The 57671-nt window shown below is 66.3% G+C and carries 42 protein-coding genes (2 of these 42 cut by a window edge); 16 read left to right on the top strand and 26 right to left on the bottom strand.

All coding sequences use genetic code 11. The features are described from left to right. From dpdD to queC, 15 genes are all read right to left on the bottom strand, one after another. Nucleotides 1-1703, bottom strand: partial view of a protein DpdD gene (gene dpdD / locus BDK89_RS00745; protein ID WP_133867132.1) — the 5' portion only. 463 nt of this gene lie to the left of the window's left edge; the window shows 1703 of its 2166 coding nt (coding positions 1-1703); it begins with the start codon at nt 1701-1703; the stop codon falls past the left edge of the window. Next, nucleotides 1700-2227, bottom strand: a complete 528-nt coding sequence (gene dpdK / locus BDK89_RS00740; RefSeq protein ID WP_133867131.1) for a phospholipase D-like domain-containing protein DpdK — start codon at nt 2225-2227, stop codon at nt 1700-1702. Before dpdK ends, dpdD begins: the two co-directional genes overlap by 4 nt. Beyond that, a complete protein-coding gene (gene dpdJ / locus BDK89_RS00735) occupies nt 2224-6585 on the bottom strand; it encodes a protein DpdJ (RefSeq protein ID WP_133867130.1) in 4362 nt (1453 codons plus the stop codon). Before dpdJ ends, dpdK begins: the two co-directional genes overlap by 4 nt. Then, complete coding sequence (locus BDK89_RS00730; protein ID WP_133867129.1) at nt 6582-7319, bottom strand: hypothetical protein; 738 nt, start codon at nt 7317-7319, stop codon at nt 6582-6584. The genes dpdJ and BDK89_RS00730 overlap by 4 nt, the downstream gene beginning before the upstream one ends. After that, nucleotides 7316-10306, bottom strand: coding sequence for a protein DpdH (dpdH, locus tag BDK89_RS00725; RefSeq protein WP_133867128.1), 2991 nt, complete (start codon nt 10304-10306; stop codon nt 7316-7318). The genes BDK89_RS00730 and dpdH overlap by 4 nt, the downstream gene beginning before the upstream one ends. Before the next feature lie 5 nt (nt 10307-10311). Beyond that, nucleotides 10312-11217, bottom strand: a complete 906-nt coding sequence (gene dpdG / locus BDK89_RS22625) for a protein DpdG (RefSeq protein WP_424955271.1) — start codon at nt 11215-11217, stop codon at nt 10312-10314. A gap of 12 nt (nt 11218-11229) precedes the next feature. Next, on the bottom strand, nt 11230-13749 hold the full coding sequence (dpdF, locus tag BDK89_RS00720; RefSeq protein WP_279586807.1) for a protein DpdF: 2520 nt from the start codon (nt 13747-13749) through the stop codon (nt 11230-11232). 35 nt (nt 13750-13784) lie between these two features. After that, nucleotides 13785-16907: a protein DpdE gene (dpdE, locus tag BDK89_RS00715; protein WP_133867126.1), complete on the bottom strand. Its 3123-nt coding sequence runs from the start codon at nt 16905-16907 to the stop codon at nt 13785-13787. A 79-nt stretch (nt 16908-16986) separates the two neighbouring features. Beyond that, on the bottom strand, nt 16987-18111 hold the full coding sequence (dbpB, locus tag BDK89_RS00710; protein WP_133867125.1) for a DGQHR domain-containing protein DpdB: 1125 nt from the start codon (nt 18109-18111) through the stop codon (nt 16987-16989). Next, nucleotides 18108-19367, bottom strand: a complete 1260-nt coding sequence (gene dpdA, locus BDK89_RS00705; RefSeq protein WP_133867124.1) for a tRNA-guanine transglycosylase DpdA — start codon at nt 19365-19367, stop codon at nt 18108-18110. The genes dbpB (BDK89_RS00710) and dpdA overlap by 4 nt, the downstream gene beginning before the upstream one ends. Beyond that, the gene (gene dbpB, locus BDK89_RS00700; RefSeq protein ID WP_133867123.1) at nt 19364-20512 is read right to left on the bottom strand and encodes a DGQHR domain-containing protein DpdB; all 1149 of its coding nucleotides are present in this window, start codon (nt 20510-20512) and stop codon (nt 19364-19366) included. The genes dpdA and dbpB (BDK89_RS00700) overlap by 4 nt, the downstream gene beginning before the upstream one ends. A 920-nt stretch (nt 20513-21432) precedes the next feature. After that, on the bottom strand, nt 21433-22254 hold the full coding sequence (folE2, locus tag BDK89_RS00695; RefSeq protein WP_166657279.1) for a GTP cyclohydrolase FolE2: 822 nt from the start codon (nt 22252-22254) through the stop codon (nt 21433-21435). After that, entirely contained in the window at nt 22251-22610 is a 360-nt protein-coding gene (gene queD / locus BDK89_RS00690; protein ID WP_133867121.1) for a 6-carboxytetrahydropterin synthase QueD, read from the bottom strand. The genes folE2 and queD overlap by 4 nt, the downstream gene beginning before the upstream one ends. Then, complete coding sequence (gene queE / locus BDK89_RS00685) at nt 22610-23245, bottom strand: 7-carboxy-7-deazaguanine synthase (RefSeq protein ID WP_133867120.1); 636 nt, start codon at nt 23243-23245, stop codon at nt 22610-22612. The genes queD and queE overlap by 1 nt, the downstream gene beginning before the upstream one ends. Next, nucleotides 23242-23937 (bottom strand): 7-cyano-7-deazaguanine synthase QueC, encoded by a 696-nt coding sequence (gene queC / locus BDK89_RS00680; RefSeq protein ID WP_133867119.1) that lies wholly within the window; start codon nt 23935-23937, stop codon nt 23242-23244. Before queC ends, queE begins: the two co-directional genes overlap by 4 nt. 548 nt (nt 23938-24485) lie before the next feature. Here queC and BDK89_RS00675 point away from each other — a divergent pair. The 3 genes from BDK89_RS00675 (at nt 24486) to BDK89_RS00665 (ending at nt 26168) form a co-directional block, all read left to right on the top strand. Next, on the top strand, nt 24486-24866 hold the full coding sequence (locus BDK89_RS00675) for a hypothetical protein (protein WP_133867118.1): 381 nt from the start codon (nt 24486-24488) through the stop codon (nt 24864-24866). A gap of 158 nt (nt 24867-25024) precedes the next feature. Then, complete coding sequence (locus BDK89_RS00670) at nt 25025-25669, top strand: hypothetical protein (protein WP_133867117.1); 645 nt, start codon at nt 25025-25027, stop codon at nt 25667-25669. A gap of 22 nt (nt 25670-25691) precedes the next feature. After that, nucleotides 25692-26168, top strand: a complete 477-nt coding sequence (locus BDK89_RS00665) for a hypothetical protein (protein WP_133867116.1) — start codon at nt 25692-25694, stop codon at nt 26166-26168. A 674-nt stretch (nt 26169-26842) separates the two neighbouring features. Here BDK89_RS00665 and BDK89_RS22505 read toward each other — a convergent pair. Further along, the gene (locus BDK89_RS22505) at nt 26843-31924 is read right to left on the bottom strand and encodes an AAA domain-containing protein (protein WP_133867115.1); all 5082 of its coding nucleotides are present in this window, start codon (nt 31922-31924) and stop codon (nt 26843-26845) included. A gap of 85 nt (nt 31925-32009) precedes the next feature. Then, nucleotides 32010-33125 carry a M48 family metalloprotease gene (locus BDK89_RS00655; protein WP_133867114.1) on the bottom strand — a complete coding sequence of 372 codons (1116 nt, stop codon included), beginning with the start codon at nt 33123-33125 and terminating at the stop codon, nt 32010-32012. A gap of 176 nt (nt 33126-33301) precedes the next feature. Here BDK89_RS00655 and BDK89_RS00650 point away from each other — a divergent pair, with 176 nt between their 5' ends. The 5 genes from BDK89_RS00650 to BDK89_RS00630 all read left to right on the top strand — a co-directional run bounded on the left by BDK89_RS00650 (nt 33302) and on the right by BDK89_RS00630 (nt 38890). Then, nucleotides 33302-34084, top strand: a complete 783-nt coding sequence (locus BDK89_RS00650; protein ID WP_133867113.1) for a maleylpyruvate isomerase family mycothiol-dependent enzyme — start codon at nt 33302-33304, stop codon at nt 34082-34084. 147 nt (nt 34085-34231) lie between these two features. Then, entirely contained in the window at nt 34232-35503 is a 1272-nt protein-coding gene (locus tag BDK89_RS00645; protein ID WP_208293911.1) for a peptidoglycan-binding protein, read from the top strand. Between the two features lie 106 nt (nt 35504-35609). Beyond that, complete coding sequence (locus tag BDK89_RS00640) at nt 35610-36827, top strand: S8 family serine peptidase (protein WP_133867112.1); 1218 nt, start codon at nt 35610-35612, stop codon at nt 36825-36827. A 14-nt stretch (nt 36828-36841) separates the two neighbouring features. Further along, a complete protein-coding gene (locus BDK89_RS00635) occupies nt 36842-38317 on the top strand; it encodes a hypothetical protein (RefSeq protein ID WP_133867111.1) in 1476 nt (491 codons plus the stop codon). A 93-nt stretch (nt 38318-38410) separates the two neighbouring features. Next, on the top strand, nt 38411-38890 hold the full coding sequence (locus BDK89_RS00630) for a CCDC90 family protein (protein WP_133867110.1): 480 nt from the start codon (nt 38411-38413) through the stop codon (nt 38888-38890). Nucleotides 38891-39064: 174 nt separating this feature from the next. Here BDK89_RS00630 and BDK89_RS00625 read toward each other — a convergent pair whose 3' ends face one another. The 4 genes from BDK89_RS00625 to BDK89_RS00610 all read right to left on the bottom strand — a co-directional run bounded on the left by BDK89_RS00625 (nt 39065) and on the right by BDK89_RS00610 (nt 44580). Continuing rightward, a complete protein-coding gene (locus BDK89_RS00625) occupies nt 39065-41551 on the bottom strand; it encodes an ABC transporter permease (RefSeq protein ID WP_133867109.1) in 2487 nt (828 codons plus the stop codon). A gap of 28 nt (nt 41552-41579) precedes the next feature. After that, on the bottom strand, nt 41580-42374 hold the full coding sequence (locus tag BDK89_RS00620) for an ABC transporter ATP-binding protein (RefSeq protein WP_133867108.1): 795 nt from the start codon (nt 42372-42374) through the stop codon (nt 41580-41582). Between the two features lie 60 nt (nt 42375-42434). Beyond that, nucleotides 42435-43130, bottom strand: coding sequence for a DUF4386 family protein (locus tag BDK89_RS00615; RefSeq protein WP_133867107.1), 696 nt, complete (start codon nt 43128-43130; stop codon nt 42435-42437). Nucleotides 43131-43194: 64 nt separating this feature from the next. Next, entirely contained in the window at nt 43195-44580 is a 1386-nt protein-coding gene (locus tag BDK89_RS00610; RefSeq protein ID WP_133867106.1) for a S41 family peptidase, read from the bottom strand. A gap of 180 nt (nt 44581-44760) precedes the next feature. On the opposite strand from BDK89_RS00610, the gene BDK89_RS00605 reads away from it, so the two are divergent. The 5 genes from BDK89_RS00605 (at nt 44761) to BDK89_RS00585 (ending at nt 49626) form a co-directional block, all read left to right on the top strand. After that, nucleotides 44761-45951, top strand: a complete 1191-nt coding sequence (locus BDK89_RS00605) for a sensor histidine kinase (RefSeq protein ID WP_133867105.1) — start codon at nt 44761-44763, stop codon at nt 45949-45951. Continuing rightward, nucleotides 45948-46667 (top strand): response regulator, encoded by a 720-nt coding sequence (locus tag BDK89_RS00600; RefSeq protein WP_133867104.1) that lies wholly within the window; start codon nt 45948-45950, stop codon nt 46665-46667. Before BDK89_RS00605 ends, BDK89_RS00600 begins: the two co-directional genes overlap by 4 nt. A gap of 358 nt (nt 46668-47025) precedes the next feature. After that, entirely contained in the window at nt 47026-47367 is a 342-nt protein-coding gene (locus BDK89_RS00595; RefSeq protein WP_133867103.1) for an ArsR/SmtB family transcription factor, read from the top strand. A 62-nt stretch (nt 47368-47429) separates the two neighbouring features. Then, entirely contained in the window at nt 47430-48410 is a 981-nt protein-coding gene (locus BDK89_RS00590; protein ID WP_133867102.1) for an SRPBCC family protein, read from the top strand. Nucleotides 48411-48732: 322 nt separating this feature from the next. Further along, complete coding sequence (locus tag BDK89_RS00585; RefSeq protein WP_133867101.1) at nt 48733-49626, top strand: SdiA-regulated/phytase-like domain-containing protein; 894 nt, start codon at nt 48733-48735, stop codon at nt 49624-49626. A gap of 109 nt (nt 49627-49735) precedes the next feature. On the opposite strand, the gene BDK89_RS00580 is transcribed toward BDK89_RS00585, so the two are convergent. Both BDK89_RS00580 and BDK89_RS00575 read right to left on the bottom strand, forming a co-directional pair. Beyond that, nucleotides 49736-50962, bottom strand: coding sequence for a CapA family protein (locus BDK89_RS00580; protein WP_133867100.1), 1227 nt, complete (start codon nt 50960-50962; stop codon nt 49736-49738). 134 nt (nt 50963-51096) lie between these two features. Then, entirely contained in the window at nt 51097-51549 is a 453-nt protein-coding gene (locus tag BDK89_RS00575) for a flavodoxin family protein (RefSeq protein WP_133867099.1), read from the bottom strand. An 83-nt stretch (nt 51550-51632) separates the two neighbouring features. On the opposite strand from BDK89_RS00575, the gene BDK89_RS00570 reads away from it, so the two are divergent. From BDK89_RS00570 to BDK89_RS00560, 3 genes are all read left to right on the top strand, one after another. Then, the gene (locus BDK89_RS00570; RefSeq protein WP_208293910.1) at nt 51633-53480 is read left to right on the top strand and encodes a BCCT family transporter; all 1848 of its coding nucleotides are present in this window, start codon (nt 51633-51635) and stop codon (nt 53478-53480) included. Beyond that, nucleotides 53480-54430 (top strand): ABC transporter substrate-binding protein, encoded by a 951-nt coding sequence (locus BDK89_RS00565; protein ID WP_133867097.1) that lies wholly within the window; start codon nt 53480-53482, stop codon nt 54428-54430. The genes BDK89_RS00570 and BDK89_RS00565 overlap by 1 nt, the downstream gene beginning before the upstream one ends. Before the next feature lie 63 nt (nt 54431-54493). After that, the gene (locus BDK89_RS00560; RefSeq protein ID WP_133867096.1) at nt 54494-54709 is read left to right on the top strand and encodes a hypothetical protein; all 216 of its coding nucleotides are present in this window, start codon (nt 54494-54496) and stop codon (nt 54707-54709) included. A gap of 45 nt (nt 54710-54754) precedes the next feature. Here BDK89_RS00560 and BDK89_RS00555 read toward each other — a convergent pair whose 3' ends face one another. The 3 genes from BDK89_RS00555 to BDK89_RS00545 all read right to left on the bottom strand — a co-directional run. After that, complete coding sequence (locus tag BDK89_RS00555; protein WP_133867095.1) at nt 54755-56122, bottom strand: sensor histidine kinase; 1368 nt, start codon at nt 56120-56122, stop codon at nt 54755-54757. Then, nucleotides 56119-56811: a response regulator transcription factor gene (locus BDK89_RS00550; protein ID WP_133870919.1), complete on the bottom strand. Its 693-nt coding sequence runs from the start codon at nt 56809-56811 to the stop codon at nt 56119-56121. The genes BDK89_RS00555 and BDK89_RS00550 overlap by 4 nt, the downstream gene beginning before the upstream one ends. Nucleotides 56812-57164: 353 nt before the next feature. Then, a protein-coding gene (locus BDK89_RS00545) for a hypothetical protein (RefSeq protein WP_133867094.1) crosses the window boundary here: on the bottom strand, nt 57165-57671 show its 3' portion. The gene runs 96 nt beyond the window's last position; 507 of the gene's 603 nt are visible here — the last part of the coding sequence; the start codon falls outside the window, past its right edge — the gene reads right to left on this strand; the stop codon is at nt 57165-57167.

Below are 57671 nucleotides of genomic sequence, written 5' to 3'. Positions count from 1 at the left end.
ACTGATTCGTCCGGAGCCGAACTCACGAAGATGAGGTCAAGCATGCTGACGAGCCAGCCGACTTCGCGCGGACCGAGCACTTGATACTGCGCTCGGAGGCTCGCCATCAGTTCTCGGTACTGGTCGGCCGAGCAACCCGTTGCAAGGATCTCACCGACCAGATCGAGCGCAATACGTCGTTCCGCCCGCCCGGGATCACTTCCGAGCAACACCTCCACCGTGAGAACGGCGAGAGCGACACCCGACGGACTGAGGCCCTCATCGCCCACCATCCATTCCACAAACGTCGGCAGTCCGTTCCTAACTCGGCCCCGGCGATCGTCGTTGAGCGCACCGAGCAACTCCACTGCCAACTCGTCGGCTAGCCGCCAATCACTGATCTGTCCGGAATCCCAGGCGGAACACCACTCAGCGAGCAGATCGGGGCGGTCCGGCCACTCATCGACGAGCCACTCCATCCACCCATCAGGGATTCGCTCGCCCTGGTTCCGCTCAAGCAACTGGGTGTAGAACGTGCCTTCCACCGTTTGGGCGAGAAGGGCTCGCTTGTCGTCTGCGCAGAGTCGGTCGACGATCTCCAATGCCGTAGCCGCAGATCGAGCATCGCCCAGATTGAGGGCTGCGTGCATTGCAGCAACGGCGACACCGTTGTTCACTTCTTCCTCGGCAGCGGCTGCATCGAGCACCCGCTCGAAGTCGCCACACCGAAAGTGATCAAGAACCGCTTCAGGACCTTGTGATCTCGAGTCTTCCGTTCCGTCCGAGCCCAAGGTCTGATCGAAAGCCTCGACCACGCTGCGAACGAGAGGATCCTCCGACCAGTCGGACCGCAGCGCATCGATTGTGCTCTGGCGGGGGGCATCGGCAGCATGCTCCGCCAATGCGAGACACCTCGCGCCCGCCACTGAACGCACCTGGCTGGGATGCTGGATCAGCCCCGGCCACGTGGATTCAATAAGTGTTGCGAGATCGGCCCAGTCGTCAACACCCAACGCCTCCGCGCCTTCAGGGATGAACAGTCGATCGGCGGCACGGGCGAGGTGGTCGGTAACCGCAGGTGGCCGGCGCAACAGCGCGACCTCAGCCAGAAGCGGGTCATCCCGAAGTTCCTCGGGACTACCGAGGCGCCCGAGGAGTTCCACCCGAAGGAACCTGACGTTGGTGGGCGATAGCAGGCCTCCGGAACGGATCTCGTCCAGCAGGCTTGCAGCGGTCACCCGGTCACCGACCGCAAGGGACTCGTAGAACTCGCGCAGAACTCGCCCGACGTGCCGCAGAGATCCCGTCGGGCGAGTCGGCGTAAGGCTCCAGATATCGACGAGCGACCGCACGTTCTTCCGTGCCTCTCGTCGCCATTGCGAGTTGATGTCGACTCGAACTGCGGCCCGATTCGCCAGGAGTCGCAACGCGCGGCTGTCGATCTCGTCCTCTGGGTTGTGCAGGACTATCGGCCGATCGCACAGAGGCGGCCCCAGCCACCCCGACAGTTCTTCGAGGAGCCTACGGAGGTCACGATCACTCGCTGCGAAGCCATACCACCGCGTCTGGCTGTTGAACGAGGCTGGCAAGAGTGTTCTCTCACCGCGAGCCAAACGTGTGGTGAGCGCATCGAGAAGCGACCTCGAATCGCTACCGAGGTTCTCGATGTCGATCTCATTGGGCGCCGTGTAGAACTCTGCGACATTGGGTTCGAGGCTCGTCATGGCTCACCCCACCTATCCCGGTATGCAGATCGGGCGCGTGCCAACGCGTCGTCCTCGTCGGTCAGATGGACTGCCTCTTCGAGACGACGCAGACCGTTGTAGGTCAAGTTCATCGAACCGCTGAGGAGCACGCCCTGGGTGAGAATTCCCTTCTCATGAAGGTCTGCGGACATCACGACACGGAGACTCCGTTCCCGGCCGATCTCGCGAGTCCGTCGTTTGAGAAACTCCGTGAAGACCCGATTGTGATCGTCGGGCCTCGTGGCGAGCGTGAGTGAGCCACCGCGCCCGAGGTGCTGCTCGATCACTTCCCCGAGGCGAATCCATCTCTGAGGCATTGCGGTGAGGAGGCCCGAGAAGTTTCCTGTCCGATTGTCGATCACCTGTACGTCGGAGATCCAGGGGCTCACAATCCATAGGGGTTTGCTTGGAACGAGCAACTCTGACACGAAAATGCTCTGAAGCACGTCGGCGAGTTCCTCACGGGACGAGTACGCCGTCGTTCGCAGGCTTCGAGCACTCATTGCTGCGCCTCGCGGATGTCAACTCTCAAGCGGAGTCCGGTTCCGTTTCGACGAACTCCGATGACGCGAGGATAGAACTCAAGCACTCCCACGCTTGTCGGCTGCGTCATTAGCTGACGCAGTGCGACTGCTGCCGCTAACTCGTCGGCGCAATCGATCTCGGCGGAGGCGTGCATAGCAAGCGATCGATCGAGTTCCTCGCGCCAACGCTGCGAGTCAGACCGGAACACCACGGCGGGCACTGCCGCCTCTATCACGTCTTCGAACAGCAAACGTTCGGTCGCTGGGAGTTCGCAGTAGGGGTTGTACGACTGCAGGCTTGCCGCGCGAAGGTTGCCACCTCGGGCCCAGAGAAGGCCCGCCACCTGCCCAACGGACCACTCAGGAGACTGATCGACTGTGACCGCAAGATCGGACAGGGCCTGCCGTACCTCACCGCTTCCTGCAGCCAGATAGGCGAACACACGAAGATCGACCTCGAGCTCGAGCGACTCCTCAAGTGAGTCCCACTGCTGAAGCAGTTCGGTGCAAAGCGCCTCGATCCTGGCATCACTGCCCGGTCGCAGTAACCGAGTCGACAGCGCGCTCACCACCGTTGGATCGGCCGGGAGCCCTGCTTGGAACATCGCCTCTCGAAGGGTTGCCCACGCTGCGGTGGCTTCGCTCAAGGAGGTGGCCGACCGCACTCGGCTCGCCCGGGCCGACAACTGCTCACCTTGGTCACAGAGGCAAAGAAACTCGCGTATCGCCCGATCAACTCTCTCTCCGTCGCTCGGCCCAAGCGCGCTTCCCACAAGGTCCCAGAAGGCTCGGGCGTCCTCCATGATCCTGTCGGCTGCAGCCTCGATCACTCCGGTGCCTCCCGGTTGATCTTCGGAGATGATGATCCGCGCGATCGGCCCTGACTCCTCTTCGACCACAACGAAGTCCGGTCGGAGTTCTTCCACATCGCACTCGGGGCAAAGAGCCTGTATGGCATCCACGACACCAGCGGCCAAAGTTGCTGCGTAGCGCTCATGCAGCCAACCCAGTGCCACCGTGTTGAGGGGTCCGCTCAAGACCAGCACGCACCTCGCCAGAGACTCGACGACGTCCGTGTCGCTGAGCGCCGACTCGACGTCCTCAACGAGGGCTGGAGCGCGCCCCCCTTCGTCCGTATCGTCCAACTGTCCCTCAGACCCGAATACGACGCGGGCCGCCCGTACCATCTCAGACGCCATGCGCTGCTCGGGAAGTGTTGTGGCCTCGCCGCCTTCTTCCGAGGCAAGCGTCGTGAAAGCACTGAGGGCCAGTTCAGCTATCCACTTCCGGAGGAACGGGGACCCGACCCGCATAGCGATGAGTTCGTCGGTTTGCACCAGATGCTCGAAATAGGCCGTTCGTAGAGCACGGAGCAGTGCGGGCGAGCCGTCAGTTGGCAACTCGGTAGGTAGAACTAGATCGAACCCGAGTGCGTCGACGTCCATGTTGAAGCCGACGGCGGCGTTGCGTCCGCCGAACTGGACTTGGTGGACAGTGCGCTGGGGCTCATCCGCCATGTTTCGCTCGATCTCTACCGCTTGTGCAACTCGCCAAACAGTCAGAGGCGACAGTGCCCGGTGGGTCATCACCCGCAACGTGCTCACGCGAGTGGCCCACGGGCTTCGAGCAGGAACGTCCAGTTCGACTGGGGTCCCATTCAGCCGCCAGAAGAAGTCCCACTTCCACCGACCGTAGGAGGAGTCAGGAACACGACCGTTTGGGCGCGTTAGCGAAAGCGAACGTGGCTGCAACACCGCGCCTTCAACACCTTCGGGCGCTTCCAGCACAAGAAAGTCGGTGCAGAATGAGTCGAGGTCGAATTTTGCATCGCTCGACTCCGGGGGTTCCACCCACATTCGCTCCCGCTTCCCCCGAAGTGCAAACCGGTAGCTCACGCGGCCGGGCGCGAACTCTCGCATGGTCTGCGAGATCGGCCCTACCTCTGGGTCGGGCTGAAACTGCCCAACCGACGGAAGGTCAATGCGAACCTCCGGTGTCTGAAGCGGGGCGAACAGCGAACTCGGCACGAAGTCGGTCAGGGGGTCGTTCCAGACGAACTCACGCCCCAGTCGGTCGCGCCCGAGTACCGCCTCGAGGCGGCGGATGATCGTCGGCAGGACGGATGTAACAACTGCGCGTGGGGGGTCAAAGAGGACTGCTTTGGCGTCCAGGTCGCTCAGGGCTAGCGACCGCTTCAAGCCCGACTCAAGGCGGCCTAGCCCTTCGTCGGTCAAGAAGTCCGTCGCCGCGGCAAGCGCTGCCGTCGCTGCGGCCACTTGCCGCTCCGGGTAGCGGCCCCAACTCGATTCCAGGACCGATCGAAGCGGGGTGCCTCCTGAGGCATACGTCAACTGATCAACCAGCCACCAAGTGGCCTGCATCTTCAGAATGACGCGATTCTTCACCGGAAGATGAGATGCCGGGATCTGAGGATCGAAGAGAGTCTCATACGACTGGAACGACAGGCGGTCACGTCCGTAGTCCGAAAGGACGACAGTCGTCCATGGCCGCATCCTTGGGTCACGACCAGCGCGCCCTCGCCGCTGCAGGAACTGTGCTGCATCTCGCGGGGCCTTGTGCTGAATCACTGCGCCCACATTCGGGTCGTCAAAGCCAACCTCCAACGACGCTGTGGCCACCACGACATCGCTACTCGGGTTCACCCCCGTGTCTTGCGACGTTGTCCGGTCGACGACGACTTTGCGACTCAGAGTTCCAATGTCCTCGGACGCGTCCCACAACTGGCCAACGTCGTCGCGAAGGCGGTTCTCGTCCCCGGATGCACGCAGCAACGCAAGGCTTCCTTCTGGCTTGCGATCTACGCCGCCCTGCTTCCAACCCTCGGCGTCCTGCAACTGCGAGTGGAGACGATTCGCAACGTCCAACTTGTCGGTGAATGCAAAAACTCTGGTCCCAAATGCACCGCGACTTGGAACGCCCGGTTCTCGGTCAAGCATGCGACGCATCAGCATCGCCGTCTGGATCGTGGTCGACAACAACGACGTTTGTGAGGCCGGGTCGCCTCGAAGCGCCATGAAATACTCGCGACCCGTCTGACGCATCTCTGCGGCCGCAGGTGCGACAACTGAGACGTTGCCGGCGTCAGCGCCGATCAGCTCAGAGAAGAAGCCGACCGGGTCGGCCAACGTTGCCGACAGCCCGACGACGTGGCTTGGCGCCGACATCTCGGCTCTCCACCTTCGAAGAAGATTTGCGACCTGCGCTCCATGAGTACCCGAGTAGGTGTGGATCTCATCAAGCAGAATGAAGTCTGGAGCCGCCGAGGGTGTACCCACGAGAACCCGACGCATGCGGGGCGCACCGAGGCTGCGGTTGATCATTTCCGTCGTCGTGAAGACGATCTCGGGTGGCGCCGACAGCAGGGACTTGCGATCGAAGACCAAGGAGGTCACGTCAGAACCACACGACTCGCAGCGCAGCAGTCGTCCAGCAGGTTCCCCGTCCGGCCAAACGAGGGAGCCACCGCAGTCCTCGTTCAGACACGAGACAATTGGACTGACCAATCCGTTTGGCGAGCGGCGCCAACCCCGGCGGCGGTTCCTTTCGGCATCCTCACGGTCTCGCGGGCTGGCTCCGTACAGCACCCCAACGGATGGCGAGGCGACCCCACGGCTCGCCAAGTCTTGGAGCGTCGTCAACAGGGACGCAAGTTGATCGCGAAGCAGTTCGACCCGCGGGTAGATCGCCACGATCCTCGGCACTCCAGGACTACCCGGGACGCTCAGAGTATGCACCAAAGCCGGCAGATAGAAGGCCAACGTCTTGCCCGCCCCGGTACCGGCCGTCACGCATGTGCCGCCCCCGGCACCCACCGATCCCAGAAGCTGTTCTGACGCCCTGGCCTGGAACTGCGACACGGATCGTCCACGTAGGACCGCTTCGATCGAGCTTTGATGAGCCGACGTCCAATCGTCACCGAGCAACGCACCGAGCCGCTCGCTCAAGTCGCCCGACGTAACATTGCGCTCAGGCACGCTGCGATGCCGCGCCAAGAAGCGCATATCAGACACGAGCGTCTTGGCTGTACGCCAGTCGCTCCGGGGCCCGTGGAACCATTGGCGCAGATGACGAGCGAGACGTACCGTTTCGGCCATGCGAGTCCGGAACTCGCTGCCGCGCAGACCCCGTTCGTGCACCAGCCCTGCAGCGACCAGTTCGTCGAGCAGCATCTCTGGGTCATCGCCAGGCTGAAGCGACTCCAGCACTTCGATGATCTCATCCTCGCCGAAAGAGCCGTTTGTCACGCCCCAGCTGAGAAGCGGCAGCTCACGTGCCTCGAGTTGACCAAGCAGGCTAAAGAGATCGTCGTCCCTCACGATCGGCGCACCACAAGGTCATCGATGACACCTGCGGCCCGAAGGGCGGCCAAATCATCTGCCGTGATTTCGGCGAGCGGGAGCCCCGCTGCTGAAGATGAGCGGTTCAACACTTGCCGAACCTCCGGGGTCATAGCTGCCTGCTCATCGTCGATTGCCTTAATCGCTTCGTTCAGTTCATGGATCAGTTGCTCGACACGCTCGAGACAAGCAGCTAAGCCCTTGCCGCCGAGACGGTTTTCGAGTTCGGCGCGCTCACGAATCGGATCGAGGCTGCGTAGGGTCGAGATCCGCGCGGCGCACATCCTCGCTCTGGTGCGAAGATCGATGGATCCATTCAACTGACCTTCCTTCACGCGCTCTAGGGAAGCCTTGGCTTGATCAAACTGCGCGTTCCAGCTTGAGGCAACAAACCGGTCGAGTCGTTTCGTCTCCGCCCCGATGACCTCAAGCAAGGTCGTAGCTGATTGCTGTTGAAACGCGCGGGGGCCGCTCTTCGCGAGCGCCCCGCGAAATCCGCCGATCGACTGTCGCAGACGCTTCGGATCAATCTTCGGAGCACCCGCTTGGCCGACGGTCTCACGGTATGCCTTCACTTCAGCAAGGTACTCAGATGCGGCAGAAAGCTGGTCCCGGATGCTCTTCCCTCGGGTGAGCAACTCGTCGCCGACGTCAGCTTCGTTGGCAGCGTCCAAGCGAACTCGAAGCTCCGTCGCTCTGTCGTACAGCGTCATGTTGTTGCCGCCTCGATCGCTGCAGTCAGGTTGTTCAGACCCTCAAGAACGTCGGCCGCAACCGTCTGCAGACTCTCATCTTCTCCAGCGACTCCGCCGGCGGGCCGTTCACCCAAGTCCTCCGCGATGGATTCGAGCGCTCGTTCCGCCCTCTCGACATATCGTCCGACGAGGTACATCGTCTCGGGGAGGGCGCTGGCCACCGCTCGGAGTTGGTGGTCGAGGCCTTCATCGTCACGGGTAAGGCGCTCGGCTGTCTTGATCGATTGGCGAGTGTCTTCATCGAACAGATCGGCGAACGCTCGAAGGTCACGAACGGCGTCATAGTCCGTCAGGCGTCCCGCCTTGTGCGCCGTCTCGACCAAATCGAGGACTCGGTCGAACTGCTCGGCCCAAGGCCTGCCTAGATCGATTGCGTCAGTAGCGCGAGACGTTGAGTCGGAAAGCAGCATCCACTCACGGTTCACGGCTGGCTGGACCTGTCGCATGAAACGGTCGATGGCGGCATCTTCCGATTCCATCGACCATCGAGCGACGAACTGCTGAATGATAACGAGCAGTTGGTCAGCCCGGACCGCCCTTGCCCCGCCGGAGCCGCGTGCTTCAGCAAAATGGGCTTCGACGATCGGTCGAAGCCTTCGATGGGTCGTCTCGGCCTGTTCAACAAGTCGACGCCACTCGTCTGACCGACCGTCGGCTGCGGAGGCCGGTCGAACCTCAAACAGACCAAGAAGGTAATCAACTGGCCGCTTGGCGCTCTCGCAAGCGCCGCAAGCCATGGCGCTGACGAGGAGGCCTTCAACCGCTCGCTGAGCACCCGGACTAGCGCTCTCACTCAACCTATCCGCGACAGACTGCGTCCAGCGTTCGGTGAATTGGGCGGCCAGCCACCGATAGTTCCCCGCTCGCGCGTAGCCACTGTCGCCAGGCAGTTCTTGGAGCAGGATGAGCCCCTGTAGGGCTGTTGCCGCTTCCGCACTACGTCGAATAGAGATCAGAGCGTCGCCGTGTGTCTGGTCTGTCACTGAGCCCTCAACCCGTATGTGACGCTCACGGTCGAAGCGTTTTTGATCGTCGAACGCGGCGCCGAGGCTGACAGGAAGGACGCTCCAGTCGAGATTCTGCATCACGATCTTGTGGACGAGTTTCCTCACCTCATTGGTCGCCTTCATACTGAGATCGCGATTGCTGCCCACCCATTGAGCTAGCTCCACAAACACCGCCGACCAGGGCGCGCTCAGTCGCTCGGCAACGTTGTCGCTCGGCGACGAACCAGGTGGCTCCTCGTTCGGGCGGCCGGCCCGGGGCTTCGATGGTGTGGAGATGGGGTGCTGGTTGGCGAGTCCCTCTAGGGCAGAGATCCCGAAAGCCCCGAGCACGTCGTCTGACACCAACTGCGGCCAGGGAGACCAGTACCGCATCGTGTTCACCGTGCGGCTTGCATCCACTGGGCGCTTCGCGCGTATGTCGGTCTCGACGACTGGGTCGATCGACTCGCTGCGGTGGTTGAACGGCGCGACAAGCTCATCAGACGGGAACGCATCCCGCTGGACCTCTGCGCCAGCGATCAATAAGAAGCGATTAATAAGTTCCCGTACAACTTCCCGAGGATCAAAGCGATCAGAGGAGAGGGCCGCCGTAAAGCGGTCAACGGCGGCTTCGTTGAACGGATACAGGCCGTACCCCTCAGTACTGGCACCAAAGGTGGCGTGGCACTCCGTTTGATGGTGGCAGCCGTCGCACGCATTGGGTAGCCATGTGGCTCCAGATCGCGACACCCACCGATCCTGCAGGAACTCGGGCTGAAGACGTGTTGCATTCAGGTACCGGGCGACGAACGACCTCGCTTCGGCCTCGTCAACCCCGCCAGCACCGTACGTAGCGTCGAGCCAATAGGCATCGTCGCATCTTGTTCTCACCGTGTCGAGTCCGTCGAAGTGGCCTTCCGTCACCGCGAACAGGACGCGCAGAGGACACAGCTCACCATCTGGTGATCGCGCCGGTTCCACGATTGCGTCAAGGAACTCGCGTTCGACCCCGTGCAACACGGTGAGGTCCTCGATGAAGAGCACGAGTTCCTTGCCTTCGGCGAGCAAGGCACGACGGACCTCGCGAAAGACCTCGATGAGATCGACCTGACCGCTGACGAAGACACGCTTCACCGCAACTGGTAGCGCTTCGTTGATTAGTCGGACGGCGGTCTTCCTCAGTTCACCATGGGATGCCATCTGAGTCAGCAGCCTCTGAGCCCCGCCGCTTGCTTGTCCGATCTCTTCGAACGCAAGCGGCAAGTCGCTCTCCACGACACGCATCGCGTCGTCGTCGAGGCCGTCACCGTCTCGCCGGCCGCGATGTGCAAGGCCAACGAGCCGCGGGATCACAGCCCCTTCCCGGGTGAGCCGACGACGCACGACCGGATCTCGCAGGATGTCGGGCAGTTCACGCTCGAGTTTGGCCAGCATCATTCCTGACCGTTCATCGCCGGTGTTGTCTTCCCGCGACTCTTCAGAGGTGATGATGGCCAACTCGTCGAGCAAGCGCTGTCCAAGAACTTGCTCGGATTCGTTTTGGGCCGGCGCAGCAGTCAAGGCCTCGCGGGCGTCGTCGATGGCGTGGCCTTCGAGCCCCTCGATCACGATCTCGATAACTCGACGAAGACTCGTCCGGTTCTTCGCTAGATAGCGGGTCTCCCATCCGTCGCGGGCTCTCGTGTGTTCGAAGACCCAGCGGACGAGGTGCGACTTTCCGGTACCCGACCCACCGACCACCGGCACAAGCAAGTAGCCGTCTGGCCTAAGCGCCCCAGACAGCACCTCCACGATCTCGCGTTCTTCAACCCAACGCCCGCCACTTCGAGTACCGAGTGGGCGGCGTCGGAGCCGCAACGGGTGGTGAACCGCCTGAAAATGCTCTGGGTCGAGCGACGCCGCGTCACGGGGGGTCGCAGCCAACACCGCCTCGTCTTGCCAGCAGACGTACCGCCTCATCTCCATCATCGGACCTGCCGTCCCCGAGCCACGTGCGAGAAAGTTGTGCCGTCGTCTCGGAGGACTCTCGGGGAGTCGTCACGGTCCTCGAACACGAGTGCACCGCTCGCCTCAAGTCGTCGAAGCGCGTCCGAGGTTGGCACGCTCAGGTCGCCAGATTGGTCCTCTGCACGATTCCAGTTCTCTTCGACGAGTAGACGGCAACTCCCGGTCTCCAGCACCGGCAGATGAGCGGCGACTCTTTCAACAAATGCACGGGCCTCAAGATGGCTCGAGCTACCGAAGACATCATTCAGCGAGTCGCGCAAAGCCGGCGTCGGATCTGGGATGAGTCGGCCCGACGGGGAACGCCAGGCAAAGCCAAGCGAACACGCCCAGCGCTGAAACGCTGTCCACCTCGTCCCGTTCGAGATCGGCCAACTTCCACCATCGTCGCCACTCCCTTGGCGACGTCCGAAGTCGGCCTCCTGCAGATCCCTCGCGTTCGGCGTCTCCCCCTCCATTCGGGCGGGCGCAGCAGCGGGACCGAAACTCAGAAACCATGCCAATGCGTTGGTCAAATCTCGAGCGCCTTCCTGGCTCCCCCAGGGGGCGCTATTCAACTCGGGTGCGAGCACTCTCCCTCGAATCACACGGCCGATCGCTGCGTGCCCCTTTCGTGCTGCCTTCGTCGCCTCTGGCGACAAATGGACACGGTCGCCGTCACGACTGGCTAGGCCTAGTTCGATCATGCTCGTGAGGTTCTTGACAGCGTCGAGTTGATGTTTATCGGGGGCATCGCTAAGACTCGGTGGTGACACGGCGTCAATCGTGCGCTGAAACTCGTCGTTGTGCCCTGGGCTCTGCGCGAGGTACAGCGCAAGAACAGCCATCATGCTCGCCCGGAGTTCCGGGGGGTTGAGAAGTGCCATTTCTTCGGGCTCCTACAGAACTTGCTCGAGGTCTTCAATGCGGTAGGCCGCGTCCATGTCCATCACGGGTCGCTCGTCCTTTCCGGAGCACAACTCGTCGGGTACAAGAACGACAACCAGGCTTGAGCGCGAACTGCCCTCGAGCAGCAGACTTGGGTCGACCCCTTCCGGGATGAACGCGAGCGTTGGCACCCCAACCTCGCTGACAGGATCGAAATCCTCCAACTCCATCAGCATGGTCGGCGCTTCGTTGCCGCTCGGCCCAGGCAGCCAGTCCATCGCCGCATCAGCGACCGACTGCGGAACGACCAGTAGGCGAATCTGGCCTGCCGCTAGCAGCGTGCGTACCACCCGCCGCATACGGCGCTGAGAGTGGCAGTCCTCGGATCGCAATCCAACGATCAACCTCGGCCCCCACCGACCTTTCGTCGCAAGGCCGTAGAGCTTTGAGGCCTGCATATCTCGATGAAGCTCGATTCCCTTTGGGCGCGGCGACGGCGACGACCAGCGGCCTCGACCGGACGCTCGGCAGTATCCGCAACCGCCGCAACTCGGGAGGCACACGGTCGCAAAGTCCGGACTCTGCAGCGTGTAGTGCTGAGCGATGAGCGCACCTGCACAGTCTCGGCCGGACATGGCCGATTTCAGCGCTTGCAGGCCCTCGCCACCTCGCTCGGCCGAGGCCGAGCGCACAGGTTCGACGACCCCACTCCAGAAGGACTCGGCTTGATGGTCGCCACGTAGGAGTCGCACCGTGAGCCAGCCGCGATCGTCACGCATCTGTTCTGGCTCCGCCGAATGCCCAGCAAGGCTGAAGTCCCAGGAGAGCGCTCCAGCGCGAGCCAATAGGCTTACTGTGAAGAGGTTCCATCGTTCGTTGTAGTCCGTGTGGGCGTCGAGGTCAGTGGGCACCGCCGTCAGGGGCAAGCGCACCAAACCTCCCTCTAGGAACTCTGCGCTTCGAATCATCGCATTCCAGCGATCCCGTGCGCGATCCGCCGTGATGTAGCGGGGGGACGCCAGACTCGACGCCACGTCCATGTCACCGCTCGTCGGGAGCACGATGGAGATGGAAGGCCTTCCGTCACGACCGGCCCTTCCAACTTCCTGGTAGTAGCGGTCGAGCCCCTCTGGAACACAGGCGTGGACGACCGTCTTGATGTCCGGCACATCGATGCCAAGTCCGAAGGCCGAGGTGGCAAACACCAGATCCACCGACGCCGGAGCATCTGGCGTGTCTCGGAGCGCGCCCAGCACATGTTCCCTCTTGCTGGTTGAAGAGGCTCCATCAACCACTGCGAACCGTCTAAATCCACCCGTCGCCGCAAGGCGACTGAGACGATCCGGAGTCAACGTGTCGGGTCGAGCAGTACGTTCATCGCGAAGTGTCGTGTACACAATGGCGGGCCTCGGCAAATGGCGCAGCGTCTCCAAGAGTCGCTCGTCACGTACGTCGCTGCTGGCGACAGGAGTAGCCCAGAACGTCGGCTCCGGTCGCACCATCGGAGCACCGATATGGTCGAAAGGGCCCGGTGCCCCAAAGAGAGCCTGTAGGAGCTTGAGCGTGTCTTCTGTCAAGGTTGCACTTGCGAGAATCGTTCTGAACGGCTCATGCCCGGCTCGCACACTCTCGCGAAGTAGATGGGTCCGAAACCCTGCGAGTGCATGGAAGTTCGGACGGAATCCGTCACCCCAACTACTCACCACGTGAGCTTCGTCGACGGCCAGAAGCCTCAATCTTCCTCCCGCTGCCACATCCGTGAGCGGCCGGGAGAGAGCCGTGACAACTGCCTCGGGGTTCGTGAAGACCACCGGTTGTGCGCCGATCGAGATCCGTCGCACGAACTCGGACTTTTCACTTGGCGAGAGTTCGCCGTGGTAGGCCGTTGGGGGCGAACCCGGATGCTGGTTCGCGTAGCGTCTCTCCTGATCGAGGGCGAGTGCAACAGTTGGGACGACCACAATCGATGTCGAACCGTCGGCGGGCTGAAGAACTGCGGGGGCGAGCATGGCAAGTGTCTTTCCGCCGCCTGTCGGAAGATTCACAACGAGCGTGCTCCCGGGTTCCGCCAACAGCGCACTCCTAACAGCCGTCCGCTGCCCCGGGGTCCGATACGTCCTGAACTCCTCGTCGATCATGCTCAGGAAAGGGTCACCCCGGACAGATTCCTCGCGCCGCACGACACGCGTGTCGGAAACGTCGCGGTCGACGGCGGACTCTCGACCGAGGTCAATCCAGTCCGGCACCCAGGGCCGAGCACGAACCCGAACGTGGGTTCCCTGGTCGCCGACCTCCAAGCCAAACAGGTGCCAAGGGACCCTGTCCAATGCCCCCGCACCCCGGGGGACATCGAGCCAAGCTCGAGTGTGTTCGCCTTCACTTGACGGTCCTGACACACCTCGCCGGACATCGTCGACTCGTAGCGCCTGACGAATGAGCACGGCAGCGTCAGAGAGCCCCTGGCCCAGCATTGCGCTTTGCAGCGCCAAACAGACTCGATCGGCCGCCGGCGCGTCGTGACCGTTCGACATCCGATTCAAGAACGCCTGAATGTTTGGCACCGAACTCATTCGGACTTGCCTGCCGAAGCGACGTCGATGTCCGCGAAGATGACGGCTCCGCATCCGACTACATCGATGTCAAGATCAAAGTCACGGGTGAGAGCGGCCCGTACCGCTCCCAGAGCAGCGACCTGCTCTTCAACACCTTCCACCCCGCTGCTTTGCCGTGCACTCAAGACCGACAGGCGTCTGCCGGTTGAAGCCCGAATATGGTCCGCGACGCGACGACTCGAAGCGACCGACGCCCGGCGCTCCAAGATCCGTTGGGCCCGTGCCAGTCCATCCTGGCAGACCTCCTCCCAGTTGAGGTGACGGATCAGCGATTCGAACAGTTCCGGACGGGACCCCAGGTTCTGATCACCAAGTGATCGGTCGTACGCAAGCACCGAGCGACTGTCGATTTCCTCGCCGCCAACGGACATGAAAACGGTCTCAAGAAGCGGAGGTGCGTACGACCGGCACTCCGACACCAGCCAATGTCCGAGCCCAACACTCTCCGCAACTGAACTGGCACTCTGTGGCACCTCGACTCGGACGACGAAGTCCGTACGAAGCACGACTGTCGGTGGCCAATGGTTCTTCACGTGTCGAGAGAACGCGAAGGCCACGCCACGGTCATCAGACTCCAGGTGCCGAACAATCTCGTCGAACAGGCCATGACCCGCCCGGACCAGCGGCAACTGACGTTCAACAGCGGCCGACCGGTCGACCGTCAACTCCTGGTTCATCCACGGCGCCATTGCGGCTTCGAGTTCGAATGGGACCTGAAGACGCGGCCGACCAGCGATCCGTATCGACCCTCTTGAGGGGCGTGCGATCTTGGCTCCAACGCCGCGCAACCAATCGACGAGGGCGCCGTCGTTCGTCGAATGGGACTCCAGTTCGAGCAAGCGTTGGTTCAGACGTTCATGCTCACCCTTCGCAGAATCAAGCGAGTCATGGGCGGCGATGCGATGACCCTCAGCAGCAAGTTGGTCATGTCGCACCTCGACGTCGGAATCGAAGACTGCGACGCCTTCGACGATCACCTTCGCGAGCAGTTCTGACTCAACGTCGGCGAGCACGTACTGCAATGACGAGACCGAGCGGTCAAACACGCCGCACGAGTCCGCTGCGAAGAGGAACCACCCCATTCCATATGACTGTTCTCCGTACACAAACACCATCGAGGCAACAGGACGCCGTTCACCACGGGCGTGCCGGTCGGCACGACCGATGCGTTGCTCCAACCGGAAGACCTCCCAGGGAAGGTCGAGATGGACGATTGCGTCAGCGTCTTGAAGGTTGACTCCTTCTTCGGCGCTCGCGTCGCACACGAAGAGCCGGCACTCTTCCTGAGATCTCCAATGTTCGGCGTTCGTGGAGTTCTGATCAGAGGTCTGACCGTCTAGATGCCGGGCGACGCGATGGGCCCCGTACTTAGCCTCCACTGCATCTGCGAAGTCCTTCGCGACGCTGGTGTAGCCAGTCGACACGATCACCTTGCCAAGGTTTCGGGAGATAGCCATCTCGCCTACCTGTCGCACAGCCGCGTCCATCTGCACGGGTTCCAGCGCCTCCAGGTCACGCCGCCAACCGCCACCCAACGACTGCAGCCAACGGGCCGCCTCATCACCACCCGAGCCTTGGCCTCCGCCAAGCCCATCGACAGTCAACAGTGCGGTTGGGAGCGAGCAGCACCACTCGCACATGGTGCGGAACGCGGCAACGGCACTTCCCACCTCAAGTTCGCCCGATTCGATCCGCTCGGCGAGATGAAGACGGAAACTCTCGATCAGATCCTCTCTGAGTTCGTCACTTGCATCGGCGAGTTCGACTGTGAAAGGCCGGCCGCGCCGACGCCCGCGGACACCGAAAGACTCGTGTGTCTCGGCCGTACGGCGCGTTCGAAGCAACCGATGATGAAGTCGGTATGTCTCAGACAGGTGGTTCTTCACCAACTCGATCTGACCCGGCCGTTCGCCGTTGCTGCTGTTGGCCGCTCGTTCCAGGTGCGCGAGGAGTTGTTCGTCCTCGGGGAACATCGATCGCAACTGCTCGGAGAACAGCGAGAGATCGAACTCGTCGAGATCGGGGGACAGGCCGATGTGCACCAGAGCCAGTTCGTCGCGCAACTCCACCCGCCTCGCAAAGGACTCCAAGTCGTCCAAGCGATAGTTGGTCGGGTCAAGCAAGTGCAACAGGTCAAGGAACGCAGCTTCGTTGGAACGAACTGGGGTAGCAGTTAGCAGGAACACCTGCGACGACGAGTGCGCCAATGACGCCAGTTGCCGGAGCACGTGCTCTTGCGATCGACCCGCCCGGGTCAGGTGATGAGCCTCGTCTACGACAAGTACATCCACTGGTTCAGTCGGCCAGGAGTCGTGGTCCCCATGGGACCGGACTCGGATCTGCGCATCGTTGAACTCACCGAGATGGAACTTGTCAACGAGTTCCTCGGCCCACTGTTGCCGCAAGTGCTCAGGTGCAAGTACGAGGACGCTGGCAGATGAGTTCGCCCTGAGTTCCTGCCACACCAGTGCGCCGGCCTCAATTGTCTTGCCAAGTCCGACCTCGTCGGCGAGGAGGTAGCGGCGGACGGCGTCGTTTGAGACCGAGCGCACGACACTCAACTGGTGGGCATGCAACTCGACCGAGGCGAGCAGGAGACCCTCGACTCCGGCGGCAGCAGCACGCTGCTCGTACCAACTCGAGATCAAATCGACTCGCGGCTCGTAGACCACCGGGCTATCTCCGCCGCCCACGGCCAACAACTCAAACGGGTCGGAGATAGGCAAGTTCCACCTGACATCGAAGCTCTCTGCGCCGAGGACCTGGCCGTACCCGTTCGGCATAGCCACAACGAATCGACCGTCTTCATCCGCTTGCTCGGCGTCGATCCGCCCGATTCTCCATCGGTTCCCGTCATGGAAGTAGACACGCGTGTGGCGGCGGAGCCTCGCCGTCGACACATCCTCGTCGACAACCTCTCGCACGACGTAAGGGTCGGTTGACGGACCCTTGAAGTAGCGGACACGCGCCACCCCCTCTTGCATGCTCAGCAACCGACCAACCCCCAAAGGGGTTGCTACAAGATGGCCCACCGTGGCCGTTCTCAACTCCACACTGTCCCGCACAGTGGCCGGCATTGTGTCAGGCGGTGACCGCCTCCGCAAACTTGGGTTGGTGCTGCTGAACCACTCGGTATCTCATGTCCAGTGGTGGTACCTACCGTGTCCGACGAGAGTTTCGGTACGCCGCCAGCACGTGGTTTGCGAGGATCTGGATGTCTTTCGAGGTGTTCTGGAAGTCGTTCCACTTCCGTTTCGTGCCGGAAGCGAGCTCCCACTCGCCTGACGACCAGGCACAGGAGTCGGCGATCAGGCTCACCTCAGCCAGGAACCCATCGACGTTCAGACGATTCTCGTCGCGAAGTCGGTCGCACATTGCGTCCATGAGAAATCCCATTGCGACGATGCCGGCGCCGTGCACGAGCCGGGACTTTCGTGGCGTCGAGTTCCAATCGCCCGGGAAGACCAGGCTTACTGCCGTCCAGTAGTCGTTCACGACGGTGGCCATGGCCTCGAGGTCGCCAGTTCCATCGACTGGATCTCTGAAGTTGTAGAGGTATCCCTCGATGATCGAGTTGTCGAGCATGCGGAGAATGCTGTTGTCCTTGATCACTCCCTCAGGGTTCGTCGGCGTTTGGATCCGCCAGTGGAACGGCGACTCGCTGTCCCAGTTCAGAAGATCGAGCAGTTCGGCAGAGATCTTCCTCCGCGCAAGACTCGGCGGGAGCATGCCGGTGGTGCCAGGGATGAGCTCGTAGATCAGGCTGCGTGGCAGGGGCTTCGTGGAGTTGACGAGGATGAACTGCTCTCGCTGTTCCTCTTCGTTCGCTGTGATGAAGGCCGTGACGGGAATCGGAAACTGTGAGACATTGGCGTCGCGAATCGCCGCCGTTCTCTGCTGGCCATCGACGATCCAACCTGGTCGCAGTTCGGGCGCCTCGCTGACATCGACTGGGATGACGATCTCGCCCGGAACCGAGTAGGTGTCGGACTTAACCGACGGTTCGAAACGCACGCGGTCGTCGAAGGCGATGACAATTCCGTTCGGGATCATCGGAGCGTCGGACTCGATGTACTTTCGAATCGCTGTGATGTGCTGAAGCGATTCGGGTCGTTGATAGCCCTGCACCGCCGATTCGTCGTCGCGGCGTATCCGCGACACGGTTGCGAAGTCGTCGAGGAGTTTGCCATCGACGGCGAACTGATACAGCACCCTGCCGGGCGATTGGGTAATCGCAAGCGCCGGCAAGCGCAACTCGACAGCTTGGTCGGAGACGGTCACGTGTGTTCTCCAGTCGTTTGCAGAGAGTGAAAGCCGTTTCGCGAGATGCGGTCTCGGAAGACGGCCAGGTTGTGGAAGCCACGTCGCTTGTTGCGCTCAGAGCCTCGAAACATGATCACCTCAATACCGGCTTCCTCGCAGATTCCACAGCCGCAGTCCTTCCACGGACGCGCCGAAAGCGTACGGAGGTACTCGGCTTCGCGTGTCTTCTTCACGCCGACCAGGTCTTCGTAGTCGAGGACGCGTTGCAGCGCCTGTTCGACGGGCAACTCGCCGGCGTCGTACGCACGGAGTCCTTCGAGGCAACTTCGCTCGGCGAGGATCGCGGCGCGCTGGTCCACCTTGCCGGCCTTGATCTGCCGCTTGAGCGAGGCGTTTCCGTCGACCTGCGGAACCTTGATGGCCACGTAGGTTGAGTCGAGCGTGTAGTAGTTGTCGGTGTCGTCCTTGAACGCTTGTCGAAACGGCGAGGTGCTATCGAACGACGTCACGCCGTGCTGAGCAAAGCGGCGCATCTCGTCCACTCGGGTGATGCCCAGTAGATGGAGTTCGGTCTCGGGCTTCCTCACACCGCTCGAGGCTTCAAGGCTGCTGACGATGTCATTGCTGCGAAGAGGAACCATGCCGCCCATGGCGATCTTGACGTATCCGAGGTCTTGAAGATCACTCACCGATTGGGCGTAGGAGTCGGCGCTCCATCCGTGCGCGACCCCGATCGGGACGATGTCGCAGTTTCGCCGGGAGACCTCGTCAAGAAACAACCTGGCGTTGTTGAGCGTGATGTCGAGACGCCGTTCCCATTCAGAGATCATCTCGTCCGGGATCGGGTCGCCGTCTCGGACAAACCCGAAGACAATGTGGTCCGGAGCGACCCCCCAATCGAGTCCGCAGTACTCGTAGAAGTCCAGCACCTCAGCGACCGAGTATGGAGGCTCTTCTTCGTTGAAGTAGGTGAACGCGCCGCAGTCGCCCATGATCAGGACGTCGCGATGGACCTCGTCGAGTCGAAAGAACCGCCGGGCGCGCTCACGGTACAGACGATTCCGAGCACCGGCGGTGTACCGGGCACTGGTCCGTGCGCCGTGACCATCGACGATCGACTTCGAAATGAGCAAGCCATCGAACGGTCGGTGCTGCAGAACCTCGTGTGCGTAGCGGTCGTCGCGCTGCCGAATTCGATGGACGGGATGCTCCTCCGTGACGAAGTCGAACATCGGATCGACCTGATCCTGACTGTCCGGGAAGAAGAACCTCATGCGTGTGCCCCCACGTCGTCAAGTGCCGCATGCAGTCGCAACAGGTGGTTGGACAGTTCGTTGATATGGCGCGGAACGTTCTGGATCTCATTCCACTCCAGTCCGAGTGTCTCCCACCTACCGCTGGTCCAGTGGCACTGCGGCGCGATGGCCGACAGTTGGCGCCGAACCTCATCTGCCGCTCCCTCCCGACGCGGATTGACCGCGGTCAGCATCCGGTCCATCAGACGACCCATCGCTCTGATTCCGGCGCCGTGCATGAGACGGCTGTGTCTCGGGTCTTTCCCCCAAGCGTCAGGAAAGGTGTCCCTCACTGCGGCCCAGTAGAGGTTGAGAGCGGCCAGTGCCTGGTCGAAGTCGGTCTCCCCGGAAGCCGCATCCCGATAGACGAAGAGACATCCGGTCGGTTGAAAACTCTCTTTGACCATATTCACGATGCTGGTGTCGGTGACGATCGCAGCTCTGCGCTGCTCCACCGGCGTCGAAGGACGACGGATCAATCCGACGAACGGTGAGTTGGCGTCTTGATTGAGAACGTCGCATACAGCCGAGGGCGTCTTCCTCATGGAGAGTCGAGGCGGCAAGGAACCGCTCACAGCCGGCAGCAGTTCGGTCACCAGTCCGCGTGGCAACGGTTTCGTGTTGTTGATTCGCAAGAACTGGTCGCGCTGAAGATCGACCGAATGCGTCACGAACGCGCTGACGGGGACAGCGAGGTCGGTGCGCTGCGACCGGCTGAGAGCAAGGGCGCGCTGCTGCCCATCGACGATCCACCCTGGTTTCCGTTCGCCGTCCAGCGGAACCGGAATCTCAATCGACCCCGAAGAGGCCAACCCGTCCGAAACGTGTGGACCACGACTGCCGATGAACCGCGCTGACGGCGAGAGTGCCAGGATGATCGGATTCGGGAACAACACCTCGTCGCCGTCAAGGTACTCAGTGATCTCTTTGATGTGCTGACGTACCGACGGTCGTTGGTAGCCGATCAAGTCGCCCGCATCATCCCTCGCGATGCGAGAGATGTCTGCGATCTTCAGAATCTCTCCCGGCGTAAGCGAGAAGAAGTAGAGGGCGGTCTGCTCCGACTGATGCAGTTGGAGCGCCCGTCTGACGAAGTACTCCCTTGCGGAATCACTGCGGCCCATTGTTCGCCAGCACCTCCTTGAACAATCTGCCAAACCGATGCTGCTCACAGGCAAAGCCGGAGGCTCGGTATTCCCGAAGCAACGCTGTCTTCGTGGCGGAACTGTCTTCATCCACACGGCGTCGGATGAACGCGGAGACACGGTCATCGCTCGTCGGGGTCCGATCGAAGCGCCGAAGTTCGGGTTGCCTGGACACGAGCATCTCGAGCGCCTTTGTCGCCTCCAGCAGACTCGAGTCGGCTCGCTCAGTCACCAGGTAGCGCGCTACTCGAGCGTTGAGTGCCTGACGCGACCCGCCGAGTTCCGCCTGCACCCGGGCATCTACTGGCGGCGCCGAATCGCGCAGCCCAGGAGGGGCTTGGCCACCGAGGCAGACAACCGTCATCTGCGATGGATCAGCGAGAGTGGAACGTGCCGCCAGGAGATCATCGACGCAGGCGCGAAGATACGGCGGCGACAGGGCTACGAGCAGGCTGTCTTTGGGGTGGGACTTTGCGAGGCTGGCGAGCGTCCGAGGTTGGCCGGGTTCAGGCCCTTCCCAGTTTGCGAGTTCTGACCACCAAGCACTCCTGTCGCCTCCAACCGCGACACGATCAGCACCGTCGCTGAACGCTGCCGAGTACGACCGAAGCGGGGCCGTACTTCGGATAAGGCCGTAGCCCGCCGACGCAACCCACAACTCCACCTGCCGCCCTCGCGGCGCGAGGGCGGGGATCGACGTCGACACCGTCCAGTGCTCACCCTGATACAAGCTCTCAGCTGGTACGACCATCGCGTCAGAATCGCTCAGGCATTCGACCCACTGTTGGCACCGCTTCGCAACAGCTATGGACGGATCCAAATGTCTCGCCATCAGGCCATCTGGAGTCGTTGCCGACTTGCGGTTCGAGCAGGAGACAACCAGTCGCGTCGTCGTTGACCTAGTCACGGTGCGTGGGCGCCAGTCTGTGGTCGAAGCCCGGCGACCACGTCTCTGCGAAGGCGGCATGGTGGTGGATGCTCTCTTCATTTTGTGCAAGCACGCTGAACTCGAGGCCTGGCCACTTGCCAGCGACCATCGCAACCGAGTCGCGAACCATGTCCTCGACAAACACCGGCTTGTCGTAGGCCGTCATGGTCATCACGCGCTCGTCGGGTCGCTTAACCAACGGGTACACCGGCGAGGACGCACACGCCTCCGCAATCCCAATGAGATCGATGAGACCAACGCTCGACGAGTCGCCAATGTCAACGGCGATCGTCACCTGTCCTCGTTGGTTGTGGGCGCCGTAGTCGCTGATCGCCTTGCTGCACGGGCACAAACTCGTCACTGGAACACGCACACTCACCACGGTTCGTCGGGCACTCGATGCAGCCACGGCGGTCAGCGCGCACGAGTACTCAAGCTTGGCGGTAGCCCCAGTTGCCGGGGCTGCACGATCGAGAAACAGCGGGAAGCTCGTTCGAATCGTCGCCGACTCGGCTTTGAGCCTCGCCCGAACGTCCTCGGCTAGTCCGCCGATGCTCGTCGGCGACAACGGGTCGGAAAGAGCCGCCACCGCTTCAACGAACCGGCTCATGTGAGTGCCCTTGATGTGGCCCGGCAACTCGACCGAGAGGTCGAAGTTGGCAACTGATGACTGGGCATCTCCTGTCGTGTCCGCAACATCCACGGGATAGCGCAGGGCTTCAACGCCTGCCCGCTGCAGACAGATCGCACGCTCGTCGGGGCGACCCTGCACGTCCTCAAGCGAGACATTCACGATGCCGGCCCTCGATAGACGCAACCTGACGTGCAGGTCTCGCGTACGACAACCTTGGATAGCGGCAGGTCGCCATCGAGTTGGCTCCAGAGCCAAGCAGCGAGCGTCTCACTCGTCGGGTTCTCCAGCCCCGGCACATCGTTGAGGTAGTGATGATCCAGCCGATCAAGGATGGGTGCGAACGCCTGCTTGATCTCTGCGAAGTCCATCACCCAGCCGGTTCGTTCATCTGGTTCCCCGTCAACATGCAGTTCGATTCGATAGGAGTGGCCGTGGAGACGACCGCACTTGTGTCCTTCGCTGACGTTGGGCAGTCGGTGAGCGGCCTCGAAGGTGAACTCGCGAAAGATCTCCATCACGGGATTCCGATCAGCTTGTGGGTCTGCAACGACAACTGCCAAGAAGGGTGCTCAAGGCAGTACGCCACCGCCTGTTCAGTTGCCTCCGCTCGATGTTCGCCGTCCATCGGCTGAAGGTAGAAGTGCTCGAAGTCAAGCTCCGACACCTCTGCGGGCTGAAGGCCCGCTTGCGGGAAGACCAGTTTGAGTTCGTCTCCTGAATGCACAACGAGTGCGGCACCGTCCTTCGGGCTCACGCAGATCCAGTCCACGCCGCTCGGCACCTCGATCGTGCCGTTCGTCTCGATCGCGATCTCGAAACCACGCTCCCGCAATGCGGCGCAGGCCTGCTCGTCCAACTGGAGGAGTGGTTCGCCTCCCGTGCAAACCACGTACCGCCGATCCGTCGAGTTGCCGGCCCACGCTGTTTCCACGGCCGCGGCGAGTTCGTCAGCCGTCGAGAACTTGCCGCCTCCGGGCCCGTCGGTGCCGACGAAGTCGGTGTCACAGAACTGGCAGATGGCTGTCGGGCGGTGGCGCTCCTGGCCGCTCCAGAGATTGCAGCCGGCAAAGCGACAGAAGACAGCAGCACGGCCAGCGCGGGCGCCCTCCCCTTGCAGCGTGTAGAAGATCTCCTTGACTCGATAGCTCATGCCACGTTGAGCGCTGGATCAGATAATCCGGCCTCCGCAAAACCTTTGGCGCGGAGCAGACAGGAGTCGCACTGTCCGCAGGGCCGACCAGCATCGTCGGGGTCGTAGCAACTATGCGTCAGCCCGTAGTCGACCCCGAGGGTCTGGCCCAACTCGATGATGCCTGCCTTCGTCAACTCCATGAGCGGTGCGTGGATCACAGTCTTTGTTGTGCCTTCAACCCCACCCTTGGTCGCCAGATTGGCCATCCGCTCGAAGGCTTCGATGAACTCGGGCCGGCAGTCGGGATAACCCGAGTAGTCCAGGGCGTTGACCCCGACGAAGATGTCCGAAGCCTCGAGCGTCTCAGCCCAGGCCATGGCGAAGGACAAGAAGATCGTGTTGCGCGCCGGCACGTACGTGATCGGGATTCCAGACTCCATCTCGTCGATGGCGCGTCCCTTGGGGACCTCCAGGTCGGCGGTCAGAGCCGAACCACCGAAAGACCGCAGGTCGATCTTGGCAATGACGTGGTCGGCCGCACCCATCGCCTCTGCCACCTTCCGCGCGGCTTCGAGTTCGACGTCGTGTCGTTGCCCGTAGTCAAAGCTCAAGGCATAGCATTCGTACCCCTCGTTCTGGGCAGCGGCGAGGACCGTCGTCGAGTCGAGTCCTCCGCTGAGCAGCACGACTGCTCGTGGTTTCGTCTTCATGCTCGTGCCTTTCTGTCAGCGAGTACCGCACAATTGAGCGCAGTTTCCGTTCAGACTACACGTATGTAACTACACCGACGACGGAATCGCATCACCGTCGTCATCCGACATGTGACCAGCCGACACAGCGAGTGGCAATGGGTACGACTACCCGGCGCCACCACGACGTTGCGCAGTGGCTGTCGACTCCCACAGAAGCATGGGCGTTGCGCTGGCTCTGCCAGGCGGGCCTCGATGGCTCGGCGCCCACCTCGGCCAGTGTCGCCGGGTAGCGGCGGTTGCGCTCTCGCGCTCAATGCTGACGCGGGCCAATGCCTACAGATCGGGTCACCCCCCAACCGTCGACGTCGATCGCAGCATCAGACAACTGTCTGCTGGCCTCCGACGCATTGAGCCATGACGACCCGGCCACAGCGGTACCTGGTCGGACGCTTCAGCCGTGCCGGAACAACCCGCCTGCCGGCGTCGGTCACGACCGGTCGGATGTGACACGCTCGGATGGCATGGGTCGCGAGCACTTTCCGAATCGAGCAGCAGCCTGGCGGTTCATGGCGGAGCTTCATCCCACGTTTGATGCGTCGAATCAGGCGACCGCTGAGCGGATCGTCGACCGACTTGTCGAGCTGTCGGGTACCACGATCGACCACTACGACGAAGGCAACCCCGGGTCGAGCCGAGAGGTCAGGGTCCACACGCCGCTCGGGAACATCTGGGTCAGCCCGACCAGAGTCTGGGCCCCAGGCGGGCTGGCGCACACCGACGAGTTCGAGTTCGAACCGTTGGACAACAACGGCCGCTCGTACCTCCTCCCGACCCGCTCCAAGAGTCGCTCGATCGGCCAGGACGACGCTGCCGACACCCAGCTGTGCCCGAACTGCTTCATCTCCCACCCCGTCGGAGGCAGCTGTCCCTTCTGCGGTGACAACTGAGCGAGGCCCGAGGCGATACGGTCCCAGATGTCGAGCTCCGGTTGGCGAACCGGTTGCTCGGCGGCGGGTCACGATCTGCAGCAGTTCGCGGGTGTCAGCTGCGAGACGTGTGGTTCGGCTCCGCCTCATCACGAGTCGATCGAGAGAGCAGGAGAACCATGAGCCAGTTGGTCGCGTACTACGACGAGGAACCCGTTGAGGTCGACAACAAGGTCGAGATTCGCCAAGACCACATCTCCGCCGTGGGGGCAGCTCGGTCGGTCGAGGGCGCTGTGCGCACCCACCTCGTCTACGTCGTGGTCCACCGACCGGCCGAAACCCTGCTGGTCCCGTTCGGCGAGTACGACGACTGGTCGCTTCGCGACCGCTACAACGAGGCGATCCGCATCATGAACGTCCTTGGTGCTTCGACAATTGTGTGCGAGACGTTTCGAGAGGTCTCACAGGCCGGCGGCCTCCGCGCCAGGATCAATGGAAAGGGTGGTGGTCTTCAACAGCAACGGGACGAGAACAGCGGTTTCGACTTTCGTCATGAAGGGTCGGGCAACGCGCCCCGTGATCCGAACCCGCTCAACTGGCCGGACGAGCCGGGGTTCGCCGCCGCCGTGATGAGCGTGCTCGAGAACGGTTCGGCCGAGGTCGAGCTCAACATCAAGAGCAGCAGGAACTACTCGGTGAACGGTTCGCTCGGGGTGCAGCTGGGCGGGCTCGGCTTCGATCTCGGCGGCATGATGCAGAAGAGCGGCGCCACCAGCCTCCACATTCACGCGACGTTCCCGCAGGCACGGAAGGGCTGGAAGTGACCGATCCGGGAGCCGGTAAGCGATGAGCGGCGATCAGGTCACCTTTCAACGCCGGCCACAATCGCTGAGCGCTGCCATCCGGCGGGCGAAGTCGACGGACCTCGCCGTGCGGATGCGGAACCAGATGGCAGTCGATCTCGGCCACAAGGAGGACCTGGTCGACGACGACTACGTCGGCGTCAGTCGTGGACAGCAATCCAGCCGCTGGAGCCTGAAGAAGTCGGAGCCGAAGTTCGGCATCGTCGTGGCAACCACGTCGCGGCTGCGCCTCGTCATCGCTGACGGAGAGGCGATCACCGACATCCCGCTCGGATCGCTCAGCCTCGTCCACGACGAAAACAACGCCATGACGTTCACGGTCAAGGACGGTCGCGGCTCGACAGAACCGATGACGCTCATCTTCCCGAAGCGCCGCGCGCCCGTCGCCCAGTTCCTCCGCAACGAAGGCGACGGTGCCAGGGGCCGGCTGAGCAAAGTCAAAGGTCGGTTCGCCCGCTAGCAACTCAACGAAGTTGGGGACACCATGGATCTTGACGTTCAACGCGGCAAGTATTTGCGAAGCTACGTGCGGCTGACAAAGAGCTCATTGAAGTTGGCTCTGACGGCACGCTGAACAGCAAGTAGTCGCTTCAGGCCACAAGAAGACCGGCAAGAGCGCTCCGGCGAACCAAAGGTCATCTGGAACGGTTGACCCTATGTCGCGGGCGCTACGGTCTGGACCTGCAGCCGGCCGTGAGAATGTAACACGAGTTCCGTACGCAAGACCGTGTCGCGAACGAGTCACGGTCCGATCGATAGACATATCCCGAGCGCAACGAGCGAAGATTGGAGCCCCAGTGAGTGCAAGCGGAACAAGGACGTGTTCGATTTGTGGGGAACAGGGACACGACCGCAGATCCTGCGACGTATCCGCCAATGCCGGGACCTGCAGCGTGTGTGGGTACCGGGGGCACGACAAACGCAACTGCCCCTCCAAGTAGCCACCTAAGGCACCACGGGTTCGCCTACGGCTCGTTCTCTGTGACTTGCTGGCGGTTCGGCCGGGAGTGCCCGCCCGCAACCGACGAGGCGTCCCACCGGCGGCGCGGCGCCGGATCAGGCCAACGTCCGACATGCGCCGCCGTTGCGCCTCTTGTGCGAGGCCGTCGGAAACGCCGACTTCGTCGTCGTGCCCTACGACACCCGACCCGTGGTGGTTACGTGGGCGATGACGTCGTCGGGGTTCGTCCACCATTCGGTCACCATCACTCGAGTCACGGGCCAGCCGAAGGCGTTGAGGACTGCGGCTTCTGACACCAACCTTGCTTCTGCCGACGTGTCGTCGTCGCCTGGGTCGATGAGCACACCCAGGCGGTAGCCGTCGTCTCCTCGGATGGCGACGTCGATGGTGAACTGGCTGCGGCCGACGTCGGTGTCGACCTCGAAGCCTTCCTGCCTCAGGCGCTCGGCCAGCTCCGCCGCGACGGCCGACCTGGCTCCTGCACCGGGTGACTCGTCGCCGACCCGCAACGAACGCAGCACCGCTTCTCCCCCGTCGCCGCCCGCACTCTCGGCCTGCGCATAGGCGAGGAACCGGGCGAGGTGGGCGGCGCCGTCGTTGTGGAGGTTGGTGATGGCCGGGGCCTCGATCGTGCTGACGATCGCCATGTGCTGCTTGGCCCGACTGAAGATCACGTTCAAGCGGCGCTCGCCGCCGGCCTGGTTGACCGGTCCGAAGTTCATGCGCATCTTGCCGTTCGGGTCGGGGCCGTAGCAGACGCTCATGATGATCAGCTCCCGCTCGTCGCCCTGCACGTTCTCCAGGTTCTTCACGAACAGCCCGACGTACTCACCGTCGTCGACACGGTTCTGCTCCGCCTCGTACAACTCGGCGAAGTGCTGATCGACCGCCGCCAGATCGGCGAGGGACGACTCGATCGCCGTCTGCTGCGCCTCCGAGAACGCCACCACACCGATCGTCAGCCCGCACCCCGACACCAGCACGGCCCGCACCAGCTCGGCGACGTAGTCGGCCTCGGCGGTGTTGCGGCGGTGCTCGTACACACCGTGGGGCACCCGATGGAACGAGATCGGCCGGGCCAGCACCTCGGCCAGGTTCTCCCGGGCGTCGTCGGGGCCCGACACGACGATGTCGGGGCGCTCGTCGCCGTCGAACAGGCGGTCGGGCACCGTGGCGAGACGGGCGTCGTAGAAGGCGTGGTTGCTGTAGGCGATCAGCGACTCCGACCGCGACCGGTAGTGCCACGTCAGCGTCGACGACGGCAGCGACAGGTCGGCCTGGGTGAGGAAGCTGTCAGCGTCGAGGGTGACCGTCACCCGATGACCGTCGTCGTCGACCACGTCGACCTCACCGTCGTCGTCATCGGTCTCGGCGGCGAAGAACCGGGTCGGCGGGAGCTGCATCCGGTCGCCCACCACGATCACCTGCGGCGCCCGGAACAGGCTCGGCACCGCGTCCTCCACCGGGATCTGGCTCGCCTCGTCGAACACCACGGCGTCGAACCAGGTGCCGTCGAGCGGCAGGGTGTCCGACACCGACAGCGGGCTCATCAACCAGATCGGCTTGAGGTCGCGCACCACGGCACCCGAGTCGCCGGCGGCCAGCTCACGGATCGACCGGAATCGCATCTTCTTCTGGAATTCCCGCTCGAGCACGCGCCGGCCGGCGTTGTAGGTGCGCTTCAGCTCCTTGTCCTCGTCGGACCGGCCGGCCATCGACGCCTCTGAGTGTTCGACGTGATCGAGGAAGCGACGCTTGGCGCGGGCGGCGACCATGCCGGCGTTCGCGTCGAGCAGGGTGCGATAGCGGGCGAGCACCTGATCGACCACCTCGTCGAGCCGGGCACCGCTCATCGACGCACTCGCACCACCGGCGCGACGGAGGACATCGTCGAGCACGGCCCGCTCGATCGCGTCGGGTGTCGAGCCCGGCTGCAACACCGCTGCGATGACGGGCGCCGGCGCTTCGGCCAAGTCGCGCCAGGCGAGGAGGAGCGGTTCGTCGACGACGGAGGTGGCCTCCAGCCCGGCGGCGAGCGGGGTGAGGTCGGCGTCGGGGGTGGTGTCGTCGGCGACGATGCGGGCGGTCACCTCGCCGAGTTGTTGGAGGGCGGGGACGAGGCGGGGCACGTCGACCGAACCGGCGGCGCAGGCGGCGACGAGCGGGTCGCCGGCCAGGCCGTCGATCATCGAGATGACGGCGGGCAGATCGTCGGTGCCGTAGCGGGTGGTGAGCGCCGCTCGCTGCGCAGCGACGGCGTCGTTGGCGTCGTGCCAGGCGACGAGCTCGGTCAGCACCTGGGTCACCGACGGCTCCACCTGGTGATCGGCGAACCGATACGACCCGTGGACGAGCGACTTCACCTTCCGCCACGACCCCGACAGGAACTTGAACGCCGACCCCTCCTTCGACTGCGCCACCGACAGGGCGGCACGCGCGTCGGCGGCGTCGAGCACCGTCGTCCACCGTTCCCGCGCGGTGCCTTTCTGGTCGGCCTCGGCCTGCGCCGCGTCGAGCGCGGCCTGGGCAGCGCGCAGGTCGAGGTGGGCGGGATGGCTGCGGTCGAGCACGCCGATCACGCCGCGCTCGTGGAAGGCGGTGAGCCAGCCGGCGACCGGGGCGACACGACGGACGGAGCCGACGGTGACCGGCTGGTCGGGCGTGCCGGCGGCGGCGGTCGCGTCGAGGAAGGGCGGGACGGCGGCCGCCAGTTGCGAGCCGACCTCGCGGGCGGTCACGACCGGGTCGCCGTCGGTCAGCTGATTCGGCTGAACGTGGAGTGCGGCCACCTCTCCGAGCGGGCCGGTTCGTCCGCCGGCCGCGGCTGCGGCGACGACCCGGTCGATCGCCGGGCGGGCGGCGCGCCACGCCGGTTCCTCCAAACCGTCGGGCAGGTGATCGGCCGGTTCCACCCGGCGCACCCGCAGACCGACCAGACGCTCGACGATCGAGGCGAGGCTCGCCCGGTCGCCGCGCTCGTCCGTCACCTCGGCGAAGAGTCGCTCGAGCGGATCGAGCACCTCGTGCACCGCGGCCAGTGCCGCCGTCCGGGCGGTTTCGCGGTCGTCGGTGCCGTCGGCGAGCCACGACTCGTAGGTGGCGCCGAGGTCGGCGATCACCTCCTTGCGGTCGAGCTGCGAATCGTGCACCGTCGCCACGATCTCGCCCAGCCCCGCCTGGCGGAGGCGGTGCGCCACCACGTCGATCGCCGCCCGCTTCTCGCACACGAACAGCACCCGCTTCCCGTCCGCCACGAGGGTCGCCAACAGGTTGGTGATCGTCTGGCTCTTGCCGGTGCCCGGCGGCCCCTGGATGATGAACGACTCGCCCGCCGACGCCTTCCGCACCGCCCGCGCCTGCGCGTCGTCGGCCGGGAGGACCAGCGGCTGATCGACCGTGAACGGGTCGGGCGGCGCCTGGTCGGTTCGGCGCGGGACCGGGGCGAAGATCGACTCGAACGACTCGAAGGCCGGGGCGGTCGCGTCGTCGGCGAAGCCGGACGGTTCGGCGCCGGCGGCGAGGACCGTGTCGTAGTCGCGGGCCAGGTTCGTGCGACGCGACCCGAGCGAGGCGAGGGTGACCGCACACAGGTCGACCTCCCATCGGTGCCGGCTCACGTCGCCGGTGCTCACCGCATAGTTCGTCTGCTCACGGGCACCGGGCGGCTCGAGCGTGGCCGCTGCTCGGCCGGACGGTGGCGGGAGCGACGGGGCCATCGCGTTCGGTTGTGGCGGACGTGGCGCTGCGTCGGTCATCGATCGGAGCGGCAGTTCGGCGGAGCGGACGAAGCGCCGGTAGAGGGCGAGGCCGAGCGGGCGCCAGTCGTCGTGGTCGTAGCTGTGGTCCTGTCGACGCCACCTGCCTTGGCTCGCCATCGCCCGCGCCTTGCGGCGACGGTAGGCGTCGACGCGGAGCTGTGCCCGGCGGCGGATCAGGTGGATGCGGGGCGTGTCGACCAGGTCGATCGTGAGGGATGGTTCGGTCGCCCGCACCGCGGCCTGGAAGTCGGCGACGAAGGTGAGGATCGACTGGGCGTCGCCGTCGATCCGTTCCGGCAGGGTCACCCCGAAGCGGGAGCGGAACACGTGCCGCAGCACCGGGTTCACGTCGAGCCCCTCCTCGGTCTGCACCCGATACCGGTTGCGCACCCCCTTCTTGCGGGTCAGCTCGGCCGGGGTCACGAACAGCGGCGAGTTGACGTGCTCGTCCGTCTCCGGATCGACCCAGCGGAGGAACGCAGCGATGAGCTGGAGGCGGCCGTGGCCGTGCTCGGCGCGCAGCTTGCGCTCGTTGCTGATCATCGTGTCGAGCGCCGGCGCCAGGTGCGGCGCCTCCTCGAACCGACACCACTGCTCGAGGTCGACCGCCTTCCCCGACCGGAACGCCGCACCCGCCTTGCCCGTCCACGTGAGGAGGTCATCGGGGCGGATCCGGTTCACGTCGAGCAGCAGCGGCACCGACGCCTCGGTCAGCGAGACGTTCGCCGACGTCGGCTTGAAGTAGAGGGCACGGTTGCGGCGAGATACGTCGAACACGCGCTCGCGCAAGGTGGCGAGGACGGCCTTCCGCCATCCCTCCTCCGCCGCGTAGGCGTCGGCGAGGTCGAGATCGGGCGGCACCTCACGGTGGTGTTCGAGCTGGGCGATCACCGCCGAGAGTTGGGCGGGGCGACGGTGACGGCTCGGCTGGGTGAGATCGGTCAGCACGCCGGCGACGACCGGGTGCAGGTTCGGGTTCAGGGTCGTCAGGTGGCGGTGGCGGAGGGCGAGCTCGTGCACATCGTCGGGCCGGTCGAGGTCGAGCCCGAACGCGTAGCCTGCGAGCAGGAGGCCGGCGAGGTACGTGTCGGTCAACTCGTCGTGGACACCGTGCGATTGCTCCCACGCCCGGTAGCCGATCTCGAACACTGGGCGATCCGGGAGCGTGGTGGCGTCGTCGTGGACGTCGAGGCTCGTGGCCTGGCGGTCGTCGATCGCGACACGCTGCTGGACGGTGATGGCCTGGGCCCGGTCGGGTGGATCGAGGCGGCGGGTGAGGCGCTCGTCGCGCTTCGGGGACTGGGTGTGGCCGGTAGCGAGCTGAAGGGAGGTGCCGTCGTAGGTGACCGCATCGGTGCCGTTGATGCGGGACACCTGGCCCTGGCGGTGCAGGTCGTCGAGCTGCCGCAGGAACGGCAGGCCGACGGCCAGCACATCGCCGGTCGACGGGAGCTGCTCGGCCGCGGTGGCTTCGGAGAGGAGCCGTGCGTAGGTCATCGCGTCGCGCACCTGTCCGGGGTCGGGTGATCGCCGGTAACGGCTCGTTCCTCGCCGTCACCTCTGACACCTGACCCCCTTCGGTTCATGATCGGGCCGTTGCTTTGGTCAGGATCTTGGTGAACTCTTCTGCGACGCCGAGGCGCTTGGCTTCTTCTTCGAACTGCCGCACGCCTTCGAGGTCGTCGCCGCTCAGGGCGAGGTCGACCAGGAGGGCTCCGCTCAGGTGGCGGACGGACGGGGTCGCTGCGGTCAGTTCGTCGTCGGCCAGGCGTTCGATCGTGTCGAGGTTCGCCGTGGACACATCGAGCTCGGGGACGTTCCTCAGGTACTGGGCGGTCTCGGCCGAGACGCGGGCGCCGGAGGCGAGCACGCGTCGGGTGAGTTGTTGGAGGCGGAGCTGGGCCAGCAGGTCGAGGTGGTCGAGGTCGTCCGGGCCGTCGATGAGTTGGCGGACGATCTCGTCCTCCGCCTCGGTCGAGCGGGCGGCGAGACAGGCGATGCGCACGTGCAGCTCGGGGTGCGTCCAGCCCGCACTCGCCACCTGTTCCGACTCGACGATCTGGCGCGCCTGGCGCAGGTAGGCGTCGGGGTCGACGTTGCGCAGACCCGTGCTCACCTTCACCATCGCCGACACCACGGCCCGCTGATCGCCCAGGATCTCGAGCGAGATGGCGTCGGCGTAGACCTCGGTGTGGAGGCGGAGGCGGCGGGCGGTCTCACCGATCGCGTCGGCGGCGTTCGCCTCCTCGTCCATGCGGTGGACCATGTGGTCGAGCACCCAGAACGCACGGTCGTCGCGCTCGTGGAGGTGGGCGTGGGCGAGTTCGTGGGCGAGGACCGCCTCCTGCTCCGCCACCGACAGGAGGTCGAGCAGGTCGCCGGCGAACACGATGTGGATGCGGTCGCCGAGGCGGAGCACCCGGGCGTTGCGGACGTCGCTGTTCAACTCCTGGTACAGCACGATCTCGCGGTCGAGGCCGAGCTTGCCGGCGACGACCTGGGCGATCCCGGCCAGCGCAGAGTGCACGTCACCGTCGAGTCGGTAGCACGTCTTCAGGAGAGAGAGCTCGGCCTGGTCGATCTGCTCCTGCGTCGGGTGGGCCGACTCGGAGAACCAGCGCCACAGCTCGGGTTCGGTCGACTCGAGATGCGCCCGCAACTCCCGGTGATACGCAGGCGCCGCCAACCGCTCCTCCATCACCGACACAGTAGAGGCACGAGCAGTCGGACCCCGCAGCACCACCGGGCTCGCACCCGGCGAACGCGTGAACAAACTGCGGAATAGTTCCGCAGTTTGTTCACGCCTTCGGCGGACGCGGTCGGTCCGCAGGAATCGGGCGTCGGTCGGGCGGTGGGGCGTGTCATGATGCGGCGATGAGTCGCCGCTCGCTCGATGTCGTGGGGACCGAAGTCATCCGGGAGCATGCCTTCGGGCTGGCCGAGGTGGCTCGCCGGGTTCCGCTCGACACGCCCGTTCCCTCCTGCCCCGACTGGACCATGGCCGACCTCGTCTGGCACCTCACCGAAGTCGAACTGTTCTGGACCGGCGTGGTCGCGAACCGGCCGACAGGGCCCGGTGAGTACGTCGAGCCGGCACGGCCTGCCGACGACGAGTTGATCGACGGACTCGAACGGGCCGCCACCGGCCTGCTCGACGCGCTCGCCGGCGTCGACCCCGCCGAGCCGGCGTGGAGCTGGGGCGACGAGCAGACAGTCGGATTCACCCTCCGGCGGCAGTCGCACGAGGCCGCCGTCCACCACGTCGACGGATGTCTGGCCGCCGGCACCGACCTGCCTGCGTTCTCGCCCGCGTTCGCCGCGGACGGCATCGCCGAGGTGATCGAGGTGATGCTCACGGGCGTGCCCGAGTGGGGCCGGTTCGAACGCGGGAACGGCGTCATCCGGCTGCAGCCCGGCGACACCGACGACTCCTGGACGCTCGCCTTCGGGCGAATGATCGGCACCGCGCCCGAGTCGGGCACCGAGCACGACCTCGACGCGCTCGACCCGGTCGACGAACCGCCGGACGCCACCGTCGAAGGCACCGCGGCCGACCTCCACCTCTGGCTCAACGGCCGAGGCGACCTGGCCTCACTGACGGTGCACGGCGACGAGACCCTCGCCCACCAACTGCGCGACATCGCCGCCAGCCTCTGACCGGGCCGGGCCGGTACGGCGAACGCATGAACAAAATGCGGAATAGTTCCGCAGTTTGTTCACGCCTTCGGCGGGCGGGTCGAGCAGGGCGGGCCGGCGGGCCCGATCTCTGGCCGTCGGCATCGGCGGATACCGTGTCTCGTCTCGATGGACGCTTCCTCGCACCCCGCTCGGCGGCTCGGCCGCGGTTGGCGTGGTTTCGCCGCGTCGATGGCGCTGACGGCCGGCGCCATCGCCGGCACGGCCGGGTCGGTCGGGGCGGACGAGACGATTCGCTACGACGCTGCGGGTGAGATCGGCGACGTCAGTCTGATCGGCGACTCGACGCTGGCCGGGGTGCGCTGGTACGCCGATTACGGGTCGCTGCGGTCGTTCGACTTCGCGCTCAACGCCGAGTCGTGCCGACGCACCCTCGTCACCTCGTGCATCAGTCGGGAGGGCTACCGATCGGCGACGGTCGTGGAGACGATCCACTCCCTCGGTGGCGAGCTGGGTGACGTGCTCGTGGTGATGTCGGGCTACAACGATCCGGCGGATTCGATCGACGATGCGATCACCGCCGTCACCGATGCGGCCCGCACGTACGACGTCGAGCACGTGGTGTGGCTCACGCTGCGGTCGGGTGCCGACGTCGACTACTCCGACCCGCAGGAACAGTCGAGCACGGACACCTTCCGCCAGTACAACGAGCGCCTGATCGAGGCGGCGGCGGAATCGGGCGGTTTCCTCCAAGTGGCCGACTGGGCCGCCTACTCGACCGGCGCCGGCGACTGGTTCGAGTACGACGGCGTCCACCTGTCGCCGAGCGGCGTCGACGCCGTCACCACCTACATCAGCGGCGTCCTCCAGCGGGTGCTCGCCGGCGAAGACGTCAGCCCCGCCGCTGCGCCGTGGACGATCCTCGTGCCCGGCGCCGAAGGCGACGCGGTCGCCGAGACCCAGGCGGCGTTGATCGACGCCGGGATCGACGTGCCGGGCGGCGCCGACGGCGTGTACGGCAACGACACGATGGCCGCCGTCGCCGCTTACCAGCGCGAGGCGGGTGACCTGCAGGTCACCGGTGCCGTCGACGAGGCGACCGCCCGCGCCCTCGGCGTGTACGGCGAGTCGACGGAGGAACCGTCACCGACGACGGTGCCCACGACCGAGCCGGTCGTCGCTGCACCGGCCACCGCCGCACCGACCACGGTCGCGACCGAGTCGTCCGGTGTCGACGCCGGCTCGTCGATCCCGACTGCCGTCGTGATCGCGCTCGGGCTGCTCGCTGCGCTCGTCGGCGCGGTCGTCGCCCGCCGCCGGTATGTGGTGAAGCGCCGACGCGAACGTCGGTGGGCTCGCACCCATCCGGCGACGTCACCGCTCCACTCGGTCGCCGACAACCGCCGCGCCACCGAGCGCGAACCGAGCCAGATCTCCTGACCGCTCACGCGACGACCCCAGGTGCCCGACGGGGTCTGGACAGCCGCCGAACCGTTCCGTAACGTCGTGATCGCCTCGTGGCGGGGCCGATTCGAAAGGCGAGGAGATGGCCGACCTGAGCGTGCTGATCGACCGGGACCGGACCGCGGACGCGATCGGCGAGCTGGCGACGGTGACCTCGGCGATCCAGGTGTACGAGCACATCCCGATCGCCGTCGTCCCCGGTGACGGCGCCGACGAAGGCGCACTCCGAGATCTGTCGTGCGTGGTGGGCATCGAACCGCTGACCGCGGATCGACGGGGCATCCTGCACGGGCTCGATCGGGCCGCGGCCATCATCGGTGGCCGACGCCACCAGTGGACGGTCGGCGGTGTCGAGCCCGGTCGCCCGTACCCGTACGTCGAAGGACAGCCGATCGGTGTCGCGGCACCCCCGGCCATCTGTGCGGCGATCAACCTGTCGCTCGGCGACCGACACGACGCCCTCGTTCCCACCTCACCCGACGACAGCGTGATTCACGCCCTCCACCACGTGTCGGGCCTCACCGTGTGCGTCGTCGCGGCCGGCAACGGGCACGACCCGACCTACCGCTTCGAGACCCTGTCGCCGTGGGCCGAGTCCGACGACGTGCTGGCGGTCGGTGCGACCGACGACGAAGCCGGGACGACCGTCGCCCACTACTCGGCGCGCGGCGGCGAGCGACGACCCGACCTCGACCCCGACGTCGTCGCCTGGGGCCGCAGCGCCCTGGCGACGAGCGAGCGAGATCGCGGCACCTCGTTCGCGGCGGCTCGCGTCAGCGGACTGATCGCCGTCGTTCGCACCTGGCTCTCGATGCTGCAGGCGAACCTCAGCGGTGATGGCACCGGCGTGCCGCTGCCCGGCGTGTTCGTGATCGACAAGGAGTTCATCGGGGCGCCACGCCCCTACGCCGTTCCCGATCCGTTCCCGGCGATCCCGCTGGTCGCAACTCGACCAGGCGCCGTCGAAGCACTCCGGCCGCTCGACGGGCGGCTCGACACCCCGCTCGCGAGCCGAGCCGTGCTCACCGCAGCCGCGGCAACCGACAGCCCGTCGTCACCGTCGCCGTTCATCTCCGAACCGCGACTGCTGGCGTGGCTCGAGCATGCGACCGCACACGACATCGCCGCAGCGATCGACGGCGACGCACCGCCGGCCGGCGTGGAGCAGCCTCTGTTCGATCCGGGCATCGCCGTCCAGATCAACCGGTGGGTCCGCGGTGCGATGGCGATCTGGGAATGGGAGATCCCGAGCGCCCGCGGCCGCATGCGACACGACCTCATCACCGACCGACCGACGTGACACCCGGAGGAACCATGACCGAACCAGCCGACAACGCGACCGACCCCGCCGACGTCGAAGCAGACGCCAAAGCTCGCAAAGCCCTCGCCGAAGCCGCCAAGGCCGAACGAGAACTCGCCGACTACGAATCCGAGGCGGCAGCGGCGGCACGGGCCGCCGCACACGCCAAGAACACCGCCGAAGCGGAGCAGGCACGACGCACCGCCGATGTGGTCGTCGACCCCGGCCTCGTCCGCCGCCAGAAAGAAGCCGAGCTCCGCAAGACGGCGACCGAGGCCGAGTCGGCCGCCGCCGAGTCCCGACGCAAGCGCATCGCCGCACTGGTCCCGAACCTCGCAGACGTGAAGCCCGGCGAGCTGAACGTCGGAGGCGACCGCCCCCTCCTCAGCGGCGGAATGGCCCGCCTCGCGCTCGGCCAAGCAGCCGAGAAGGTCTCACGGGCGATCGAGCGGCAGATCGCGGGCCAAACCGTCTCGATCCTCGTGACGTCGGACCCCGACCTGGCGACGGCGGACGGCATCCGCCTCGAGGTCAGTCAGGGACTCGCGGGCCTGAGCAAGGCCGCCGACGATCTCCTCGCCGAACTCGGTGGCCGGCCCACTACCGACGTTGAGATCGACAACACGACCGACGAGGAGATCACCACCAAGTCCATCGGAGGGATGGAGATGGTCGCCGGGGCGGTCGCTGCCGCCATTCCCGGGATCCTGTCGCTGCTCACGGCGAAGCGGGCCACGACGAGCGGCACCCTCGAACTCGATCAGCGTGCCGCCGTCGCCGACGTGGCCGGCCGCCTGCTCGGGCAGCAACGCACCGTCCGCGTCGACGACTTCCGCCCCGTCCCGAACGGCAGCATCGCCGACGCCGATCGGACCCTGCGCGAGCGCCGATCGCAGCTGCACACGTCGAAGATCGGCCTCGAGGCCAAGCGCACCACGACGCAGATCGAGCTGACGCAGGCGACGGCGACCGCGGCTCGCGCGCAGCAGCTGTTCGACGAGTCGAAGCCGAACGACGACGATCGCCGACAACGCCTCGACAACCTCGAGAACGCACTCCGAGCGGTGGCCCTGTTGTCGAAACGGTTCGAGATCGCATCCGGGCAGGTCGGCATGATCGACGAACTCGTCGCCGGCATCGACGAGTTCATCACGGCGATCCACGCAACGGCCGACGGCCGAGCGCGGTCGTTGTTCGTGACCGCCGCGCTCTACGAACAGCTCCACGGTGGCGGTTCGCCGTTCACGCACGTCGCCTACGTGTCGGCGGCGACCGCTTCGCTCGATCAGGTCACCGACGACAAACCCCTGTGGTTCGACGACAAGTTCAGCGTGATCGCCACCGCCAACATCACGTACATGCTGATCGACACCCACGGCGTCGTGAAGAGCGCCGGCGTGAAGACGGGCGTGAGCAAGGCGGACGGCACGATCGGATCGTCGCTGTCGGTGTCGTCGGTGACCGTCGAGGATTGGGCCGGCTCCAACTGACCGCACCGGCTCCGCCCCACTGGCGGGCGCACACCCCACTGGTGCGGTTGCGGTACCGACTTCCCCTCGCTCCCATCGAACGAGGAGAACCACATGCCGGTCGACGACCGCACCCGACTCGAACTGCATCGACAACTCGAAACCTCCATCGGCCGCAAGTCGACCGACGCACTCATGGCACACCTACCACCGGTCACCTGGGATCAGGTCGCCACCAAGGACGACCTCAGCGCCACACGGGTCCTGCTGCGCGCCGACCTCGATGCGATGGCCGGCGACCTTCGTGCCGAGATCAAGGCATCCGAAGCGGGCATGCGAGCGATGGAAGCCGGTATCCGCGGCGACATGAAGGCGATGGAGACCGGCGTCCGGAGCGACGTGGAGACCGGCATCCGCTCCGTCGAGACGAACATGCAGACACTGGCGACCCAGCTGCGGGCCGAGATGCAGGTGTCGACGGCCGATCTCCGCTCGGAGATGCACGACCAGAACAGCCGTCAGCTGCGCTGGATCGTCACCTTCATGGCCGGCTGGAGCACCCTCCTCCTCGCCGCCGTGCAGCTCATGCCCTGACCGTCAGGCGCGTCGAGGTCGCCTCTGGAACGGGACGACGGTGCCGCAGCCGTTCCGGGAGGAACGGGCACGGCACCGTCGAGCGTGGGCTGGTCGTCGAACGGGTCGGGTGATCTCCCGAAACGCTTCGGCTGCGCCTCAGCGTTCCGTACGACACCCGACCCGTTGGGGGCGTCAGTCGGCGCGGATGGCGTCGAGGACGGGGCGGCGGGCGGCTCGGTGGGCGGGGAGTGCCGCGGCGGCGGTGCCGGCGAGGATGGCGCCGATTGCAGTGCCGACGAGCGGCCCGATCGGGAGGACGGGCGAGGCGAAGCCGTCGTCGCCGAGGGTCGTGAGCAGGGCCCACGTCCCGCCGATGCCGAGGGCGGCGCCGACCGCTGTACCGAACAGGGCGATGACGATCGCCTCCAACCGGATCGACCGGCGCAGCTGGCTGCGGCTCATGCCGACCGCTCGCAACACGCCGAGCTCACGGGTGCGCTCGTGCACCGACAGGCCGATCGTGGTGGCGATGCCGAGCACGGCGATCACGATCGCCAAGCCGAGGAAGCCGAGCACGATCGTCAGCAGGGTGTCGAACGTGCCGGCGATGGCGGCGGAGAGCTCCGACACCGTCTCGACCGTGGCGGTCGGCATCTGGTCGGTGACCGCCTCGACCGCTGCGATCGCGGCGTCGTCGCCGGCGTCGATGAAGAGGAGCCGGTCGAGGCCGATGCCGTGAGCGGCGACGAGGTCGTACGGGGCGACGATCGGTTCGAGGGCGGCGCCCTCGTCGAGGATCGCACCGATCGGGAGTTGCTCCGACGTGCCGTCGGTGAAGGTGATGTCGACCGAGTCACCGACGGACCAGCCCTGGTCGGCGGCGAGCTGGTCGCCGACCGCCAACGAGGTGGCGTCGATCGCACCGTCGAGTACCTCGACGTCGAGGAAGCCGTCGGCGTCGGCCAGGTCGAGACCCGACACGGTGGCGATGTCACCGTCGATCGAGACGTCGGCCGTCTGCATCGGGAGGACGTCGACGCCGTCGATGTCGGCGAGGGCGACGGCGAGTTCGGTCGGCATGCCCGGGCTCATCCCGAGCGAACGCACGATCCGGTCGGCGACGAACACCTCTTCCACGTCGCCGCGCACCGTCTCCGATGCGGTGCTCGCGAACATGGCGGCACCGGCGACCAGCATCACGCCGATCGTGAGCGCCGACGCCGTTGCGGCCGACCGCTTCGAGTTGCGGCGGGCGTTCGCAGCGGCGAGACGACCGCTCGCACCGAACCAGCCGAGCGGCACGGCGAGGGCCGCGACGACCGGGCGGACGAGCACGGGGCCGAGCGCCAGTGCACCGACGAAGGCGAGGGCGATGCCGTAACCGACGGTCTTGGCGTTCCCGTCGGAACCACCGACGATGAGGAAGGCGACACCGGCGACGGCGGCGACCAGGCCGACGACCGTGCGCCGGATGGGGACACCCGGTGCCTCGGTCGAGGCTTCGCGCATCGCCTCGACCGGAGCGACCGAGGCGCCACGGCGGGCGGGCAGCAGGGCCGACCCGATCGTCACACCGACGCCGGTCGCCATCGACCAGACGATCGTCCGGGTGGCGATGACGAGGTCGGAGTCTGGGAACTCGAGACCGAAGGTGGCGAACAGCTGGATCAGCCCAGCCGCGACGCCGATGCCGGCGACGACACCCGCTGCGGCAGCGACCACACCGAGCACGGCCGCCTCGATTACGACCGAGCCGAGCACCTGGCGGCGGCCGGCTCCGATCGCACGCACCAGGGCGAGCTCCTTCGTCCGCTGTGCGATCGTCACCGTGAAGGTGTTGGCGATCGTGAACGCTCCGACGAACAGGGCGATGAACCCGAACACGAGCAGGATCGTGCGGATGAGGTCGACGGCGCGGTCGACGTCGGCCTGTTGCTCGTCGATCATGCCCTGACCGGTGACGATGTTCTGATCGGGCAGCACGAGCGAGGCGCTGGCGGCCAGCGCATCGGGCGTGACCGAACCGTCGCCGCGGGCGATCACCCAGTCGGTCTGACCCGGCTCGGTGATGCGGCCGTCGGCGTCGGCGTCGGTGAAGTGGACGAACCCCGTGTTACCGAACGCCGAACCACCCGAGAGCTGGGTGAAGCCGACGACGGTAAACGTCTCGCGGCCGCGCACCGTGAGCAGGTCGACCGGGTCACCGATCGCGACGTCGGCCAGCTCCGCTGTGTTGTCGCCGAGTGCGACCTCACCGGAGGCCGACGGGGCACGACCGTCGACGATCTCGTACAACGCGAGGACGTCGTCGTCGATCCAGTTCAACCCGACGCTCTGCATCACGTCGATCGTCGAACCGTCGGCGCCGATCACCTCCGTGTAGCCCTCCGAGTAGGGAGCGGCGGCAGCCACACCCGGAAGGTCGGCGATCGTATCGAGCGTGTCGAAGGGGATCTCGGCGCGGGCGGTGAGCGGGTCGTCGGGGTCGAGGCGGTGACCGCGGGCGACCACGTCGACGCCGTCGGCGACGCCCTCGATCGCGGTGCCGAACGACGCCGACATGGTGTCGGCGAGGATCATCGTCCCCGCCGTGAAGGCGACGCCGAGGACGATGGCGACCGCGGTGGTGATGAATCGCAGCTTCTTGGCGAGCAGCGAACGGATGGAGAGGCGCAACATGGCGTGTCCCTTCGTGGAGGTCGCCGGATCAGTACTCGAACCGCTTCATGCGGTCGAGCACCGAGTCGGGCGTGGGCGAGAGCATCTCGTCGACGATGCGACCGTCGGCGAGGAAGACGATCCGGTCGGCGTACGACGCGGCGATCGGATCGTGGGTGACCATCACGACGGTCTGGTCGAGTTCGCGCACTGCGGTGCGCAGGAACGACAGCACCTCGGCGCCGGCGCGGCTGTCGAGGTTGCCGGTCGGCTCGTCACCGAAGACGATCTCGGGGCGGCTGACGAGCGCACGGGCCACGGCCACGCGCTGCTGCTGGCCGCCCGACAGCTCGGTCGGGCGATGGCGGAGGCGCTCCCCCATGCCGACGGTCGACACAACGTGGTCGAGCCAGTCGCGGTCGACCTTGCGGCCGGCGAGATCGAGCGGCAGCAGGATGTTCTCCCGGGCGGTCAAGGTCGGCACCAGGTTGAACGACTGGAAGATGAAGCCGATCTTGTCCCGACGCATGCGGGTGAGCTGCTTGTCGTTCAGCGACGAGAGCTCGACGCCGCCGATGGCGACCGAGCCGGACGTCAGCGTGTCGAGGCCGGCAACGGCCTGCATGAGCGTCGACTTGCCCGACCCGGACGGGCCCATGATGGCGGTGAAGCGGTTCCGTTCGAAGCCGACGGTGACACCGTCGAGCGCGTGGACGGCGGCGTCGCCGCGGCCGTAGGTCTTGACCGCATCGGTGGCGCTGGCGGCGAACCCGGCGGCGGGGGCACCGGTCTGCGGCGGTGCGAAGGTCGAGGTTTCGGTGGTGGGTTCGGTGGTGATGGTCATGGTGGACTCCTGTGTGTCGTGCGTGGTAGGTCGGTGTGCGTTGGTGGGAGGTGGCTCGGGTCAGGCGGTGCGGTCGCGGAGAAGGGCGATGCCGATCCAGACGAACCAGGCGATCGAGCCGAGGCCGAACACCATCTCGGCGGCTTCGAAGCCGGGGACGAGGGTGGCCAGGCCGCCGACAGCCGTCACCACGCCGAACCAGTTGAGGGCCTTCGGGAGGGCGCCCGAGGCGAGGGCGGCGACGCTGATCAGGCCGATCCACAGTGCGCCGACCAACTCGTTGCCGCCGCCGAGGCCGTCGGTGACGGCGTCGATCGCCGACCACACGGCCGGGGCGTCGCCCGGGTGCGAGCCGGCCAGGTCGGCGACGACCTCGATCCCGATGTTCGAGATCATCCCGGTGGCGAACATCAGGCCCGCCCAGATCAACCCGAAGGCGGTGGCCGTCTTGGCCAGCATCGGCATGGCCGGTGCCACTCGTCGGTGGAGGGCGAGGGCGAGCGGCACGAGGGCGATGCCGAACACGATGTAGATGACGACGTACCAGACCAGGAGCGAGCCCTGGTGGGCGACGAGGAAGTCGACCGACTCGGCCGGGCTGGGATCGCCCGTCGTGTAGTCGGTCATGCTCGTGGCGAACATGACGATGCCGAACACGAACGTGAGGGCGGCGACGACGGCGGCGACGCCACCGATGCGGCTGCTCCGGTCGTCGGTGGAGGTGGTCGGAACGGGCTGACGGGTGGTGGTGCTCATGGTTCGGTGCTTTCTGTGTGGGTGAGTGATCGGTGGTTGGGGATTGGGTGGAGGGCTGGTGAGGTCAGGGGGTCGAGGTGAGTTCGGTCAGCGCGGCCTCGACCGTCTGGTCGAAGGGGGCGGGCACGTCGACGGGGATGCCGGTGCCCTCGTACGAGACGCCGTCGAGGTCGGTGTAGACCTCCATCGACAGGGTCAGTTCGGTGCCGTCGGGCAGCACCCAGTCGATGGCGTCGGAGAAGGCGCCGAACGACGGGGCGCCGACCATGATCGGATCGGCGACCGCACGGATCGAGAGCAGGAACTCCTCGGCTGCGCTCGCCGTGACGGGCGAGGTCAGCACGGCGATCGTCCCGTCGAAGTGCTCGTCGGCCGGCTCGATCTCGACGGTCTGCACGAACGGATCGGGCTCGGCGTACGCCCACTTGCGGTAGGCCTGGGTCGGCTCGTCGGTGAAGAAGCCCGCCGTCAGCACCGCGAGGTCGCCGTAGCCGCCGGGGTTGAAGCGCATGTCGACGACCAGCCGGTCGAACCGCTCGTCGAGGGCGGCGACGGCGTCGGACAGGGCGGCGTCGAACGCCTCGTGATCGTCGGCGAGGAAGTCGGTCACGACGAGGTAGCCGACGCCCTCGGCGAGGGTGCCCCACCCGACGCTCACGGCCGGATCGAAGTCGAGGTCGTCGATGGCTGCGAGCGTCGCCGCGGCCTCGTCGGCGTAGAGCTCGTTCACCTGCTCGACGGTCGTCACACCGTCGACGCCGAAGTCGGCCGGGTCGACGTCGACGTCGCCGCCGAAGGTCGTGTGGCCGTCGCCGAGCCGCTGGACGAACGCCTCCACCTCGGCAGCGAGGGCCTCGTCACCGACGTCGGCGGCGGTGCGGATGCGGTCCATCTCGTCGTTCCAGTCGAGGCCGCGCTCGTCGAAGAACGGGTAGTGGGTGGCGAAGAGCTCGTCGAGTGCGATGAGTGCGTCGTCGGGGTCGCTGTCGCACTCGAGACCGCCCGACAGGGGCAGGAGACGGTTGACGGTCGTGGTGCCGACCAGGTCGACGACGAGGACGCCGTCGACGGCCTCGGCACGGTCGACCGGGAACTCGTTGTCCTCGGTGTCACCCATCGTGCAGGTCGACGTCGTCACGTAGTACGGCACGACGTCGTCGCCGTCGACGTGAAGGACGGTGCCGTAGCCGGCCATCTCGAACCAGCCGTCGGGCAACGTGACCATGCCGTCGACGACCTCCAGCGACTCGAGATCGGGGAGGTCGCTGTCGTCACGGGCGATCGACACACCGGCCGACACCGAGACGTCGACACCGGCCGGTTCGACCGCATCACCGCCGTCGCCGACGGTGAAGCTGCTGTCGCTGCCACACGCGGCGCACACCATGGCGAACAACCCGAGTGAGATCGCTGCCGTGCGGTGGTTGTGGGTGGATGAGGGGAGAGACATCGATGGCTCCTGAGCGGTGGGGACGGGCCGTGCTGCCCGAACGATGACCACTCTCCACGTCGGGACCCGTCGCGGTCGTCCCTCCACGGGGCGGTTCCGAGCCGTCCCCCTGGACGGTGCTCGTGTCCCCCCACAGGGGGACGACCGCCCGACGAGTGGCCGATACTGTCGACGCACGTGATGACGTGGTTCGCTCCCGACCGCACCCCGAATCGCGCCCCGATCTGGTTCGTCGCCGACGCCTGCGGGGCGCTGACACTCGTGTTCGTCACGGTCGTCCAGATGTCCCGGCCCGACGCCGTCGACGAGTTCGGCGCCGTCGGCTTCCCCGGCTGGCTCCTCGTCCTCGGGCCGGCAGCGCTGATCGTCGTCCGGCGTCTCGCCCCGCTCACCGTGCTCGCGGCGGCGATCGGTATCTACCTCGTCGCCGCCTTCGAGTACGGCGAGGGCAACGGGACGCTCGCGCTCGTGCCGCTCTCGTACACGGTGGCGCTCACCCGGCCGCCACGGGTGTCGGCGACGATCCTGGCGGTCGCGTTGGTCGCCGTGTGGCCGATCACCTTCTACGGGCCCGGCGAGATCGACTCGTTCGACGGCGGCGCCCGGTTCGTCTTCGCCATGTTCTTCCTGGTCGGCTGGGCGTTCGGGACGCAGGTGCGTGCAGCGCAGGAACGCCAGGCGGCCCTCGCCGAACACGCGGCCGCGACCCAGGCGGCGGTCGATGCCGTCGCCCGCCAGGCCGTCGCAGAGGAACGCAACCGGATCGCACGCGAGCTGCACGACGCCGTCGGCCACAGCGTGAACGTGATGGTGATGCAGGCCGGCGCCGCCCGCCTCGCCACCGAGGACGACCGCGCCGTCGGCTCACTGCGAGAGATCGAGCGGGTCGGCCGACTCGCCTTGTCCGACCTCGACCGGATGCTGGGCCTGCTGCGCGAAGCGGACGACGCCGCGCCGCTCGAACCCGCCTACGGCCTGGCCGACATCGGCCGCCTCGTCGACGGGGTGCGCTCCGCCGGCGCCGACATCGACTACCTGAACGAGTGCCCGGCCGAACTCGACCGGACGGTCGAACGCACGACCGGCGCCACCGCATACCGCATCGTGCAGGAGGCGCTCACCAATGCCGTCAAGCACGCCGGACCGGCCCACATCGAGGTCGCCCTGCGGTGCGACGAGCGTGAGCTCGTGGTGCAGGTGCGCGACGACGGTCGCGGCGCCGCATCCACCGCCACCACCGGCGGCGGCCGCGGACTGATCGGGATGCGCGAACGCGTCGAGTTGTTGGGTGGCCGCCTCGTCACCGGGCCACGGGCCGGCGGCGGCTACCGGGTCGAGGCCCGCATCCCCCGAGCGGAGGACGAACGATGACCATCCGAGTGCTGATCGTCGACGACGACGTGCTGGTGCGCGCCGGGTTGCGCATGATGATCGAGACCCAGGACGACCTCGAGGTCGTGGGCGAAGCTGGCGACGGCGCCGAAGCGATCGAACTCGCCGCTTCGACGGAGCCCGATGTGGTCGTGATGGACATCCGCATGCCCGGCATGGACGGCTTGGAAGCGACCCGTCGGATCGTCGGCCAGCCGGTCGGCCTGGGCGACGTGGCCGACGCTGCCGACGACGTCGACACCGATGACGGGCCACGGGTGCTCGTGCTCACGACGTTCGAGATCGACGAGTACGTGTACGACGCCGTCCGGGCCGGAGCGAGCGGCTTCCTGCTGAAGCGGACGCCGCCCGAGGAGCTGCTGGCCGGCATCCGAGTCGTGGCGGGCGGCGACGCTCTCCTGGCGCCGTCGGTGACGCGACGGCTGATGCGCGAGTTCTCCCGTGCCACCGCCGACGGCCCGGTGGCGACCGACGTCAGCAACCGTGAACTGGACCGGCTCACCGACCGCGAACGCGAGGTGCTCTTGTTGATCGCGCAGGGGCTGTCGAACAAGGAGATCGCCACCGAGCTGATCGTCGGCGAGAGCACCGTCAAGACCCACGTCAAGCGGATCCTGATGAAGCTCGCCCTGCGCGACCGCGTCCACGCCGTCGTCTACGCCTACGAATCCGGCCTCCTCGAACCCGGCACCTGACGACCCTCGAGCGGGTCAGGTGCCAGAGGTGACGGGTGAGGCGCAGCCCCCACCGGGTCGAGTGTCGTACGGAACACCGAGGCGCAGCCGAGGCGTTTCGGGAGATCACCCGACCCGGGCGCGCACGCTCCTCACCGGAGTCGGGTGATCTCCGGAAACGTCGACTCCGTCGCCGTTCCCTCCGACACCCGACCCGGTTCCTCCTCGGTCGCCGTTCCGTGCGACACCCGACCCGGTTCCTCCTCGGTCGCCGTTCCGTGCGACACCCGACCCGGTGGGTCGTGCCAGAGGCGATGGTTACAACCGTCCGTCGCTTGCCTCTTGACAGGTCGTGAGGTCGCCCGTAATGTACAACCATATGGTTGTACATTCTGCGGAGCTCAGCGATGACGAGGTGGACCGGATCTTCCGGGCGCTCGCCGACGCGACACGACGCGACATCGTGCAGCGCACGCTCGCCAGCGAGGCGTCGGTGTCGGAGCTGGCCGGTTCGTACGACATGTCATTCGCGGCGGTGCAGAAGCACGTCGCCGTGCTCGAAGGAGCGGGTCTCGTGACCAAGCACCCCAACGGCCGCGAACGGATCGTCCGCGGTAACCCCGACGCCATCCGACGAGCACAAGCACTGCTCGATCGGTACGAGCAGATCTGGCGGTCGCGCATCGACCGTCTCGACGCCCTCCTCGACGAGGACGAGTAATCAGGGTCGGCCGACGCCACCCGGACCCCACCCACCACCCAGCAACACGAAACGAGAGCATCATGCCCGTCACCTCCGTCGAGAAGGATCTCGACAACCTCACCATGACCGTCGTCGCCGACTTCACCGCCAGCCGCCAACGACTGTGGGAGGCCTACACCGACCCCCGCCAGATCGAGAAGTTCTGGGGTCCGGTCGAATGGCCGGCGACGTTCCTCCGCCACGACGTCTTCGTCGGTGGACGTTCGCACTACGTCATGACCGGACCGGAGGGCGAGCAGTCGGCCGGGTTCTGGGAGTTCCTCCGCGTCGACGACGGGAAGTTCTTCGAGGTCCGCGACGGGTTCGCCGGCGCCGACGGTGAGGAGAACGCCGACATGCCGTCGATGCGGATGACGTTCTCGTTCGAGGACACCGACAGCGGCTCCCGCCTCGTCACCACCACCCACTTCGGGGCGCTCGACCAGCTCGAGCAGCTGATCGACATGGGCATGGAAGAGGGCATGAAGTCGGCGATGAGCCAGATCGACGACGTGCTCGCCGACCTGCAGTCGTTCGCCGCCGGCCGCGGCACCGACATGCAGCTCCTGTCCGACACCCAGATCCGCATCACGCGGGTGATCCGAGGCACGGTCGATCAGGTCTGGCGGGCGCATCACGATCCCGAGTTGATCCCGCAGTGGATGCTCGGCCCCGACGGCTGGACGATGCCGGTCTGCGAGGTGCCACAGCAGGTCGGCGACACGTACCGCTGGGAGTGGGCGCCCGCACCGGGCAACGACGGCGAACCGTTCGGGTTCACCAGCGTGCTGGTCGAGAGCGACCCACCGCACCGCGAGGTGTCGACCGAGCAGATGATCGGCATGGAGGGCGACCCCTCGACGAACGAGCTCACCCTGACCGCCCGACCCGACGGGACGACGCTGCTCAGCTTCGTCGTGACGTACCCGAACACCGAGTCGCGCGACGCGGTGATCGAGACCGGGATGATCGAGGGCATGGAGGCGAGCTACGCACGCCTCGAGACCGTGGCACTCGGATGAGTGGCACCCGGGTCAGGTGCCACAGGTGACGACTCGCCGCCAGGGCGAGGCGTTACCGACGGTCACCTGACCCGGGATCCTGTGGGTCGGCCCAGCGGCTCGAGTGTTCCGGTCGCGCACCCACCCCGGGTCAGGTGACCGCCGGTAACGGACTCGGCTGCGCCTCCCCCGTCACCTCTGGCACCTGACCCGGATACCCGCCGACCCTGCGTCTCCCCCGTCACCTCTGGCACCTGACCCGAATACCCGCCGACCCTGCGCCTCCCCCGTCGCCTCTGGCACCTGACCCGAAGTCGTGCGTGCGGGGAGTACCTTGCTCGGGATGGGGAAGGCGGCTCGGTTGGCGTTGGTCGAGCGGGTCGACATCCCTGTCGTGGAGGTGTCCGGAGCGGCGGCTCGAACCGACGCCGACGGGCGGCATCACCTGCTCGCGATCGGCGACCGCACCGCCGAGGTGGCGACCGGCATCGTCGACGAGTCGGGCGACATCTCGTGGCGGGTCGTCGACCTGGCCGACGTCGACGCCTGGCCCGACATGGGCGACGACAGCCAGTTCGAGTCGATCGCCGCCGACGGCACCTCGATCGTCGCCGTCATGCGCGAGGAACCACCCGTCGTGCTCGTCGCCGACGTCGCCGCGAAACGGTTCCTGTGCCGGATCAGGCTCGACGACGAACCGGCACTCGTCGGCATGTGGGACGAGGAGAACTCCCGCGGCGAAGGCCTGATGTTCCTGCGCGGCGGACGACTCCTCGTCGCCAAGGAGAAGCACCCGGCCGCCCTCGTCGAGTTCGCACCGGCCGGCGCTGCCGCCCGTGGGGTCGGACCGGACGACATCCTCGCTCCGGACGAGCGATGGGAGGCCCCCACGCCCGACGACCCGAACGGCATCGACGTCACGTTCCACGCCGTCGCCGTCTGGCCGCTCGCGGGCAAGGCGGCCAAGGCGCTCGGCGACGTCAGCGCGATCGGTGAGACCGACGACCTCGGCCTCTGGCTGCTGAGCGACCAGTCGCGCAGCGTCGCCCGACTCTCGCTCGACCCGCCGCTGCCACCGGAGGGCGGAAAGGTGAAACACCTCGACCGGGTCATGCGACTCCCGAAGCACAGTCCCAAGCCCGAAGGCCTCGCCCGCCTCCCCGACGGCCGCTTCCTCGTCTGCCTCGACATCCCCACGACGAAGAAGAACGGCCTCATCCTCCGAGCCCCCGACTGACACCGACGGGGCGAATGGGATCGGACACATCTCGTCGGCGACCATGCCCTCCACGAGCAGGCCGTCGACGAGATGTATCCGACCCCGTTCGCGACCCCATCCGTCGGGGCTACTGGTCGGTCACGGAGGAGCCGAGGATGCTCTCGGTTCGGGTGGCGCTGGCGTCGAGTTGGGAGGGGTCGCCCAGGCCGGCACCGACGAGGCGGACGCGGCCGGCGTCGCGGTCGTACCACGTGGGTTCGACCACCGGTGGCGACGACCGGTACGTGCCCGTCTCGTCGACGGTGAACGTGACCGTGGCGACGACACCGTCGTAGGTGTACGGCTTCGACGAACCCTGGTTGGCGACCAGGTTGCCGACGCTCAGTAGCGCGTACTCGTCACCGAACTGTTCGATCGGCTGCAGCACGTGCGGCCCGTGGCCCACGATCAGATCGATGTTCGGCGACGCCAGCAGTTGCTCGGCCAGCGCCCGCTGATCACCCGACCCGGCCGTGTCGTACTCGGTTCCCCAATGCAGGCTCACCACCACCACGGCGGCACCGGACGCACGTGCGTTCGCGGCGTCGGACAGGATCAGATCGGGGTCGATCACGTTCGCCATCCACGGCTCGGCGGGTGGCGTGGCGTTGTAGCCCCACGTGTACGACAGGCTCGCGACCGAGGCGCCGCCGACGTCGACGAGCGGCACCGCCATCGCCTCCTCGATCGTTCGTGCCGATCCGCTGTGGGCGACACCGGCAGCGTCGAGCGCGTCGAGCGTGGCAACGATGCCGGACGTGCCCTGATCGTTGATGTGGTTCGACGCCGTCGTGCAGGTGTCCCACCCGACGTGGCGGATGCCGTCACCGACCTCGGCCGGGATCGCGAACGCCGGGTACCCGCTCAGGGCGCGGCCCGGTGGGGCGACAGGCACCTCGAGATGACAGATCGCCACGTCGGCTGCGGCGATCACCGGCGACAGTTCGAGGAAGAGCCCGGCGAAGTCGTAGTCGAGACCCCGCTGCGCACCGAACCGGGCGGCATGTTCGACGACCGACGGGTGCGGCAGGATCTCCCCCGTCACGGCGACCGTGATCGTCGCCGGACCTGCCGACGCCGGCGGCACCGGTCCGGCCTGCGCGACGAGCGCCACGTTCGACGCGGTTGCGTCGGGCAACCCGTCTTCTCCGTCGTCGCCGCCAGGGCCGTCTCCCCGTTCCTCCGATGCCTCGGCGATGCCGCGATTCGGCGACGAGTCGGACGGGTTGGCGGCGATCATCACCAAGACGATCACGGTCACGGCGATCAGCAGGCGGGACAACACCCACGAGGAACGCTCGACCGTCGACCCCATACCCGAAACGGTATGAACCGCCGGCTCCGCAATGGTGGATGCTCACCCGACGAATGGGGTCGGATACATCTCGTCGGCCACCATGCCCATCACGAGCGGGTCGTCGACGAGATGTATCCGACCCCGTTCGTCGGTCAGGGGATGAGGGTGGCGGCGAGGGTGGCGCCGAGGTCCCAGCAGGACTCGAGGTCGGTGCGCGTTGGTTCGCCGGTGATGCGGACGGGGGCGTGCGCCTCCTTCCACTCGAGGCCACGCACGATCTTGGCGATGTCGGCCAGCGCGCCGTCGACGTCGTTGTTGCCGTGGACGAAGACGCCGTACGGTCGGCAGCGAGTGGCGTCGAGGCAGGGGTAGTAGATGGTGTCGAAGCAGTGCTTGAGCGCGCCGCTCATCGAGCCGAGGTTCGCGGGCGTGCCGAGGAGGTAGCCGTCGGCGGCCAACACGTCGGACGCGGTCGTGGCGAGCGCCGGCCGGGCGACCACCTCGACTCCGTCGATGCCCTCGGCCTTCGTGCCGTCGCGCACCGCTTCGAACATGGCGTGCGTCGACGGCGACGGCGTGTGATGGACGATCAACAGACGAGCCACGCCGCCATCGTGCCAGACCCGCGAAGACCCGCACCGGGCCGAGCCGGGAGGTGCCCGGCCGAGCGTGCCCTATGGTCGAAGCCGTGGGACACGACAGCGAACAGCACGTGGAACCGTCGACCGAGGAGGTGGTGCGGCGGCACGAGCGCAACTCGCGCAAGCGGGCGATCGAGAACCGGCCGCGGTACTACGGGCTCGGCGTCGAACCCGAGAACCCCTACGACGAACCGGTCCCCAACCGCACCCCGGGCGACACCAACATCGTCAAGTACGGGTTCGACCTCCACCCACAGGTGACGTTCTGGGCGGCCGGCTTCCTGCTCCTCTTCATCGGTCTCACGCTCGCGTTCAGCGAGGCGGCCAACGACTTCTTCGGCGACATGCTCGCCTTCATCGGCGAGTACTTCGGCTGGTTCTACATCCTCGTCGCGAACATCTTCGTCGTCGCCGTGCTGGTGTTCGCCTTCTCGAAGTACGGCCGCATCCGGCTCGGCGGCCAGTACGCGAAGCCCGACTTCTCGAACTTCGCCTGGTACGCCATGCTCATCTCCGCCGGCATGGGCATCGGCATCATGTTCTGGTCGGTCGCCGAACCGATCAACCACTACGAGACCCCGTCGCCCTACTTCGACGTCGCCGGCTCGACACCACAGTCGGAGCAGGCGGCGATGATCACCACCTTCTTCCACTGGGGTATCCACCCGTGGGCCATCTACGCGCTGGTGTCGCTCGCGCTCGCCTTCTTCACGTTCAACCGTGGGCTTCCGCTCACCATGCGCTCGGTCTTCTATCCGATCCTGAAAGAACGCATCTACGGGTTCTGGGGCAACGCCATCGACACGATCGCCGTGATCGCCACCCTGTTCGGGCTCGCCACCTCGCTCGGGTTCGGCGTGCAGCAGGTGTCGGCCGGCTCCAACTTCCTGTTCGGCTCGCCGGACACCACGTGGTTCCAGGTGTGCCTCATCGCCGCGATCACCGGGCTCGCGACGATCTCGGTCGTCGCCGGTCTCGACGGCGGCGTGAAGCGGGTCAGCCAGCTCAACTTGTACCTCGCCGTGCTGTTCCTCGGCTTCGTGCTGGTGGTCGGCCCGACGCTGTTCATCCTCGGGTTCTTCCTCGACTCGACCGGCGCCTACTTCCGCGAACTGCCCGGCCTCGCCTTCTACACCGAGTCGATCAGCGGCGGTGAATGGCAGAGCGGCTGGACGATCTTCTACTGGGGCTGGTGGATTTCGTGGGCGCCGTTCGTCGGCATGTTCATCGCCCGCGTCTCGAAGGGTCGCACCGTCCGCGAGTTCGTGGTCGGCGTCGTGCTCGTGCCGTCGCTGCTCACCTTCTTCTGGATGGCGACCTTCGGCGGCTCCGCACTGCACACCCAGTCGGAAGGCATCCGCGACGTGGCCGCCGCCGTGAACGAGAACACGGCGACCGCGCTGTTCGACCTGCTCGAGGCGTTCCCGTGGACGTTCGTCACCTCGCTCGTCGGGATCATCCTGGTGGTCTCGTTCTTCGTCACGTCGTCCGACTCCGGTTCGCTCGTGGTCGACCACCTCACGTCGGGCGGCAAGCTGGAGTCGCCGGTGCCCCAGCGCGTGTTCTGGGCAACGATGGAAGGGGCGGTCGCCGCGGCACTCCTGATCGGCGGCGGCCTGCAGGCGCTCCAGTCCGCGTCGGTCGCGACCGGGCTCGTGTTCTCCTGCGTGCTGCTCGTGTCGATCTACTCGCTCAAACGGGCCTTCGACAACGAGCTGCTCTTCATCGAGGCCCGCATGCCCGCCCCACCGACGGCGCACCTCGCCGCACGCGAAGGCGCCCGCATGCGCGCCGAGGCCGAGGCGGAAGAACTCGCCGAACTCGAGGAGCTCGAAGCCGTCGCCCAGGCGCAGGCCGAGTACCACGAGCAGCTGGTCGCGGAGGAGGAACAGTGATGCGCCGCACGCGGTTCATCGCAGCACTCGGCGCGGCCGCGCTCGTCGCGACGATGTCGGCGTGCGGTAGTGATGACGCGCCCGACTTCTCGGGCCTCGAGGTCACCGTCGGCTCGCGCGACTTCACCGAGCAGTACGTGCTCAGTTCGATCCTGATCGAAGCGCTCGACCGGTACGGCGCGACCGTCACCGACGCCACCGACACCGGCGACATCGCCACCACGCGCGCCGCCCTCGAGACCGGCGACATCGACGCGTACTGGGAGTACAACTCGGCCGCTCTGGTCGAGGTGTTCGGCGAGGCAGGCGATTCGGAAGCCGACCCGGGCGACCTCACCGACCGCGCCGGAGAACTCGATGCCGCGAACGGCATCGAATGGGTTGGCCGCTCGTCGTTCAGCAACACCTACGGCTTCGCGCTGAGCCCTGGTCTCGGTGCCGAGCATCAGCCGAATCGCTACGACCCGGATGCGTTCGATCTCGACGACCTCGCCGAACTGCTCGACGACGAACCCGACCTGATGGTGTGCGTGGAAGATGCGTTCCTCGAACGAGCCGACGGCATGACGTTGTTCGAGGACGGTACCGGCTATGCGATTCCCGACGACCGGCTCGTGGTGGTCGGCTCGATCGACCAGGTGTACCCACTCGTGAGCGGGCGCGGGAGCGGCGACTGTGACGTGGCCGAGGTGTTCACCACCGACCCGCAGATCGCCGAGTACGACCTCGACGTGGTCGAGAACAATGACGTCTTCCTCACCTACAACGCATCGCTCACGATCCGCGACGAGGCGTACGAGCAGGCCCCCGACCAGTTCGACGCCGTGGTCGACGACATCTTGGGTGCACTGTCGACGCAACGCATCATCGAACTCAACGCACGGGCGGCCGCCGGCGAACCCCTCGACCAGATCGCCGCCGACTTCGTCACCGAGTTCCTCGACGACTGAAGCGGTCGCGCGATTTCCGCGAGCGGCCGAGGCGCCCTGACAGATGGAACTACGGTCAGCGTGGTGGGGATCGAAGGGATCGAGGTCACGTCGGTCGGCGGGCTGCCGACGGTCGTCGTCGACGACTGGCAGGACGAGACGGTGATGCAGGCGCTCGAGACGCTCGTGGCGATGGTTGGCGCCGACGCGGTCGTCGACGGCGACCACCGAACGGTTGCCTTCGACCCGGAGCGCATCACCGAAGCAACACTGCGGAACGCACTCGACGACCTCTCCTGACCCGGTCCGGGCCTCGGCCACGGAGCTGCCCTGGACGGGCGCTAGTCAGGGGAACGTGAGCGTCACCACGGTGCCATCGGCGTCGGCGTTCGTCGCTCGTGCCGTGGCACCGTGGCGTTCGGCCACCTGGCGGACGATGGCGAGGCCGAGTCCCGAACCCGGTTGCGACCGGGCGGCGTCGGAACGGTAGAAGCGGTCGAAGACACGATCGAGATCGCTGGGGTCGATCCCCGGACCGTGGTCGCGCACGGTCAGCGTGCGGTCGGCGAGGCACACCTCGATCGGCCGGTCGGCCGGGCCGAACTTGTGGGCGTTGCCGAGCAGGTTCGTCACGGCACGGTCGAGCAGGGCCTCGTTGCCGACGAGCGGTGTCGGTTCGAGCGACAGCTCGACCTCGTGTTCGGTGCGTCGACGGAACCGCTCGACCGCTCCGGCGACCACGTCGGCGAGATCGAGTTCGGTGTCGGGGTCGGCGTCGCCGACGTCCCCGCTGGCCAGCGCGATCACCTCGTTGACGAGCACGCCCAACTCCTCGGTCTCGGTCCGCAAGGCGGCGAGCAGCTCGCCGCGCTGGTCGTCGGACAACGCCGGTGCCCGCTCCATGTACTCGATGTTGGCGCGCAGGCTGGTGAGCGGGGTGCGCAACTCGTGACCGGCGTCCTGCACCAGTCGTCGCTGCTGTTCGCGGCTCGACGACAGTGCGAGCAGCATCTCGTCGAAACTGTCCGCGAGCCGACCGATCTCGTCGTCGCGATCGAGATGGAGCGGTTCGAGATCGTGCGTCCGGGCCACCCGCTCGGTGGCGGCCGTCAGGTCGGCGAGCGGCCTGGTCGCCCGTCGCATGAGGAGCCAGCCGGCGAGCGCCGCGAGCGCGGCGAACAGCGCGCCGACAAGGGCGAAGCGCCACCCGAGCGCCGACAGGACCGAATCGGTCGACGCCGTGCTGCGGGCCACCTGGATCGCTCCCGAGTCGCCGTACGGGACCGTGATCATCCGGTACGACTCCCCGTCGATCTCGATGTCGCGCAGCACCGCTCGATCCCCCGACGCCACGGCGATGTCGACCGAGTCGACCGGGAGGTCGCCGCCGTCGCTCTCGATCACCACGCCGTCGCCGTCGATCGCCTGCACGATCGCATCGGCGTCGGTGTAGGTGACCCCGTCGCGATCGAGCTCCAAGTCGACCTCGCCGACGACGTCGCCGTCCGCCCGGCCGTTGCCGTCGTTGCGGTCTCGTCGGTCGCGGGATTCGCGCTGACCTTCGACGATCTCCTGGGCTCGTTCCTTGACGAACTGGTCGACCTCGGAGGTGAGTTCGTTGCGCGTCACCCCGTACGCGATGACGGCGACGGCACCGATCCCGACCACTACGAGTACGGCGACGATCGCGGTGACCCGTCCGCGCAAGCTCACGACGAACCGTCCAACGGCTGCCGCAACACGTAGCCGACGCCGTGCACGGTGTGGATCACTCGCGACTCACCGCCGGCTTCGAGCTTGCGGCGGACGTAGCGGGTGTGGACGTCGAGCGCCTTCGAGGAGGTCTCGCCCTCGTATCCCCAGATCTCGGTGTACATCGTCATGCGATCGAGCACCACGCCGGGGTGTCGCATCAGCAGCTCGAGGATCTGCATCTCGGTCCGGGTGAGCTCGATCAGGCGGGCACCCCGCTTGACGACCCGTCCGGCCAGGTCGAGCTCGATGTCGTCGAACCGGAGGACCTCACCGGCGCCCGGGCCGGCGTCGACACGGCGCAGCAGGGCGCGCAGCCGGGCGAGCAGTTCGTCGAGCGCGAACGGCTTGGCGAGGTAGTCGTCGGCTCCGGCGTCGAGCCCGGCCACGCGGTCGCCGACCTCGTCCCGGGCCGTCAGCATCAAGATCGGGGTGCGGTCGCCTTTGGCTCGCAGCATCCGGCAGACGTCGAGACCGTCGACGTACGGCATCATCACGTCGAGCACGAGTGCGTCGGGTTGCTCGGTGACCACGGCCTCGAGCGCCGCCGCGCCGTCGGCGACGCTGATCACCCGGTAACCCTCGAACCCGAGGATCCGCTCGAGTGCTTCACGCACCTGGCGGTCGTCCTCGGCCACGAGCAACGTGATCGTGTCGGTCATCGTCTCCATCATGTCGGATCACTCTCCGTTCTGTTCGCTGCCGCTCGGGTCGGGGTCGTGAAGCTGGCCGAGCAGCTCGGGCGCTCGGGTTCGCGCACCCATCCCGGGTCAGGTGATCTCCGGTAACGGCTCGTTCCTCGCCGTCACCTGCGACACCTGACCCGAAGTGATCGTTCCTCGCCGTCACCTGCGACACCTGACCCGAAGTGCTCGTTCCTCGCCGTCACCGTTCCCTGCGACACCCGACCCCGCTCGGCCGGGCGCGGCGGGGCGGCCCGCCGTGGAGGCGGGCCGCCCTGACCGGTCCCAGGGGAGGCACGAATGAGATCGGGCCGAGGTGATCAGGCGTCGGCGTCGGCCTCCTCGTCGGTGCCGTCGGCATCGTCGGCATCGTCGCAGCCTTCGCCGCGGACGGAATCGACCTTGTCTTCGATCCGTTCGGTGGCCGAGACGAGCTTCTCGGCCGCCTCGTCCTCGGTCAGGTCGCCGTCGGCGACGTGTTCGGCGAGGTGTTCCTCGACGTCGGCGACCAGGGCGGCGACGACCGTGTCGATCGAGACGCCTTCCTGCTCCGCGATCTCGGTGATGGTGAGCCCGGCGTCGCGGCTGGCGTCGTACTCGTCCTCCGTGATGCCGAGCGCCTCGATCACCGTGTCGGAGCTGACGCCGCTCCGGCCACCGCGACGACCGCGGCGGCCCTCACCGTCACCGTCCTCGTCACCGTCCTCGGCCGCGTCAACCGCCGAGTCGCTGTCGGTGTCGTCGACGAACGGATCGTCGGCCGGCTCGTCGACGTCCTCGGTGCCGATGTCGTCGGTCGTGTCGTCGACGACGGTGTCGTCGGTCGT

It is taken from the genome of Ilumatobacter fluminis, assembly GCF_004364865.1.
Classification (GTDB): Bacteria; Actinomycetota; Acidimicrobiia; order Acidimicrobiales; family Ilumatobacteraceae; genus Ilumatobacter; species Ilumatobacter fluminis.
This window is presented reverse-complemented; position numbering and strand designations above follow the sequence as displayed.

Coding starts and splice junctions, on each gene's coding strand:
- BDK89_RS00655 (WP_133867114.1), bottom strand. CDS start 33,125: ATGGAGGAGCGGTTGGCGGCGCCTGCGTATCACCGGGAGTTGCGGGCG.
- dbpB (WP_133867123.1), bottom strand. CDS start 20,512: ATGGGCCGCAGTGATTCCGCAAGGGAGTACTTCGTCAGACGGGCGCTC.
- BDK89_RS00625 (WP_133867109.1), bottom strand. CDS start 41,551: ATGTTGCGCCTCTCCATCCGTTCGCTGCTCGCCAAGAAGCTGCGATTC.
- BDK89_RS00580 (WP_133867100.1), bottom strand. CDS start 50,962: ATGGGGTCGACGGTCGAGCGTTCCTCGTGGGTGTTGTCCCGCCTGCTG.
- BDK89_RS00615 (WP_133867107.1), bottom strand. CDS start 43,130: ATGAGCACCACCACCCGTCAGCCCGTTCCGACCACCTCCACCGACGAC.
- queC (WP_133867119.1), bottom strand. CDS start 23,937: ATGAAGACGAAACCACGAGCAGTCGTGCTGCTCAGCGGAGGACTCGAC.
- BDK89_RS00600 (WP_133867104.1), top strand. CDS start 45,948: ATGACCATCCGAGTGCTGATCGTCGACGACGACGTGCTGGTGCGCGCC.
- BDK89_RS00630 (WP_133867110.1), top strand. CDS start 38,411: ATGCCGGTCGACGACCGCACCCGACTCGAACTGCATCGACAACTCGAA.
- dpdG (WP_424955271.1), bottom strand. CDS start 11,217: ATGGCACTTCTCAACCCCCCGGAACTCCGGGCGAGCATGATGGCTGTT.
- dpdF (WP_279586807.1), bottom strand. CDS start 13,749: ATGTCGAACGGTCACGACGCGCCGGCGGCCGATCGAGTCTGTTTGGCG.
- dpdH (WP_133867128.1), bottom strand. CDS start 10,306: ATGAGGCGGTACGTCTGCTGGCAAGACGAGGCGGTGTTGGCTGCGACC.
- BDK89_RS00620 (WP_133867108.1), bottom strand. CDS start 42,374: ATGACCATCACCACCGAACCCACCACCGAAACCTCGACCTTCGCACCG.
- BDK89_RS00605 (WP_133867105.1), top strand. CDS start 44,761: ATGACGTGGTTCGCTCCCGACCGCACCCCGAATCGCGCCCCGATCTGG.
- BDK89_RS00665 (WP_133867116.1), top strand. CDS start 25,692: ATGAGCGGCGATCAGGTCACCTTTCAACGCCGGCCACAATCGCTGAGC.
- queD (WP_133867121.1), bottom strand. CDS start 22,610: ATGGAGATCTTTCGCGAGTTCACCTTCGAGGCCGCTCACCGACTGCCC.
- BDK89_RS00590 (WP_133867102.1), top strand. CDS start 47,430: ATGCCCGTCACCTCCGTCGAGAAGGATCTCGACAACCTCACCATGACC.
- queE (WP_133867120.1), bottom strand. CDS start 23,245: ATGAGCTATCGAGTCAAGGAGATCTTCTACACGCTGCAAGGGGAGGGC.
- BDK89_RS00640 (WP_133867112.1), top strand. CDS start 35,610: ATGGCCGACCTGAGCGTGCTGATCGACCGGGACCGGACCGCGGACGCG.
- BDK89_RS00635 (WP_133867111.1), top strand. CDS start 36,842: ATGACCGAACCAGCCGACAACGCGACCGACCCCGCCGACGTCGAAGCA.
- BDK89_RS00585 (WP_133867101.1), top strand. CDS start 48,733: ATGGGGAAGGCGGCTCGGTTGGCGTTGGTCGAGCGGGTCGACATCCCT.
- dpdK (WP_133867131.1), bottom strand. CDS start 2,227: ATGAGTGCTCGAAGCCTGCGAACGACGGCGTACTCGTCCCGTGAGGAA.
- dpdE (WP_133867126.1), bottom strand. CDS start 16,907: ATGCCGGCCACTGTGCGGGACAGTGTGGAGTTGAGAACGGCCACGGTG.
- BDK89_RS00670 (WP_133867117.1), top strand. CDS start 25,025: ATGAGCCAGTTGGTCGCGTACTACGACGAGGAACCCGTTGAGGTCGAC.
- BDK89_RS00730 (WP_133867129.1), bottom strand. CDS start 7,319: ATGACGCTGTACGACAGAGCGACGGAGCTTCGAGTTCGCTTGGACGCT.
- BDK89_RS00650 (WP_133867113.1), top strand. CDS start 33,302: ATGAGTCGCCGCTCGCTCGATGTCGTGGGGACCGAAGTCATCCGGGAG.
- BDK89_RS00565 (WP_133867097.1), top strand. CDS start 53,480: ATGCGCCGCACGCGGTTCATCGCAGCACTCGGCGCGGCCGCGCTCGTC.
- BDK89_RS00675 (WP_133867118.1), top strand. CDS start 24,486: ATGGCGGAGCTTCATCCCACGTTTGATGCGTCGAATCAGGCGACCGCT.
- BDK89_RS00595 (WP_133867103.1), top strand. CDS start 47,026: ATGGTTGTACATTCTGCGGAGCTCAGCGATGACGAGGTGGACCGGATC.
- BDK89_RS22505 (WP_133867115.1), bottom strand. CDS start 31,924: ATGACCTACGCACGGCTCCTCTCCGAAGCCACCGCGGCCGAGCAGCTC.
- dpdA (WP_133867124.1), bottom strand. CDS start 19,367: ATGAGGTTCTTCTTCCCGGACAGTCAGGATCAGGTCGATCCGATGTTC.
- BDK89_RS00610 (WP_133867106.1), bottom strand. CDS start 44,580: ATGTCTCTCCCCTCATCCACCCACAACCACCGCACGGCAGCGATCTCA.
- BDK89_RS00645 (WP_208293911.1), top strand. CDS start 34,232: ATGGACGCTTCCTCGCACCCCGCTCGGCGGCTCGGCCGCGGTTGGCGT.